Here is a 57,671-nt window from a genome sequence, read left to right on the forward strand (position 1 = left end):
TCTGAGTCGCGCCGATGGTACTGCCCGGCGTGGAGGTGCTGCAGTTCTTGTCAGGATTTACCATCAGAGCTACCGCCCCGACTGGCTCGTCGTTGGATGGAGCTCCGTCGGTATTCAGTTGCAGCAGATTAGTTCTCTGTGACTGGTTTTGGGTCGTTAAAGATTCCTCAATCCAATCAAGGCTTCCAGTAACTGCAACGTCAAATATACACGCGCTAAGATAAGGCTCCTTGGTTACACCACCGTCCATACATGCTTTCCTGGCCCATTCTCGTCGCTCAGTGGTAAATGTCGGAATCGATTTAGGATAGTCTAGAACCGTGTAGATGGCCGTGGATTCTCCTGCCTGATAATGGAATAATGAAGAGCTTTGAGTCACACGCCATGCCTCAGGAAGCACGGGGTATATTCTTTCAAATGGTAACCGTAGCGAAAAGTTATCTTCCTTGAGGTCAGAGATGTCAATTATTTTGTTGTCTTTGAGTAAAAGGTCGTTCTTTGGATTACCGTCATAATTGCCAAACAATCCCACTATTTTACCTTTTCTGCTTTTATTCAGTGTTATCCTTGGATGATTCCCATGCATTCGTACAATATCACCCCACTTACTAACAACTTTGACTCCCCTTCCGTACCGACTATCTTCGTAAGAAATTGTTCCCCCACCTTGTAGGGAGATGGTGGTAAAATTCGAGTTCTGTCGAGTTCCATTGATAAAAAGTCCAGCATTTGTATTTGAGATCACGTCACCTCCGGTTTGAATCGCAATACCATTGTTAAATGAGAATACGCCACCATTTGATCCTATATATCGTACCTGCACTTCAAAGTTATCGGTCAATGATTTTGCTGCCACAAATTCTCCCCATGCTTGGAAATCGTACTTCAATCCATCAAAAGTTATCAGATGTGGATCGCCCCAGCTTTCCGCAGGATCCTCTTCGTCGTCAGGGTTGTCCTTGCACTCGGCATCCCATTCGTCGAAATTTTCAGCGTCAGCAGCAATTTGTAGGCAAAAAGGTAATGGAGGAAGAGGAAGTGGAGGTACTGGCTCATTCGGATCTCTATCGCAATTATAAATAGTTTCAACAATCTGGTCTGCGTTCTCAGAGCAGACCAGGATTATCGTTGCAGTTGCTACAATCGTACAAACTGGGCCGAGAGCGGCTCCTAAGAGAGGCACAAGGAACTCCAAGGAACAGATCGTTGCGAACAACGTTATAGTTGATGCTATACAAACAGTAAATTTTACCCATGCTACGACCTCCTTCCAAGTACATCTTAAACTAGAAATCCTGCCATTCGAAGTGCCATTCTGACTCAACGTCTTTATTAACAGTAGCATGTCGTCAGAAATCTTCACTGTCTGCTTCGGGCCCGCAGACTGATTTGTCAACATGTCAACTGCTTCTACTGCTAAAGTCCCACTTGTTAGGTTATAGTCAGAAAACGAAAGCTTTCGTAGCGCCCCTTCCGAGCGCGCTATTAGATCGGTAACCAAACCTTTGCTGTTAATCTTAATGCAAAAAGAAGCCTTCAGTGTCCTATTGTGGAGGAATATGCTGTCAACCGTAATTAAGCTCCCATCTGTCGCCTTTCTCCCATAGGCCATCACTATTTCATTCTCGGAGAAGTCCTGGATGACCATTCCCGCCTTGGTTTGACCCGACTTCAACTCCCAGTGATTTAGTTTGTCAAAGATTGTCTCTCTCTCTTCTGGTGCAGGATTCTCAACCTTGGATTTGTCCTTACAAGAGTTTAAAGAAAATACTGTGAGAAAGAAAATGAATAGAAGAAGTCTTTTCATGATTGGATTGATTTAATAGGGTATGGCAAAGTAGGTCAAGTGTGAGATACTAACAGCAATTTAATTTGATGTGATTACATAAGGTTACAAAAATTTATCGCCTGCATTTAAGCCTTTGTTGGTGTTTTCACCAACGACCCTATCAGTCTGGTTCCGCCGGAGTTTCCGGTACGGGCTTCTCACAGGCCTAGCCTGCCAGAAGAATGGCCGCCAAAAGCAGCCTGCTCCTACTTGCTTCATCCGACATAAAAGATTAGAATAAAACGTATATATGGGCGCCTTTGGTCGCACCGACGACCGGTTTATTACCAGCTCTGTCAGTAATCCTCCATACAGTGGGTTAGAAAACCAAAGTCATCGTGTTGGCTATGGTAGAATCGGTACGACGAATACCAGTCCCCCCTGGATGTGAGGCCAAGTTCCGGGCTGCCTGCAAGGGGTTGTTGTGAAGGTAGGTGAGCTTTTGCTCCACGACTTTTTTGACCCGCTGATCTTCCACCAAAAAGCGCACACTGTCTACAATAAGCTGTTTGTACTTATCAGGTAGCTGGCGTTTTTCCACCACAGAATCGTAGCCGTAAAGAACTGGAGGTAAAGTAGATGCATAGGCAGCCGCGGTTGGTCAGGATTTTTGGTTGTTAGCAGGCATGAATTAGTCTGAAAGCGTATGTTTTATTTGTTGGTGAAGGCGACAAAAACGACAACAATTACCCAAAAAGCCAACCACCACACAATCACTTCTTTCCGAATCTCGGAAAAAATCTTTTGAAGGCCCGATTTTTCCTTGTGAAGCCACTGGCCTGGGCCGCTTTATTTACTACATTTGGTGAGTAGGTACAGCAGCGGCAGCGGGAGGGTTTCCTCATCTTATACACGCTAACTATCTTTCGGTCCATGCTCCCTTCAATCCTTTCCACTAGGTACTTTTTCTTCCTTCTCCTCGCTTTACCGGGGTATCTTTTTGGCCAGGCACAACCTGCGACCACTCCCTCCTCAAGCCCCGAGCGATTACAGAAGGCTCAGGAAGCCGAACAACGAGCACGAACCGAAAATGACTCGACGCAGCTAGCCGAAGCTTACTATCTTTATGGCAAAGCCTATGCTATAGCTGGTGACTTTCCCACCTCGCAGCGCTATTTTCTACAATCGCTTCGCATTCTGGAACCTCGTGGCGACTCCTTTGAGGTGGGAAGGCTCTACCTCCGGCTAGCTGAAAATGAAAGCCGAAGGGGTAATAAGCCAAAAGCCTGGCAACACGCTTTGCACGCCGAGCAGGTTCTTCTCCATATTGGCTCCGAGGAAGGGTTACATAAAGCCTATGGTGTATTGGGCCAGCTTTCGGAGCTGACGAGCGATAGTACAGGTCAGCCCGACTACAACCGTTCTCTGACTTACTACCGAAAAACAGAAAGGCTAGCTTACAAGCTTAAGGATACCCTTGGCATGGCCGATGTCTGGCTTAAACTAGGCAATTTGCTCTCGTTTCAGCGTTCTACAGAGGCCATTCCGTACCTGATGAAAGCGCTGGCTGTATTCCGGACTAAGCAAAAAGAAACCAGCTATGCCTATACCCTAATCGCCTTGTCTACGGCCGACATCCAGCAAAAACAATTTGGCCGTGCCTGGCAGGCCCTGCAAGAAACCGAGCAATTAATGCCTCGTTTTCCGGCCGAATACGATATGGCACAGGCCCTCGACCAAGCATTCTTAGGCTATTACGTAGAAACAATGCAATGGCAGGAGGCTTACGAGCGAATGATAAGACTTCAGACTAGAAAGGATATTATTGGGGCTATTCAACGCGACAACCTCATCAGCCGACTGAACACGGAGTTTGAAACCCAAAAGAAAGAAGCCGCCCTGGAAACACGAACCCGGGAGCTGGAGCTAAGTACTCAAAACCAACACCTGCAACGCTGGTTTATCATCACGCTGTTCCTGCTCTTTGCCCTGACTCTGGTCATAAGCTTTATCTACTTCCGGCTCAACCGCAAGAACCAACGCATCAGCCAGGTGAACGCCCAGTTGGTAAAGGAGCAGAGCCACCGCATCAAAAACCACCTGCAGATGGTAGCCAGCCTGCTCAACATGCAGTCGCGACGGCTGTCGGACGGCTCGGCCAAAAAAGCCGTCACCGAAAGCCAGCTCCGGGTACAGTCCATCGCGCTGCTGCAGAGGCAACTGTACGATGGCCAGGGCGTGTCCGAAGTAGATCTCGATGCGTTTGTTACCGAACTGGCCACGTCGGTGCTTAGAAGCTGTGGCTATTCCTATTGCCAGACGTCCTTCCACCTGGAGCAGGTTCGCCTCGGGGCCGATCAGGCCATCTCCCTGGGCCTAATCCTGACCGAACTGATCACCAATGCCTGCAAGTATGCCTTCCCCAACCACGACTGCCCCGAACTACGCATCAGCTGCCAGGTCAAAAATAACCGGCTTCATGTGACAGTCGTCGATAACGGACCGGGACTAGCCAAACCCATCCGCTTGTCGGCTTTAGAGCCCGCTTCGGGCGGCTCGTTCGGCATGCAACTCATTAAGATGCAGGCGGAGCAATTACTGGCTACCTTTGGTTTTGCCGGGGAAGAAGCGAACGGAGCCGACAAAAATATGGTAAACACCACGACAACGGCCCGGTCCACCGGACTAATCTTTCACCTTGACTTTCCCATGAGTACACCATGAACCTACCAAAGATACTCATCGTAGAAGACGAAGCCCTTACGGCGACGGATTTGAAAGAAACTCTGCAAGAAGCCGGGTACCTCATTACCGGCATTGCCCGTACCTCCCAGGAAGCCGTGGCGCTCGCGACGAGTAATCCGCCCGAACTCGTGCTCGTGGACATCGAGCTACGGGGCTCGCCGCTGGATGGCATTTCTACTGCCCAGGAGCTTTTGCAACTCTACCGGATGCCGGTTATCTTCCTGACACAATACGACGACCGTCTTTTGTTTCGGCGGGCCAAGGAGATCTTGCCCGCCGCCTACCTGCCCAAGCCCTACACCACCGATACGCTCCTGCTACAAGTGGAGCTGGCCTGGCACAATTTCAGGCACACCACCCATCTCCCGCAGGATCACCCCCTACCCGATAGGGTGTTTTTACGAACCAAGAAAGGCTTCGAAAAAGTGTATAAACAGGATATCGTCTATTTGGAAGCGGATGGCGTTTGCTCGGATCTGTACCTGATGGATAAAAGTGACCGGCTTACCCTCTCGCTGGGGCTGTCCTACCTGGAATCCTACCTACCCGACGCCTACTTTTTCCGCCTGTCGCGCTCCTACCTGATCAACCTCCAGCACGTAGAAAAACTGGACACTCACTATGTGTACCTAAAAGGCTGTGAAAAAGAGTCGCTGTCGATTCCCCAGGACAATAAGAAAGAGCTAATGAGGCGCCTCAATGTAATCCGGGGCGGGAAAGATTCCCCCCGCTAAGCGGAGTGCCGCCCAGCGTAGTCTCCGACTGGGATTCTGGAATTGAATCTGACTAGCGTTTTTAATGCAATGAAGAAGTAGGTACTTGAAGAAAAGCTCTCCGACGACTTTTTCTTTCGTCTCTCTCGTACCTTCATGATTAATCTATTCTATGTAGTGAGTCTGGACGCAAACTATCTTTACTTACAAGGTTACGAAAAGAAGCCTATCCAAATACCTCAAGACCGTAAAAAGGAATTGATGAAACGCCTCAATTTGCTTTAAAAGTACCTAGAATAAGAAATACCCTCTTCACCAATATTCACCCGCCAGCTCCACTGCACGGCGCGGACTAGTCAAAATCGGTCAAGAAGGCGTTAAAAGCGACGAAGAATATATTCGCTCGGAGAGGTACTTTTACCTAGCCGGAAAAGGTACTTTGCCGCATTTTAGGGCCAATGCCCGGCCCGGCCTCCTTTACACTACCTGCCTATGAACTACCACTACCTCCTTGGGCTGCTCCTGCTGGGCAGCTTTGCGGCGCAAGCCCAGAAAAAACCGCTCCCCCCTTACCAGCCTACCGCCCAGGAAGTGTCCGCCGCTTACCAGCGCATGGCGCGACTGGATTCACTCACCAAAGGTACCGTGTACAACATGAGCGTGGAGCCGCACTGGCAGCCCGACGGACGGTCGTTCTGGTACCGCAACGTGCTGCGCGACAGCCTGGCGGAGTACTGGTACTACGATAGTCGCCGGGAGCGAAAAATCCGGCCCTTCGACGCCCAGAAGCTCGCCGTGGCGCTGACGCAGGCCACGGGTCAAAGTACCCCCGCCAACCGACTGGCCATTACCGACCTCTACTTTGATCCGAAAAACGATAGCCTGTACCTGGAAAAGGACGGCCGCTGGTACCGCACCGACACCACCCGCTATGCGCTGGAGAAAGTACCCAAGCCGGGTTTTGAGGTACCTCAGGAAGTAGGCTGGACCCGCCCGCGCAGCCGCTGGTGGCACCCCCGCCCCGACAGCCTCTCGCCCGACCGGCAGCAAAAAGTATTTGTCCGGCATGGCAACGTCTTTATTGGTTCGGCCAAAGACCCCAAGAAGTACCACCAGCTCACCCGCGACGGCAACGACCAGAAACCCTACGGCGAGCTGAGCTGGTCGCCGGATGGAAAGTACCTGGTAGGCTACCGCATCAACCCGCAGCCGGAGCGGGAGGTGAGCTATATTCTCACGTCGCTGCCGTACACCACCCGCGGGGAGGTACGTACCCGCGGCTACGCTCAGCCCGGCGACGAGTTCACGAGCTACGAGCCCTACGTTTTCAACCTCACCGACACCACCGTACGCAAGGTACCTGTGGACGTCATTGATTTCTTCGGGCCGCCGCAGCTCCGTTGGCGCGAAGGAGGGAGGTACTTTACCTACGAAAAGGTAGACCGCGGTCACCAGCGTTTCCGCATCATCGAGGTGGACGCCCATACGGCTACTGCGCGCGACGTCATCGACGAAAAAACCGAAACCTTTCTCTACGAACGTCGCCTTTATACCCACTACCTGCCCGCCACCCGTGAGATCATCTGGTCGTCGGAACGGAGCGGCTGGCGGCACTTGTACCTGGTCAACGAAGCGACGGGCCAGATCACCAACGCCATCACCCAGGGCGAATGGGTGGTGCGGGAGGTCGATAGCGTGGATACCAAAAAACGGGAAGTGTGGTTTCGGGCCAGTGGCATGAATCCCGGCGAGGATCCGTACCACGTGCATTACTACCGCATTGGCTTTGACGGGAAAGGATTGGTGCGCCTCACGCAGGCTAACGGTACCCACCAGCTCACCTTCTCGCCCGACCGCACCTACTACCTCGACACCTACTCGCGCGTGGACAGTCCGCCGGTGACGGAGCTGCGGCGCACAGCAGATGGTACATTGCTGCAAATCCTGGAAAAAGCCGACGCCACCGACTACCTGGCGCTGGACCTGCCGCTACCGACCATTTTCACCGCCAAAGGCCGCGACGGCCAGACCGACATCTGGGGCATCGTGTACCGCCCCAGCCGGTTCGATCCAAAGAAGCGCTATCCGGTCATTGAGTACATCTACGCGGGGCCGCACGATGCCCACGTACCCAAGAACTTCCGGTACTACGGCGAAATGCAGAGCATGGCCGAGTTGGGTTTTATCTTGGTACAAATCGACGGCATGGGTACCGCCAACCGCTCCAAGGCTTTTCACGACGTATGCTGGCAAAACCTGGCCGACGCGGGCTTTCCCGACCGCATTGCCTGGATGAAGGCCCTGGCCGCCAAGTACCCCTACGTAGACACGACGCGCGTCGGCATTTACGGTACCTCGGCCGGGGGGCAAAACGCCCTCGGGGCGCTGCTCTTTCATCCGTCTTTTTACGACGCCGCCGTGTCGGCTTGCGGCTGCCACGACAACCGCGTGGACAAGCAGTGGTGGAACGAGCAATGGATGGGGTACCCGGTGGGCCCGCATTACGAGGCGCAGTCGAACGTGACGCACGCGCACAAGCTCCGCGGCGACCTGCTGCTGATCGTGGGCGAAGCCGACACTAACGTGCCGCCCGAGTCGACCTACCGCGTGGCCGACGAGCTCATTAAGGCCAACAAAGATTTCGAGCTGCTGGTGGTACCGGGCATGGGCCACAGCGACGGAGGTACCTATGGCCGCCGCAAGAAGCGCGATTTCTTCGTCAAAAGCTTGCTGGGTACTTCACCACCCGCCCGCAATCGCTCCGTCATACCCTAAACCAAACGCCTCCTCATGCACCCTCTTCGCTCGTTCCTAAGGTACCTTTTGGGCAGCTTATGCCTGCTTCCGCTCTCCCTGGGGGCCCAGGTACCCACCGACCTCTACCTCCAGACCAGCGACGTCAACGATCTACTAACGCACTACAAAGCCGACCGCGGCAACCTGCGGCGCTTCTACTTCGTGGACAACTCGCCCGAGGCCCGGGAGCGTTTTCGGGTACTTCACAACGACTACCTGGCCCGGCTAGGTACCTTGGACTACAACCGCATGAACGTTGGGAGCCGGGTGGACTACCTGCTCCTGAAGCGCGACCTCCAGGACGCCCTGCGGCAGCTGACCGTCGAGGAGCAGGAAATGGCGAAGCTGCAACCCTGGTTTCCCTTTGCGGATAAAATCTACGAAATCGAAAAACAACGGCGGCGCGGCACCACCCTCAACGCTCCCGAAGTGGCCCAGACGCTCAACGACATCAACCAGCAGTTGATCCAGCTCAGGGAAAAACTCGCTCAGGAAAAGGGGCTGGAAGCCAACCTCGGCTTTCGGGCCGTAGGTACCACGGAAGGCCTACGCAAAGCCTTGAAAAGCGTATACGAATTTTATAACGAATACGACCCCGCCTTTTCGTGGTGGGTACCTACCCCCTACCACCACACCGACAGCCTGCTGGCTTCGCTAGGTACCTTGTTGAATAAAAAAATTGAGGCCGGTCCGTCGGGCCAAAAAGACCCCAGCGGCATTGTGGGCCGTCCCGTGGGGCGCGAGGAGCTCATCCGGCAACTGCAGTACGAAATGATTCCCTACACACCCGAAGAGCTCATCGACCTGGCCAACCAGGAGTTTGCCTGGTGCGACCGCGAGCTCCTAAAGGCCTCGCGCGAGATGGGCTTCGGCGACAACTGGCGGCAGGCCATGGAGAAGGTGAAAAATACCTACGTACCCGCCGGGAAACAACCCGAGATGATCATGGGGCTGTACAACGAATCCATGGAGTTTCTGAAAAAACACGACTTGATCACCATTCCTCCGATCGCCGAAGAAACCTGGCGAATGATCATGATGACACCCAAGCGGCAGCTCGTCAACCCGTTTTTTACCGGCGGCGAGGTACTTAGCATCTCCTACCCTACCCAGGGCATGGCCCACGACGACAAGCTCATGAGTATGCGCGGTAACAATCCGCACTTTTCGCGCGCCACGGTACACCACGAGCTCATTGCGGGGCATCATTTGCAGTTTTTCATGAACAACCGCTACAAAACCTACCGCGATTTCCGCACGCCCTTCTGGACCGAAGGCTGGGCGCTCTACTGGGAGCTGCTGCTCTGGGACCTGGGCTTTCCGCAGTCGCCCGAAGACCGCATCGGGATGCTCTTCTGGCGCTCGCACCGCTGCGCCCGGATTCTCTTTTCGCTCAACTACCACCTGGGCCGTTGGACGCCCCAGCAGTGCATCGACTTCCTGGTCGACCGGGTGGGCCACGAGCGCGCCAACGCCGAGGGGGAAGTACGCCGCTCTTTTGCGGGCGGCTACGGGCAGCTCTACCAGCTCGCCTACCTCACGGGCGGCCTGCAACTGTACGCCCTCAAAAAAGAGCTCGTTGACAGCGGTAAGATGACCTACAAGCAGTTTCACGACGCCGTCATGCACGAAAACGCCCTGCCCATCGAGTACCTCCGCGCCATCCTGACCAACCAGGTACTTCCGCCCCACTACCAAACGTCCTGGCGGTTTTATGAGGTTAAACGCAAATGAATAAAAGCAAGCTAGGGTACTTGGCGCGGTCAGCGCCCAGCAACGCCAAGTACCCCCGCGAACTAGAGACAGAAGCCGATTCTAAAAGTACCTTGCGAGGTACCCTGGAAGTGCTTTTCTAAAAAAATACAGGAAAGGAAGGAGCCCTTTGCGGTAACATTGGAGTAATACAGGAGGAAAGGGACCCTGCTCCCGCTCCGCCACCATACCTCCGTGCTAACCTTACCTCGTTGAATGAATCATTTACCCCTGCTCGACATCGCCATCATCGGGCTCTACCTGCTTGCCATGATGGGGGTGGGCGTTTATTTTGCCCGCAAAGGAAAGACCGCCGACTCCTTCACCAAGGCCTCGGGACAGATCCCCGGCTGGGCCATCGGGCTTTCTCTGTTTGGTACTTTTCTGAGTAGCAATACCTTCCTGGGTGTGCCGGGCAAAGCCTTCGGCAGCAACTGGAACTCCTACGTATTCAGCCTGTCGCTGCCGCTGGCGGCCTGGATCGCCGCCCGGTACTTTGTGCCTTTTTACCGCCGCATCGGGGGCGTGTCGGCCTACGAGCACCTGGAGCACCGCTTCGGGGCCTGGGCCCGTACCTACGCCGTGGCTTGTTTTTTATTAACCCAAATGGCCCGCACGGGCTCCATTTTCTTCGGTATTGCGCTGAGCCTGCAGGCCCTGACGGGCTACGACATGGCTACCATCATGCTCGTGACGGGCGTGTGCGTCACGTTTTACACCGTACTGGGGGGCATCGAGGCGGTGATCTGGACGGACGTAATGCAGAGTATCCTGCTCATCTTTGGGGCGCTGCTGGTACTGGTGCTGGTGCTGATAGGCATTCCGGGCGGGGTAAGTACCGTCGTGGAAGCAGGTATGCAGGATGACAAATTCAGCCTCGGCAGCTGGGCTCCCGACTTCACCTCGGCTACCTTCTGGACCATCCTGCTCTACGGGCTATTTATTAATTTGAATAACTTCGGGATTGACCAAAACTACGTGCAGCGCTACCACACCGCCAGCAGTGAGCGGGAAGCGCACCGCTCTTTGTGGCTGAGCGTGAAGGTGTACGTGCCGGTTTCGCTGCTCTTTTTTATCATAGGTACCTGCCTGTACGTGTACGCCCAGGTACACCCCGACTGGCTCGACGTGGTACGGATGCGCGTGGCCAGCGAGCGGTTGCCTGGTGTCACGGATGCAGCCCGGCTGAGCCAGGAGGCCGCCAGCCTCACCGCCGCCGACCTGGGCGACAAGATCATGCCGCACTTTATCGTAACCAACATTCCGGTGGGGCTTACGGGCCTGCTCGTGGCGGCTATTTTGTCGGCAGCCATGAGTACCATCAGCTCCAACCTCAACAGCGCCGCTACGGTGTTTCTGGTGGACCTTTACCAAAGGTACTTCAACCGCGCCGCTACGCCCGAACGCTCGCTGAGGGTACTTTACCTGGCTACGGGCGGGGCGGGCCTGCTGGGTACCATCGCGGGCATTTCCATGATTGGTGTAAGGAGTATCCTGGATGTGTGGTGGGAGCTATCGGGGATTTTTGCCGGGGGTATGCTGGGGCTGTTCGTACTGGGCATGGCTTCCCGAAGGGCCAACAACCAGGCTGCTTTCATCGCGGTCATTGTGGGCATTCTGATCATCATCTGGCTCACGTTCTCCAAGCTTTTACCCGCCCACCTGGAGTTCCTCCGCAACCCGCTGCACGTCAACATGACCATCGTGGTAGGTACCTTGAGTATTTTCCTGGTGGGCTTACTTGTGAGCCGGTTTCGCAAACTACCTAGCTAATTCATTCTCGTCATAACCTATTAAGAAACAGATCGTATTTCGCTATGAGTACCCCAAAAAAAGGACTGATTCCGGTCATGGTTTTACCCCGGAAGACAAACGGCACCATTGACTACTACACCCTGGATGCCTTCGTAGATTTCTTCCTCGATGCGGGCGTGATGGGCCTCTTTGCCAATTGCCTCTCCACCGAGATGTACTTTCTCAACAACGAAGAACGCCTCGCCCACACGGCCCGCGTGGTGGAGCGCGTCAACGGCCAGATCCCCGTCGTGGCGACGGGTACTTTTGAAGGTACTGTAGCCCAGCAGGCCGACTTTTGTAAGCGGATCTACGACACCGGCGTGGAGGCCGTGGTGGTGATCACGAGCCAGATGGCCCAGGCCCACGAGAGCGACGAGGTATTTCTGGCCCGCATGGAGGAGCTGCTCGCGCGCACGGGCAACATTCCGCTGGGCTTTTACGAATGTCCGCTGCCTTACAAGCGGCTGCTGTCGCCCGCTATTTTGGCGCAGCTCCTACCCACTGGCCGCCTGCACTACCACAAGGATACGTCTTGCTCGGTGGAGGACGTGAAGCAAAAGCTAGACGTCATCAAAGGTACTTCGTTTCGCTTCTTTGACGCCCACCTGCCCAACGCCCTGGCCTCGCTCCGGATGGGGGCCGACGGACTCTCGGCCATTGCCGGTAACTCCTTCCCGGAGGTACTTACCTGGCTCTGCGAAAACTACGACCTGCCCGAGCGCCAGGAGGACGTCGAATGGCTCCAGCAGGAACTTACCGACACCAACGCCCTCATTCACCTGGCGTATCCCGTCGGGGCCAAGTACTTCCTGCAGCGCCGTGGCCTGCCCTTCCAGCGGTTGAGCCGCACCCACACCCCTGACCTCACCGACGCCGAGCGCATCCAGTTCGACGGTTTGTTTGCGCGTTGGGAAAGCTGGTGCGAGCGCCTGGGCATCACCGTCCAGATTTAATTTTTTTGTAAAGCTACCTTCAACAAAAAAACTACCTCCCTTGGCGGGGAGGTAGTTTTCGTTTTTTCGGCTAACCCAAAAAGTACCTTTAGCGAATCCAGCTAAAGGCGTACTCCAGCTCAGGTACCTTGGTGCGGTCGGCGATGCGCCGGAGCCGTGCCGGGAGCGCCATGAGGTAGTCGCGGGCGCGCTCGGCGCCTTCGCTCAGGTCACGGACGTCGCCGATGTTCCATTCGAGCAGCAGCGAGTCCAGGATGTCGATGTAGTCGTTGGTGGTGTACACGCCCAGGCGCTGAGCGGCGTCGGAAAAGTGAGAGAAGGTAGCACCCATTTTCACACCCGTTTCGCGCAGGAAGTGCGCTGGCATCACAATTTTCTTCTTCATCATATCTTCCAGGGCCAGCATCATCTCGGAGGGATCTACCTCAAAAATGCGGCTCACAAAAGTCTTGTAGGCCTTGGCGTGGCGCATTTCGTCGGACGCAATGACGCCGCAAATTTTGGATAAATGCGGGTTGCCGTACTTCTTGGCCAGCGTGGCCGTGCGCCGGTGCGACACGTTGGTGGCCAGCTCCTGAAACGAGGTGTACACGAAGTTGCGGTAGGGGTCGCGCCCGGTACCGATGTCGAAGCCGTCGGAAATCAGGTACTGGGTCGAGACCTCCATCTCGCGCATGTTCACGCGGCCCGAAAGGTACAGGTACTTGTTGAGCAGGTCGCCGTGGCGGTTTTCTTCGGCGGTCCAGCTGCGTACCCACTTCACCCAGCCCGACTCCGGCTCTCCTACCTGATCAACCCCCACCACATCCATGAGCCACGACTCGTAGGTAGGCAGAGCTTCTTCGGTGATGGTGTCCCCAATCAGGACCGCCATGTAGTCGTAGGGTAGGTCACGGCAGCTTTCCTGCAGTAGTTTTACCTCCTGCACAAAATTCTCCTGCGAGAAATCCGGCAGCATGTCGGCGGGTTGCCAGTATTCCTCAACGGGCCTGAGGTATTCCTCAATGAGCGAATCCAGTCTCTTGCCTATAAACTGCATCACTTCTAATCTAAGTGCCGATAGTTCCGTTTGCATATAGTAACCTATGTAAAATAAATAATCCGTAATTTTTACAAAGAACGGGATTCGGGAAATAAGATACGCAAAATATATATCATTTCGCAATCGAACGGCTTTTCTTGTATTTTTGCAAAAAACTGGACTCCGCATGAAAAGAATGCTTGACTACTTTCTGAGTAGCCTCTATATGCTTTACTTTGGTTTGTTGCTGCTTCTCTTTCATGTCTATCAAGTCATTGCTTTCAATTTTTTTGGCAAAAAAGCCCACCGCCGCTCGGTGGATCAGTTCAACTACTTCCTGACCGTAGGCTGGTACATGACGGGCGCACGCATCAGCTTCCGCTTCCGTACCGAGCTCCCCACGGACCGTCCCCTGATCTTCACGCCCAACCACCAAAGTACCTTCGACATTCCGCCCCTGATTTATTACTTGCGAAAGTACCACCCCATTTTTGTTTCTAAAATCGAACTCGCCCGGGGCATTCCGAGTATTTCGTACAACCTGCGCAAGAGCGGCGCGGCCCTCATCAACCGCAAAGACGGCAAGCAGGCCATTATGGAAATAGCCCGCCTGGGCAAGCTCATCCAGGAGCACAACTACTCCACCGTGATCTTCCCGGAAGGTACCCGTACGGCCAGCGGTACCATGCGCCCTTTTGCCGCCGGAGGGATTGCGACCCTGCTCAAAAAAGCCCCCGATGCGCTGGTGGTACCCGTAGCCATCCAAGGTACCGGCCGTTTCAATCCCAAAGGCCTGTTCCCCCTGACCGCCTTCTCGAGCCTCTCCTGGACGGTGCTCACGCCCATTGAGCCCAAAGGACTTAAGCCCGAAGAAGTAGTGAAGCTGGCTCAGGAAGCCATCCAGGAGGTACTTGACGCCGCAGAAGGCCACGGCGACAGGGCCTGATCATCTCCTGTCTTTTTCCGAAATCCCGCCCTTGGCTGCTTATTTAGGCAGCTTCCCCTGCCCTATGCCCAAAGCCCGAAACTCCCCTTGGGGCGAAGCTCGGTGGCTTTTCTTCGCCTGGCACGAAAAGACTCAAAAAGTACCTTTCATCCGTGAATTAAAAATCATTATTTTTGTTACTTGTGCCTATTCTCAGCCAGCATTACGAATGCCCTACTCTATACAAGACCCGGCTACGGCCAACGAGCGGTTTAAACTGCTCGCCAAAGCTACCCACGATTCCATCTGGGACTGGAATTTACTGACCAATCAGGTATGGTGGAACGAAGGCTTTGGTACCATGTTTGGCTATCGGCCCGAGGACATTGGGACTGGCCCTGAGTCCTGGACCGATCGTATCCACCCCGAAGACCAGGAACGGGTACTTTGCAGCATTCACGCCGTCATTGAGCAGGGCAGCACCAATTGGTCGGAGCACTACCGCTTCCGCCGGGCGGATGGTACGTACGCTTATATCCTGGACCGTGGCTATACCATTCAGGAAAATCAGCAGCCGGTGCGGATGGTGGGCTCCATGATGGACGTGACCGAGCTGGTGGAGCTGCGCAAGGAACGCGCCGAAAGTGAACTCCGTACCCAGCTGGCCTTGCAGGCCGCCGGCATGGGCGCGTGGAGTGTATTCCCGCTCGAAAACCGGGTAATCCTGGACGCTCATTGTCAGAAAATCTTCAACTGGCCCAGCCCGGAAGTACCTCTGGACGAAGTACTCAGCTGTATTCATCCGGACGACGCGCCGCTGATTTTGCGGGCGCTGAGAAGTACCTTCCGGCCCCGCCAAAGTACCCCGGCCATCATCGACTACCGACACATTGGTCCGCTCGATAAAAAGACCAAGTGGATACGGCTCAACGGCAGCGTCTATTTTAATGAACAGGGCGTCGCCGACCATTTTACCGGCACCGTGCGGGATATTAGTGAGGAAAAAAGAAAAGACGAAGCGCTCCGGAACATCGAGCGGCGGTTTCAGACGGCTTTTGATAACGCCGCCATGGGCATTGCCATTTCGGCATTGTCGGGCAAAATCATTCTGGTCAATAAAGCCCTTTTTACGATCACGGGCTTCACGCAGGAAGAACTTTACAACGAAAACTACGAGACCATCACCCACCCCGACGATATCGTCCGGAACCGGGAAATCCTGGATACGCTGCGGGAAGGTAAGGCGTCTTCCTGCCAATTTAATAAACGCTACATCCGCAAGGATGGAAAGGTAATATGGGTAAGCCTCAACGTTACGCTCATTCGAGGAGTTGAAGGAGAGCCGGATAGTTTTTTTTCAATTATTCAGGATATTACGGACGAAATCCAGCTTCGTGAGGAGCAGCGAAAGCTCCTGGTACTGGTAGAAAACAGCGTGGATCTGATGTCGATCCTGGAGCTCGACGGCCGCAACTCCTACCTCAACCGATCCGGCATGGACTTGCTGGGTTTTGAAGATAAAGAGCAGGTACTTACGACCCCCATTTCGGAGCTGCATACGCCGGAAGATCACGCCTTCGTAGAAGAAAATGTACTTCCAACAACCCTGCGTACGGGGCGCTGGTCGGGCCGGATGGTGGTACGGCACCGCCAATCCGGCGAACGAATCCCCGTCTTTAACAACTGCCTCCGGATCGACGACAGCCTGACGGGCCAGCCCATCGCGGTGGGTGCCATCATGCGGGATTTGCGCCCGGACATTGCCAGCCAGCAGGAGCTGGAGAAAAGCGAGAAGAACTTCCGCGCCATGATTGAGCAGGCACCGATGGCCATCGGGCTCCTGCGTGGCAAGGATCTGGTGGTGGAGTCGGCCAATCAGCTGATCCTGGAGGTCTGGGGCAAGACCGTCGACATCATAGGCCTGCCCATCCGGGAAGCCCTGCCCGAGATCCTCGGGCAGGGCTTCGTAGAACTCCTGGAAGGCGTCTACCACACAGGGGCCTCCCACTTTGGCTACGAAACGATGGCGCGTCTGTACCGAAATGGCCAGATGGAAGATGGGTACTTCAATTATGTCTATGCCCCCGTGCGCGAAGCCGATGGAACCGTGAGCGGAATCATGGTCGTGGCTACCGAGGTAACCCAGCAAATCCAGGCCCGGAAAGACCTTTTGGAAAGCGAACATCGCTTCAAGCTACTAATGGAGGCCATTGCCCAAATGACCTGGACCAGTACGCCGGAGGGAGAAGTTGATTTTTACAATCAGCGCTGGTACTCCTACACCGGCCTCACGTTTGAAGAAACCAAAGCCTGGGGCTGGCAGGCGGTAGTCCACCCCGACGACCTGCCTCACACCCTGGCCATGTACCAGAAATCCCTGGCATCGGGGGATCTTTTTTTGGTAGAAAACCGCTACCGCCGCGCCGATGGAGAATACCGCTGGCACCTGAACAGCGCGCTTCCCCTGCGCGACGAGCAAGGTACGATCACCATGTGGGTAGGTACCGCCACCGATATTCATAACCAGAAACAGGTGGAGGCCGAGCTGGAAAAGCGCGTAGCCGAACGCACCGAAGAACTCCGCAAACTCAACATCTCGCTGCAACAGTCCAACCAGGAACTGGAGCAGTACGCCTACGTGGCCTCACATGACCTCCAGGAGCCGCTGCGCAAAATACGTATCTTCTCCAACCTGCTCTACGACTTGCCTACCTTGCCCGACGAAGTAAAAAATAAGCTTTCCAAAGTAATCAACTCGTCGGAGCGCATGACGTTATTGATTCAGGGGCTGCTGGAATACTCCCGGCTGCTGAAGTCCGAAACACAAACGGTATCGACAAACCTTAGCCAGATCCTCAAGAATGTAATTACTGATTTTGAACTGGCCATTGAAGAAAAACAAGCCCAATTGAATATAGAAGAACTACCTACGCTGGAAGCCATTCCCCTGCAAATGAACCAGCTCTTCTACAACCTGTTGAGTAATTCCCTGAAATTCATTCAGAAAGACGTCAAACCGTACATTTCCATCCGTGCCCGGCTCCTCAGCCCGCAAGATTTGCAGCAATACAAACTAGCCCAAACCGACCGATCGTACTACGAGATTACGTTTAGCGACAACGGTATCGGCTTCGACTCCCAGTACAGCCAGCAAATCTTTGAAGTATTTAAGCGGCTCCATACCCGCCAGGTATATCCCGGCTCGGGCATTGGCCTGGCGCTGTGCCGGAAGATTGTCCAAAACCACCAGGGGCTGCTGCTCGTAGAATCGGAATTGGGGAAAGGTACCGTGTTTCGGATTGTCCTTCCTGGCCAGCAAGCCGACTTGTAGGTACTTTGCGCCCATCTCGCCAGGTACCTACCTACTTCGTTCGTAGTGGAGAGAAAGCAAATAGCAAGCGATAAGTACCTTATCGTCAGTAACATTTATTTAAATTCAGCAATCTTCCTCCGGTACCTTCCGGCGCCCCGGCTCGCCCGAGCCAGGCATTAACAATCATTAACATATAGGGATTTAAACCCAGGCCCCCGGCGCTCCTCTAACCACCGAAACCCAAAAAAAGGAGCCATGAAAAAATCACTCATTCTATTAGCCATGATGGCTCTCACCGTGACGGGAGCCTTTGCCCAAATGAAGCGTAGCCCTTATTCCAGCCGCGACTATGAGCGCCGGCAAAGCTACCAGATTAATGAGTTAAAAAGAGAAGCCCGTGACCGCATCTCGTACGGCGTCCAGAGCAGAGCCCTGACGCGCCGGGAAGCCAACCGGTTCATGGGTGAGTACGAGCGGATTCAGCAAAGAGAGCGCCAGTACCGCAGCCGGGGTGGCCTTTCGCCCCGCGAGTCGCAAGAGCTGGTGAATTCCCTGGAGCGGTTGGTAGTCAATGTTCGCCGCGAAACACACGACGGGCGGCGCTCCAACGACCACCTGGCCAACCGCCGGTACGGTCCCCGCTCGGGCTATTAGAAAGATATTAAAGAGCATAGTTTAGTTGAAGGTTTAGGGTAGTTTGAGAAACGTGCGGCTGGTTCAGCCGTGCGTTTTTTTGTGGGCAAAGTACCTCCCAAAGTACCCCGTTCAGAGCTTCTTTCGCACCAATTTGTAGTGGGTTTTAGCAAAGCCTTCCCGCTCGTAAAAGCGGTGCGTATCCAACCGCAACTGGTTGGAGGTAACTTCCAGGCTGGTAGCCCCCCGGCTATGGGCAAAGGCTGCCAGCGCCTCCACCAGCTGCTTGCCAATACCGCGCGAGCGCAGCGCCGGGTCAACGTACATTTCCTGGATCTCGGCCACCAGCGCGGCGTGGTGCAACACGGGCTGCACGTGGCAACTGGCCATACCCACCGGCTGGCCCGCGGCTTCTGCCACAAGGTACCTGATGTCGGCATTGGCGAGGTTCCGGCGAAGTACCTGAGCAAAGCCCGGCCGGTCCAGGGTCTCGTTTTCGAGGAGGCAGAGCATCTGGTAAAGTACCTCTTCGTCGGCCGGGGTGGCGGTCCGGAAAACCAGGGAATAATCCATACGCTTTATGAAAATAAAGTACCCTCAGTACTTTTGGAGGCTGTCGGACAGGTGAATAAAAACGCCCGTTTCCTTTTTCTGGGCCAGCTCCACCATGGCCCGGGCCACTTTGGCGGAGTCGATGGCGCGGTACTTGCGCAGCGGGCCCAGCAGCAACGGCCCAAACACTTTGGCCAGCCCCTCTCCTACTTTTTCACCCAGCCGGGTTTCTTTTCGTTTACCCAGCAGCAGCGAAGGCCGCAGCACGTGCAGCGTTGGGTACCCCAGTGCCATCAGCTCTTCTTCCACCTCTCCTTTCACCCGATTGTAAAAAAGAGAAGCCTCCGCGTCGGCACCCATGGCCGTCACGATCAGGTACTTTTGCGCGCCTTTTTGCCGGGCAAAGGTACCTACCTGCACCGGGTACTCCTGGTCTACTCGACGAAAAGCCTCCTTGGAGCCCGCCTTTTTCATGGTCGTACCCAGGCAACAAAACACGTCGTCGCCCTCGACCAGGTCGGCGTTGGGCGCGTCAAAATTGTACACTATTTCTTCGAGCTTCTTGTGCGGTGGTATACCGAGCGGCCGCCGTACCAGTACCTTCACCTGGGTGTAGTGCGGCGACTGCAGCAAAAGCTCAAGTACCTGCTGTCCGATTAGCCCGGTGGCTCCCACCAGGAGCGCCGTTTTTAGTTTTTTTTCTACCATGGGGTTTGGGTTTTGACAACATGGATTCCGTCGTTACGGGGTCGGCCGCGCGCTTGGCTCCGGGCCTCCCCTACGTATTAACCACCTTACCGACCGGATGGCTGTTAATTTCTGGCTTATAAAACAGAATTTCTTGATTGCCGGTGAAAAATAGTGATTTCTTCTTGTCGAATAAATACTATTTTTACTTTTTACTCACTTAATCAACGCTGCATGTACAAACCATTCTCTATGTTGCTGGTTCTGGGCTTACTGGGTACCTTGGGTACCGAAGCCCTGGCGCAGAAAAAGAAAAAAAAGGAATCCTCCGCGGCCGAAGCCGCCAAACCGGCTACCCCAGCCGCCAAAAGTACCTCGCCCAAAGCCTACAAGGAGGTGATTACGAGCAAAGCCAAGACCGACGAGGGGCTTTTTAAAGTACACAAAGTAGATGACTCCTACTTTTACGAAATCCCCGATTCGTTGTTGGGACGCGATATGTTGCTGGTGTCGCGCATTGCCAAAACCGCCGAGAACATCGGCTACGGCGGTGAGGAGCTCAATACCTCGGTGGTGCGGTGGGAGCTCAAGGACAAAAAAGTACTGCTGCGGCTGGTGTCGTACCGCAACGTAGCCAGCGAGGAGCTGCCCATTTACCAGGCCGTAAAAAACTCCAACTTCGAGCCCGTCGTGGCAGCCTTTGAAGTAAAAGCGGCTAAAACTGACAGCACCGGCACGGTGATCGAAGTAGGCGAACTGTTCACGACTGACGTGAAGCTGCTGGGCCTGGAGCAGCGCCGCCGTACGCAGTACAAAGTAACGGCCCTGGATACCAAGCGCAGCTACCTGGACTCGATCCGAAGCTACCCGCTCAACATCGAAGCCCGGCACGTGCTCACTTACAACGCCACCGAGCCCCCTTCTACCTCCGAGACGGGCTCCATCTCGCTGGAAATGAACCACTCCATGGTACTCTTGCCCAAAAAACCCATGACGCCCCGCCTGAAGGACCAGCGCGTGGGGTACTTTTCGGTGCGGCAGAACGACTACGGCCTCGACGAGCAGAAGGCCGACAAGCGCGAGTACATTGTGCGCTGGCGGCTGGAACCCAAAGACCCCGCCGCCTACGCCCGCGGCGAACTGGTGGAACCCGTGAAGCCCATCGTGTACTACATCGACCCGGCCACGCCCGAAAAGTGGCGGCCCTACATCAAGCAGGGCGTGGAAGACTGGCAGGCGGCTTTTGAGCAGGCGGGTTTCAAAAATGCGATCCTTTGTAAGTACCCTCCTACCAAAGAAGAAGATCCCGAGTTTAGCCCCGAGGACGCCCGCTACTCGGTGGTGAGGTACTTTGCCTCCGACATCCAGAACGCCTACGGCCCCAACGTGCACGACCCGCGCTCGGGCGAAATCCTGGAGAGTGATATTGGCTGGTACCACAACGTCATGAACCTGATCCGGAACTGGTTTTTTATCCAAACGGCCACCATCAACCCCGACGCCCGCACGCCGAAGTTCAAGGACGAAGTGATGGGGCGGCTGATCCGGTTTGTGTCTTCGCACGAGGTAGGGCACACGCTGGGTCTGCCGCACAACATGGGCTCCAGCGCCGCCTACCCCGTTGATTCGCTACGCTCGGCTACCTTTACGCAAAAGTACAGCGTAGCGCCATCCATCATGGACTACGCCCGCTTCAACTACGTGGCCCAACCCGATGACAAGGGCGTGTCGCTGATGCCGAACATTGGTCTGTACGACAAGTACGCCATTGAGTGGGGCTACCGCGCCCTGCCCGGCGTGCAGAAACCAGAGGATGAGCGTAAGGCGCTGAATGACATGATCATGAAGCACGCCCACGACCCCATTTACCGCTACGGCCGCCAAACCGCCAACCCTACCGACCCGCGCTCGCAAACCGAAGACCTGGGCGACGACGCCATGAAGGCCAGCGAATACGGCATCCAAAACCTCAAGCGCCTGGTGCCGGAGCTCGTAAACTGGACCAAAGAAGAAGGCAAGCCCTACGACAACCTGGAAGAAATGTACGGCCAGGTACTTGGGCAGTGGAGCCGCTACATGGGCCACGTGGCCAGCAACGTGGGCGGGATCTACGAAACTTACAAAACCTACGACCAGGAGGGTGCCGTATACACGCCGGTAGAAAAGGCCAAGCAAAAGCGAGCCGTGCAGTTTATTAACAACCAGGCTTTCAAAACGCCGACCTGGATGATCCAGCCCGAGCTGGTCAACCGCTTTGAGGGCGTGGGCATGGTGGAGCGCATCCGGACGGCGCAGGAGCGGGTACTCAACAACCTGCTGGAGCCGGGGCGGATGGCGCGGCTCATCGAACACGAAACGCTGCACAGCGGCCAGGCCTACTCGCTGCTGGAACTGATGGGCGACCTGCGCACGGGCATCTGGACCGAGCTAAAAAACGGCCAGGTACCTGACACCTACCGCCGCAACCTGCAGCGTACCTACCTCGACCGCCTGGAGTACCTCATGACCAAAGAGCCCGCCTCGGTACCCGCCAGCGCACGGGGCTTCCTCGGCTACGTGCCGGTGAAGATGAGCCAGTCGGACATCCGGTCGGTGGTGCGGGGCGAGCTGGGTCTGTTGCAGACCGACATCCGCAAAGCCTTACCAACCGCCAAAGACACGCTGACAAAGTACCACCTGCAAGACGCCCTCGTCCGGATCGAGAAGATTCTGGACCCGAAGGAGTAGCGTAGCCCAACTTGTACAAGGTACTTTTGTAAGAGCCGCCCCGCCCTGGTTTTCCAGGAGCGGGGCGTTTTTTTTGATCAAACTACATCAAACCGAATTGCGTGAGGGATAGGAATAAAAAGCCCGGAACGAAGTGAGGACTTGTAATACAAGCGAGCACGAGAGTGCGAAAGTTGCGACCGCAGGTCAGCCCGACCCGGAGGAGCACGCCCTCATTTCCTTTTTTGGCGAGGTGCGGTCAGATTGGGTATTTGTGGCTCTTTTCTATAAGCGTTAAATTCCCTCGAAATCCGTAGAGGTACTTTCTATGAGAAAGGTACTTGCGGCGTTGGCATAAGGTACCTTTTCTTTCTTTTGGAAAAGTCAGGGCGTAATGGCTTTCACGATGATTTCGGTGATGGTACCGTCGGGCTGGTGGTGGACGGTAATCTGGCGGAGGCCTTCGTGGTTTTCCCAGCGCTTCGTGGTTTTTTCGGAGAAATCGGGAGCGCGCTCCGGCAAGCCCAGTACCGCCAGGGCGTCGGCGACGAGCCTCGGCGCGGGCGGCCGGACCCGAATCCAGTCGGCGGCGTCGTTGATGTATACGATCTCGACGGTACCTTGCTGGTAGGTGTACTTTTGGCAGGTGAGGCAGCCCGCAAAACCGTCAGCACTGGCTTCCAGACTACCTACTTTGCCCAGGATGAGCTCGATGTCTTCCTGGGTTTGTTTGGCTATTTCGTGGATCTGCACCACGGCCCGCGGCGCGGCGGTGTCGGGCGAGGTACTTGGTAGGCGCGACGCTTGCTCGGTACGCGCGGGCTGGGAGGTGCAGGCCAAGGTACCCAAAGTACCCAGGTTGAGGAAAAGGACAAAAAACAAAACGCGCATAAACAGCCGTATCAATGACCGGAGCAAGATACGCAAATCCGGCCAAATGGGCTATCCTGTGCTTAGGGCTCGATGCGGTAGGTACCTGGCTGGTCGTGGTGGTCGGTGCGGATGATGAGTTTCTGGCGGTGGGCGTCGTATTGGTAGTCTGCCGAAGCGCGAAGTACCTGCCCGTCGCGCTCGACTCGCCGGGGTGGACGGGGCGCGTGAATGCGCAGGATGTGCGGGTTTTTTTTACCACTCAGCTGCACGAAGTACCCTTTCGGGTTTGTTGTCACCGCCAGCGTGGTAGGTACCTGATCGTGCGGATCGTAGACGGTAAAGGTACCTGGGCGGTCGGGGTAAAGTACCCAGGTGAGGTAGTTGGCCGAGTTTTCGTCGCCGAGGCGCGTGTAGTTTCTTTCTACGTGTAAAGGCACGATGGCCCCTTCGCGCACGTAAACGGGGAATTCGTCCAGCGGAAAATCTTTGGTAAACGTAACGGGCCCCTGATGTACCTCGCGGTCGTCAAACCAGTAGCGCCAGGTACCTTCGGGCAGCTGTACCTGGCGGGTGGAGTCGTCCTGGTAGATGGGTGCCACCAGGAGATGATCGCCGAAGAGGTAGTGGTACGTACCCGCCACGGGCCTTTGCAGCACGGGCCCGCCGCGGTGGGCCGAAACCACGTAGCTGTACATGTAAGGTACCAGCTCCGTATGCAACCAGGAAAATTGACGAATGATGGAAAGCTCCTCGGCGCTGCGCTTCCAGAGCGCCCGCTCACCGTGCCCGCCATTGAGGAAGAGCCCACAAAAGGCCGAAAATTGCGCCCAGCGGATGTAGAGCCTCGGCGGAATGGTGGCCCCGGAAAAGCCCGCCACGTCGGAGCCGACGATGTTGTAGCCCAGGCGGGCGCTTTTGAGAATGTTGTCAATGGCCGACTCGAAACCTTGAATACCGTCCAGGGCAATGTCTTTTTGGGTACCTTGGGAAGTACCTACCAACTCCTTACTTTTCCAGTGATGCACCTGGTCGCCCACCCAGTTTACGGGCGAGGCGTCGATGGGCGCAAAGCCTTCGGGGTGATAGCCGCGGTCGATGGCGCGCGCCAGGGTCACAAACTCGGGATTGCGCTTCAGGCCGTTGGCGTATTCCTGGCGGTAGTAGAGGTCCATGTACTGGCGGGTGGTGAGCCAGCCTCCGTAAGTTTTTTGGTAAAAGAGCGGCACCGGTCCGAGCTGCTGCCGGAACAGCGTAGCCGTGCCGTCGAGCTTCCAGCCGTCGATGCCGTAATCAAGCACCTGGCGTTGCAGGCTGGTCCACCATCTCAGGGCCGCCGGGTTGGTGTAGTCTATGAATCCGCCCCGACCTTTCCACCACTTTATTTGGGTACCTTGGCCGGTCAAGTACCCCCGGCGGCGGGCTTGCTCGTACCAATCTTCAGACTCGGCCAGGAAAGTGTCTTTGCTGTGGCTGTTGACCATCGAGGTCATCCAAAGTACCACGCGGTAGCCTTGTTGCTGCAAGGTACCAAACCATCGCGCCGGGTCGGGGTAGCGGCTGGTATCTACCTCAAAATCATTGTAGCGCAGGCTCCAGGGGCTGTCGAGCAGGATGGTCCGGACGGGAATGTCGTGTTCGGCGTAGCCCGCCAGCAGCGTATCCACGTAGCCCGCCGTGTTGTGGTCGTCTTCCCAGAGCCAGCATTCCAGCGCCCAGGCGGGCGTCAACGGGGGCCTACCGTGGCGCTGGGCCTGAAAAGGTATTCCCCAAACCGGCCAAAAGAACAAGCCGTAGCTCAGCAGCGCCATCCCCAGGGCGACGATCAGCAGGTACTTTAGATTTTTTTTCATGCTACGTTAAAAACTAGAGCGGCCTCTCAAGCGCTAGTCTATATACTCCCGTGACCCGCGGGCGGGCCATTGCTCAGGGTACTTTCCTAAGCTCGACCTCCCCTTCAACCGAAGCCATGATTTCTCCAGAAAACAAGACGAAAAGTACCTGTGAGGGAATTAACAGACCAAACCCGCAGAGCAGCACGTTGGCTATATCCTGGCGGTCATTTTTGGATTAATTTAGAAAATAATAGTGAAATTCCGTAAGTTTGTTTACCGGATAACCAAGGGGCTATCGAAAATGGGAGCAAATCGTTTCAAAGAAGACGAAAGACAATGGCTGGAAGACCTGGTCCGGGGCGAGACCGCTTCGTTTACCGCCCTATACTACCGCTATGGTCCCCGCCTGCACGCCCACCTGCTTCGCATGGTCAAATCCGAGGAAGAAGCCCGGGAAATATTGCAGGAGGTTTTCCTGAAAATCTGGGAACACCGCGACCGGATCGATCCGGACCGACCCTTTGGAGCCTACCTGTATCGAATCGCGGAAAATAGAGTTTACGATTACTTCCGGAAAATAGCCCGCGAAAAACGCATGGCGGACCATTTCCTGTCCAACTCAGTACCCTTTCATACCGATCCCGAAAGCGATTTGCAGTACCGCGACAGCATTCAGCACCTGGAAAGGGCTATTCAACAACTACCCCCGGTGCGCCAAAAGGTATACCTCCTCTGCAAAATGGAGGGAAAAAGCTACGAGGAAATCGCCGCCTTACTGGGAATCTCTACGGCCACCATCAACGACCATATTGTGAAAGCAAACCGATTTATAAAAGGTTACCTGGCCCGGTATTCAGACATCGTCCTGAGCTGGCTGGTGTACTTTTGGCTTTAGGCTCTCCTTGAATTTCTCCTTTTTCCCAGCTTCTGATTTATAGCTCGTCCTTGGCTTCTTAATGCTTTCGCATCCAGGGTACCTTTTCTGCTTTAGTATCTCCTCGCCCCCATCTATCAGCAGCACTTTCAAAAAAAAATAAAAAAAGTCATTTCGGGAGCAGATGGTCGTCCACCCTTAGGCGTAGTAGGTAAGAAAACGGATTGGTTTCGATCCGTAATAACCCCTAAACTAGGAAGGTTGTGGACAAGAATAGAAGCACCCTACATACGCTTTTTGCGAAATACCTGGCCGGAACATGCACCCCGGAAGAAACCCAGCAGGTGATGGACTATTTTGCTCGTAGTGAACACGAGCAGGATGTGCGGGAACTGATCAGGAGGGAGTTTGAAAAGGAGGTACCCATCGGGAAAGTCACGAATGATACCGTAGCGGAACTCCACGGTACCTTAGCCGGAATGCTGCACGAAAAAGATTCTGTACGCAGGGGATCAACGCATCGGGTGCCAACGCGTCGGGCGCCGATGCGGATTGAATGGTCTCGTCCGGCCCAGGCCGCCATCTGGCTGGCGCTGGTGGCTGGCCTGGTAGTATGGCTCTACCTGCGGCAAGGTCATCTAGTCCGGGAAGAATTCACTGAGCTAGTGACCCGCCCCGGCGAGCGAAAGAAGGTACAGCTGGAAGATGGCACGGTGGTTTGGCTCAACGCCGCCAGTAAACTACACTACCCTGATTCCTTCGCCCCCGACCGACGGCAGGTAAGCCTGGAGGGAGAGGCTTTCTTTGAGGTGACCAAAGACGCCGCCCGCCCGTTCATCATCCGTTCCGGTGATTTAGAAACTACGGTGCTGGGTACCAGCTTTAATATCCGGGCTTATCAGGAGGACAAAACCCTTTCGGTAGCCGTGGTCAGCGGCCGGGTGAAGGTGGCCGCGCCCGATACCCGATCGGAGCTTCTATTGGTTCCGGACCAGCAGGCGGTATTTAACAAACAAGGCCGTAGGTTGAATCGGAACGAAAAGGTATTTGCTTCGGGGTTGTCCGCCTGGAAGGATGGCTTGTTTCAATTCAGGAACACCACGTTTTCGGAGGTAACGGCGATTTTACAACGTAGCCACAACGTTCGGATTCAGTATGATCAGCACCTGGAGAACTGCCCCATCATCCACGCGGACTTTTACGAGGACGAACCCGTCGAAAATATCCTGAAAACCCTTCTGAGCTCGGTCAACGGCCGGGTGAAAGAAACGGGAAAGGGAGCCTATTACCTGACAAGCCCCGTTGCCTGTCAGCCACCAATCCAATCACCTTAAACTACCAAACAATGGCAATACCCTAGAACCAACCGAAAAAGAATACCCGGCCGTGGAGCCGGGTAAAGTCAAAGATGAAACGTTTTACCGGACTGGTCTGAAGCTTGGAACCAAAGGGCCAGCTCGGTGAGCATACAGATTAACCTTTAACATTTCAAAACTATGAAAAAAACGCTTACCAAAATCGGTAGGGTGCTTTATTATGTCCAATCAGCGATGAAGTACAGCGCTTTTCTTTTTGCCATCGTGTGCTCCGTGACTTCCATGTCGATCGCCCGGGATTCCTACGGACAACAGCTGCTGGACACACCCGTGTCGGTGCAGTTCACCAACGCCACGCTCAGCGAGGCTTTACACCATATTGCCCAGCAAACCCGCGTGCAATTTGTGTTTGTCGGGGCGGAACCGATGGAGAAAAAAACCACCAGCTTAAAAGTCAATAAGCAGTCGCTGCGGACCGTTCTGCCCCGCTTGCTACAGCCCTTTGGGTTATCCTACCAGGTAATCGAAAACCGGATTGTCATCAAAGGTCCGGCGTCACTACCGGCGGGCGAAAAAGAAGAGTCGGGCACACTACAACCCATCCCCCAGGAAGCCCGGTCGCAGTTTCACGTCTCTCCGGAGCTGCGGCGCCCGAATTCGCCGGTTATCCAAATTCCTTCGTACCTACCCATTCGTATAACCGGACGGGTTAGCGATGAAAAAGGAGGCGCTTTGCCGGGGGTGAATATTATCATCCAAGGCACTCCCCAGGGTACCACTACAGACAGCGACGGGAATTTCCAGCTCGAAGTACCTGATGAAAGGACCGTTTTAGTCTTTTCATTTGTAGGGTACATGAGCCAAGAGGTACCCGTGGGCAATAAAACAAAGCTGGAAATAAAGCTGGCGGTAGACGAAAGGGCTCTGGAAGAAGTAGTGGTAGTCGGCTTTGGCGAACGGAGAAGAAAGGACCTGACCGGCTCGGTTTCCACCGTGACGGCAGAAGCCATTGAAAAGATCGGTACGGCTTCGCCGCAGTTTGCCCTACAGGGGAATGCGACCGGCGTGAGGGTCATCAATACCAGCGGGAACCCCAATGACGCTCCGCAAATATTTGTAAGGGGCATTGGTACCTGGAATGGCGATTCACAACCCCTCTACGTAGTAGACGGGCAGATTCTGGAGCCTCCCCGCGCCGGCAATGAAGACGAAATCAGCGGCGGTGGACTGAATACCCCACCCAACCTGTTCAACCTCATCAATCCCAACGACATTGAATCCATCTCGGTCTTGAAGGATGCCTCCGCCGCCGCGGTGTACGGGAGCCGGGCCGCCAACGGCGTGGTATTGATTACTACCAAAAAAGGGAAACGGGGCGCGCCATCGGTTGAATTCAGTACCCGGTTGGGCATAAAAAATACGCCTACCTACTCCATGCTGAATACGCCGCAATTCGTTGATCTCACTCGTGAAATGTTTACCAATTCCACCAATCCGGATGTGTCGGTGGAAAGAAACCTGTACGGAAGGCAAGAACCCAACGACGCCGTGCGCCTGACGAGCTTCAGCCCACAGTTTGATCCCGAAAGCCCTTACTTCCTGGGCAATAGCCCCACCTACAACTGGCAGGATGCGCTCGTGAACCGCAATGCCCCTAACCAAACCTACGATGTAAAAGTGTCGGGAGCCAATGACCGGGTAGACTACTACATCTCGGCCGGATTGATGGAACAAGAAGGATTGGTGAACCGCAATAATTTCAGACGCTATACCGGGGCTATTAATTTGAATGTAAAAGTGACCGACTGGTTAAAAGTAGGGGTAAACTACAAGTACACCAGTCAGTTGTCAACGGACTATGGTGGAGACATCCTGACGGTCGCAACTGCTCCTCCCTGGCAGCCCCTTTACGATGCCAACAACCGCTACGGTTACGCGCCGGTGCTGGACCCGTATCGATTTGGCAACGCCTGGCAAGGAATCAGAATTTATGGACAAGGCTCCAAGAGTAATGCGTTAGCGCTCAGCGATTTAAATCACGGTAGTTTTGACATCAACCGGAGCCTTGGACAGTTTTACGTGGAAGTCAGCCCCTTGGCAGGTTTAAAGTTCCGGGGAAGCCTGAATCTGGACTATTCCAAGCAGGATCGGTTTAGCCTGGCGGCCTTTAGTATTTCCAACGTTTTCAGAATCGATGGGCGCGACCCGAGAACCGAAAGCCCGAATGCGCCGAATAGCCTGGGACGGATGGAGCACCGGATCAACAATACCTTCAATTTCCAGTCTGATTTCACGACTTCCTATACCCGCACGTTTGCCAACAAACATAACCTGGATCTTACGGCTGCCGTGCAGGATCAGCGCCATAGTCGGGAATTTGTCAATCTTAGTTCGGAAAACCTGACCTACCTGACCGAAGACCCTAAAAATACGGGCTACGGTAACGACCTGGCCAACAACAGTTCCATCTACGGTCGTTCCATGCGTTTCTGGTTTGGTTTGGTTGGACGGGCAAGCTACAACTATGACTCCAAATACTACCTGGACTTTTCGTACCGGCGGGACGCCAGCAACGGATTTGATAAAGCGTATCGGTGGGGCAATTTTTATTCTATAGCGGGTGCCTGGCGCATCAGTAACGAATCCTTTTTTAACCTCCCCTTTGTGGACGATCTAAAAATACGGGGTGGTTGGGGACAGGCCGGGAATGATCAGGCCGCCGTGGGTCGCTACGCCTTTCTTTCTAGGGTTAATACAGGGCTGACCTCCTACCGCTGGGGCTCGGGGGCCGGCAATGCCATTGGCAACATCAGCCTGGGGGCCATGGTCAATGACTTTCCCAACCCGGCCTTGTCGTGGGAAGTGTCCACCACTACCTACCTGGGGCTGGATGCTTACCTGCTGAAAAACAAAATGAACGTAACCCTGGAATGGTACAACCGGGTGACGAGTGGCATTCTTCAAACCGTGGATCTTCCCCTTTCGGTAGGAACCAACAACCCTTTGTTCAACATTGGGGAGATGGAGAATAAGGGGCTGGATGTCTTGGTAGGCTATTCAAATAACATCCGCGATTTTTCCTATAATATTTCGGGCAATATCAGTTTTGTACGAAACCGGGTAACCAAGCTGTACCAAGGACAGCCGCTGTTTATTGCTGGCTTGTTGGAAAGAAACCCGGCCGATATTGCCCGCATTGAGGAAGGCCGCTCGGTGGGGGTGATTTGGGGGTACAAGGTGGGAGGTATCTTCCAATCCCAGGACGAAATCGATGCGCACTTTGCCAATACGCCGGATAGCAACGTAGGAAATATCAATTTCGTCGAACCGGGCGATATGTATTTTCAGGACATCCACGGCAACCCCACCGAAACGGAACGTTTTTACAGCAAAACGCCGGATGGCCGGATTAACGAAAATGACCGCACCGAAATTGGGAACACCATTCCCGGCTATACGTACGGGTTTAACCTGAGCCTGGCCTGGAAAGGATTCGATATTTCTACCAGCTTTTACGGAGAAGGCGACGTGCAGAAGATCAACTTCGAACGCCGTAGCATGGAAGCGATGTCGGGGGGTGGCCCCAACTACATGGCCACGACGCTTGACCGCTGGACTCCGGAAAACCGGCAGAGCGGCATGCCCAGAGCTGTTTTTGGCGATCCCGCCGGAAACAACCGTATCTCGGACCGCTGGGTAGAAAGTGCGGCTTTTTTCCGACTCAACAACTGGCAGCTTGGCTATACCGTTCCGACGATGGCCCTGTCCAAAATCAACAACGTGGTTCGGTCGCTGCGGTTTTATGTGGGCGGAGAAAACAACCTCTACCTGTTTCGCTGGACCGGCATCGACCCTGTCAATGGCTCCTTTCCCCTGCCGCGCACCTTCAGTGTGGGCTTGAATGTTAGATTTTAAATTTTCCCCATAAAACGATTCTCATGAAACATATACTAAAAAATGCGGGGTTCTTGCTTTGCCTCCTTTTATGTAGTTGCGACCCTACCCTAGTAGACGAGCCTACGCTCAGCCCCACCGAGGTGAGCTATTTTTCCAACGTCGTTGAGTTCCGGTCTCAACTCACCAGCGTGTACGCAACTCTATATGACGACTACCATTTTGCCGCCACCGGTTATAACGGCTGGGTAGCTTCCACCTGGCTGCTACCGGGAGATGACCTGACCGAGTCCTTGGGCATACGTACCTCCGTGGAATTGTTCGACGGCACCCTAAACCCCAACAACGCCCAACTGCGCTCCCAATTTACGTCCTGCTATAAGTTGATTGCCCGGGCCAATGTGGCGATCGAAAAAACCCGCACGGTGGATTATTCCGGCTTTCCCGAAGGCGTCGAGGAGATTGCCCGTATGGAAGGAGAAGCGTTGTTTCTACGTGGCTATGCCTACTTCAAACTGTTTAATATTTTCGGGTCGGTTCCGTTGGTTATCAAGCGCCTGCAAACTCCCGAAGAAACCAACACCCCCAAAAGTCCGGCGCTGGATATTATTTCTCAGGTAATTCTGGACACCAAGGCGGCGATTCCGGTTTTACCCGAATCCTGGGAACCCATTTACCGGGGCCGGATTACCAAAAACGCCGCCCGGGGACTACTGGCCAAAGCGTTGGTTTTTCGGGGAAATCATACCGGAAATACGGCTGATTTTACGGAAGCCCTGGCCGTTTTTCAGACCATTACGGCACAACTGGTGCCCGACTACCTCGATAATTTTCGGGCTTCTACTGAAAACAATGCCGAATCCCTGTTTGAAGTGCAGGCGGCCGTGCCCAGTAGTACCAACAACAACCTCAACCTGGCCAACGACGGAGCCTGGCGGGGCGTGGAAAACATGAGTGTTTACAGAGGATTCATGATGGAATTTGGGGGCCGAGGCGATTTCAACGATGCTTCTTCCACCAAATTTCTCATTACGGAGAAACTGCGCACGCAGCACGGGGATGATCCCAGAATTAAGGTTTTCTTATCCGCTACCGATGGTTTTCAGGGGCGTATTTTTCAAAAGTACAACAAGCCAAATGGTACCAACCAGCTATCTGGCTTTCACGGCGGATCGGTCAATAACGAGCGTATCCTGCGCTACGCCGACTTGAAGCTCATTGCCGCCGAGGCCGCCCTTAAAACCGGCCAGGCCGCCGTCGCCATCCAGCACGTGAACGACGTCCGGCAGCGGGCCCGGACGTGGGGCATCGAGGCGGGATTGGCAGAAAGTACCTCCCTGCCCCCGTATCCGGCGGGCGAAACAAACGCTACCACCATCATGCAATGGATCATGAACGAACGCTACGTGGAGCTGGCCGGTGAAGGCCACCGCTGGTGGGACCTGGTCCGCTGGCATAAAGGCGGAAGCCTCAACCTGGCGGGCTGGACCGGGGGCCTATCCGGCTTCAGTACCAACCTGGCCTCTCCGGTGCAGTTTGACGTCAACAAGCATTTGGTCTTCCCGCTGCCGCAGACGGAGATTGACCGCAACAGCAACATTCAGGAAAACAACCCCGGCTACTAAATGGATCAGGCAGAGTACATATTCCATTTCCTCGCTTCCGTAGGTTGAGAATGAAGCTACCAAGAAGATCGCATCCTTAATGAAGCTCGTTGGGGAAAGGCCACGCTACCCAGCGGTTGGCCTTTCCCCTTTTTAGCAGCAAATTTTTTCAGACTTTCCCATCCGGTAGTAGCGGCATACAGGTACCTAAAAGTACCTTGGCGGCATAAGTAGTTTAGCCACCAGAAAACTCTTATAGCTGAACCAATTTTACTCAACCTAAAAAGTACCCTTTTAGGACAGGCCAGGATACTCCTTTGAATAAATGAAGGGTACTTTGGGCCTTTTTGATTGCTAAGATTTCTCTTTAGAAAGTACCCTGACTCACCCTTGCTCGTTTTAGTATGACACGATTCTTTCTAGTACTGACCTTTTTTTTCGCCTTGACCGCCACCGCCCAAACGCCCATGCGGGAGTTTTCGCCTTTTTATAAAGCCGCCGAAGGTACCAACCCGGCCCTGCTGCGCAACGGCTGGAAGTCGCGCTGGATTGGCCACCCCACCACCGACCCCACGGCCTTTGGCGTGTACCATTTCCGCAAAACCCTTACGTTCGATACCAAGCCGGGTACCTTCGTGGTACACGTATCCGCCGACAACCGCTACCGGCTCTACGTCAATGGCCAGGAAGTAGCCAAGGGCCCGGCGCGGGGCGACAAGGCCCACTGGCGCTACGAAACCATCGACCTGGCGCCTCACCTGGTAGCCGGGCGCAACGTCATCGCCGCCGAGGTGTGGAATTTTGCCAAAGACGCGCCCCTGGCTCAAATCTCCCACCACACGGGTTTTATCATGCAGGGCAACGGCGAGGCCGAACAAGTCATCAACTCCAACGACAGCTGGCTCGTGACCCAAAACCAGGCCTACACGCCCATTCCCTTCGGGCCCATTGCGTTCCGGGGCTACTACGTGGTAGGACCGGGCGAGATGGTCGACGCCGGCAAGTACCCCTGGGGCTGGCAAAATGCTGATTTTGACGATAGCCCGTGGCAAAAAGCCCGCATCTTTGGGCCGGGTGCGCCCTACGGCCTGAGCATGGACAGCCAGTGGGGGCTGGTACCTCGGCCCATTCCGGCCATGGAAGAGTACCCCGTCCGGATTCCTAAAATAGCCCGCACGACGCTCGGGAACCTGGACACCGGTTTTCTGGCCGGTACGAAGGACCTCACCATCCCCGCCCGCACCAAAGGTACCTTGCTGCTGGACCAAACCTACCTCACCAACGCCTACCCGCACTTGCTCGTGAGTAAAGGAAAAGGCGCGGAAGTGAAGCTTACCTACCAGGAAGCCCTCTACGACAAGGATTGGAAAAAAGGCCACCGCGACGAGATTGAGGGCAAGGAGATCACGGGCCACTACGACATCTTCCGGCCCGACGGCGGCGCGCGGCGGCAGTTCCGGCCGCTGTGGTTTCGGACCTACCGCTACCTGCAGCTGGACATCGAGACGCAGGACGAGCCGCTCGTGATCCACGACCTGTACGGTATGTTCACGGGCTACCCTTTTGAAGAAAAAGGTAGTTTCCAGAGCAACGATCCGGTCCTGAGCCAGATCTGGAACGTGGGCTGGCGCACGGCCCGGCTTTGTGCCATCGAAACCTACGTAGACTGCCCCTACTGGGAGCAGCTGCAGTACATTGGCGACACGCGCATTCAGGCGCTGATTTCGCTCTACGTCTCGGGCGACGACCGCCTCGTGCGGCAGTCGCTCATGCATTTCGACGAGTCGCGCATTCCGGAGGGGCTCACGGCCAGTAGGTACCCGCACGCGCTGCAGCAGCTTATTCCGCCCTACTCGCTCTTCCACATCGCCATGATCCACGACTACTCCATGTACCGCGACGACCTGCCCTTCGTACGCTCGCTGTACCCCGGCGTGCAGAGCATCCTGAGCTGGTACGAGCGCTACGTGGATAAAAACGGGATGTTGGCCAACCTACCCTGGTGGAATTTTGTGGATCACCGCTCGTTTCACGGCAAAGAGAAGCAGCCCATTGGCAAAGATGAACAGTCGGCCAATATTACGCTCCAGTACGCCTACGCCCTCAACTACGCCGCCGAGCTGGCCAAAGCGCTGGGCTACCCCCACGATGCCCAGAAGTACCTGGAGCAGTCGGCCAAATTAAAAAAAGCCACTTACGCCCTCTGCTGGGACGCGGGACGCGGCCTGCTCGCCGACACGCCCGAGAAGAAATTCTTCAGCCAGCACGCCAATCTTTTTGCCATCCTGACCAACACCGTGCCCCAGGCCCAGCAAGCGGCCCTGATGAAAAAACTGCTGGCCGACCAGAGCCTGACCAAAACGACTATTTACTTTGATTTTTATACCAATCGGGCCCTGGAAAAAGTAGGCATGGCCGATACCTACCTGGACCACCTCCAGCCCTGGAAAAACATGCTGGGCATGGGCCTGACTACCTTCGCCGAAATGGAAGACCCTACCCGCTCCGACTGCCACGCCTGGAGCGCCAGCCCCAACTACGACCTGCTGGCGACCGTCTGTGGCATCAAGCCCGGTAGCGCTGGCTTCGGGAGCGTCCGGATCGAGCCCGCGCTGGGTACTTTGCAGCAGGCTTCGGGCAAGGTACCCCACCCGGCTGGCACTATTGAGGTGAGCTACACCCGCGAAGCCAACGGAAAGCTAAAGGCCGAAATCACGCTGCCCCCCACGCTCACGGGTGCTTTTGTCTGGAAGGGGCAGTCCGTGCCGCTCAAAGCGGGTAAGCAGGTACTTAGCCGGTAGCTTCGTTGGAGGGTACTTACCCTACATGGGACTTACTGCGGGAGGTACTTTACGGGTACTTTCAACGAAAAACATTGCAAAGTACCCCCGTTATTGGCTACCAGCATCCGGCTCGCATCCAGCCGCCGGACGTAGCGCGCGTCCTGGTCGGCTTTAATACCGCTGGCTTGGGCCGGAGTGAAGCCACCCTTTCCGTCGCCGAGCAGTAAAGTACCCCTGGAGGCATCGTACCAGCCCCCGATGGTTTCGCTGCCGTAGAAGTTTCCCACCAGCAGGGCATCCAGGTACCCGTCGTGGTTGAAGTCGCCCGGCAGGATGTCAAACACCGGCGACTGCTGTACTTCCAGCGGCAACGGTACCGCCCTAAAGGTACCTTGGCCGGTATTTTCGTAGTACATGCTTCGGAGCTCCTGACACGCCAGGTGGTGCGCCCCGTTGATTTCTTCCTGGGTAAAGGATTCGTCAAAGGTAGCCTGGGCGTAGGAAGCATAGCTGGGAAAACGCTTCTTGACGGAGGGCATCTGGAGCGCCAGTAGGTCGCGCGGGGGAATGAGTACCCGGCGGCCCTGAATATACTGCGTCATCACCGGATCGACTTTCCCGTTTTGGTCAAAATCGGCGGCAAAGATCTCCAAGGGGTACTTGGCACTGGCGCGGTACTTGGTGTTGAGGCCCAGGTTGCCCACCATCAGGTCCAGATCGCCGTCGCCGTCCCAGTCTTCGATGGCCAGGACATTCCACCAGCCCGCGGAGTTTGGCAGGGTACTTTGGGGCGTTAAGCGCAGGTGTTTTCCCCGCTCATTTTTAAAAAGCTGAATGGGCATCCACTCGCCCGCCAGGGCCAGTTCAGGGTACCCGTCGCCGTCGAAGTCGGCCCAGGCGGCGGTGCTCACCAGGCCTATGTTTTGGAGCTCGGGGGCCATTCTTTCCGTGGCATCCACCAAAGCACCTCCTTCATTGAGCAAAAGAAAGCTCCGCCCCGGCAAGGGGTACTTGCCGGGCTCAAGCCTTCCTCCGCGAAAAAGATCCAGGTCGCCATCAGCGTCAATATCGGCCACGACTACGCAGGAGCCACTGCTGGTGATGGGGGGTAGTTTGCCCGTCGAGAAATATCCTTTTCCGTCGTTCAGGTAAAGTTGATCCTGGTACATTTCCGAGGAGCCCTCAGCCTGGCTCCCGCCGCTGACTACGTACAGATCCAGGTCCTGATCGCCGTCCACGTCGAAAAACACCGCCGCTACTGCTTCGCAGCCAAGTACCTTGGGTACTTTACGAGGCAGGAAGGTACCTTGGGGCTGTTGCAGGTAAAGTACCCCCGCCCGGCCCGCGTCCGCCCCGACGTAAAAATCCGGCAGTCCGTCGCCGTTGACATCGCCCACGGCCAGCGCCGGGCCAAACTGGGAATGCTTGTGCGGAAGTAGCGGAGTGCGGTTAAAATCGTTGAATTCGTTCTCGAGGTGCTGGTAGTCAATGCCCGTTTGGGCGGAACTGAGCTCAGTAAAGTACCCCAAAGTACCCAGCCGCGAGCCAGGTACTTCCTGCCAGGTACCTTGCGGCTGGTAGGCAAGGCGAAGTACCTGATCAGCCGCCACGTTTCGAAGTACCTGGTACTTTTGGTTAGTCCAAACAACCACCACCGAATCTACCCGCGGCTCCGGCCCCAGCCCAAAGTGCAGTACTGGCTCCACCGACGACACAAAACCGCGCACCGGGCTCAGCTCGGCGTATTGCGGCTTCCCATTGACGTACAGATACACCTTGGTACCCACCGGGCTAGGTACCTCCGGCTGCGGCTGGACAGCCACACGAAGCCAATGATTCGTTGGGGCCTTGGCCTGGTTCAGGGTATTTTCGTAGAAAAAAGCCTCTTCGTCAATATTATTAATGACCAAATCCAGATCTCCGTCGTTATCGAAATCGGCGTAGGCCACGCCATTGGAAAAGCTGGGTGCCGTAAAACCCCAGGCGGCCGATCGATCCTCGAAGATCGGCTCGCCGGTATTGCGGTAGCAAAAATTAGGTAGTTTCACCTCAGGTAGCGTCCTCAGCTGGCGCAGGGCGTTCTGCTGATGTACCTGGGCTTCGCCAAAACCTCCTTCGCCCAGCGTAGCCAGGTAGGCCACGAAGTCGAGGTTGGTGATGTCGCGGCGGTAGCCGTTGGTAATGAACAGGTCGCGGTGGCCATCGTTGTCGAAGTCGGCCCAAAGTGGAGCCCAGCTCCAGTCGGTTTTGTCTACGCCCGCCAGCTGGGAAATCTCCACAAAGGTACCTTCGCCGGTATTACGTTGCAGCGTATTGCGCATGTACTGGGGCTGGTAGCCATTTTTCAGGTCCATCCCAAAGCGCGTGTGGTTGGAGCCGGGCAGCATCATTTTCTGGCGCTCGTTGGTATTGGGCAGCATGTCTACTACCATTATATCCGGGCGGGCGTCGTTGTCCATGTCGGCAATGTCCACGCCCATGGCGTTGTAGGTTTGGTGCTTGAGGTACTTGGCGGCCTGGTTGGTGAAGGTACCGTCCTGGTTGTTGATCCAGACCAGGTCGTTGGACAGGAAGTCGTTGGCGCAGTAAATATCTTCCCAGCCGTCCTGGTTGAGATCACTCACGCACAGGCCCAGCCCGTAGCCTTCCATGAGAATACCCGCCTCGGCCGACACGTTTTTAAAAACCGGATGACCGTCGGCTCCCAGCCCTTGGTTGCGGTAGAGACGATCCGTGGAAGCGGCTTCGCCCCGGATGCGTTTGGGCCGGATGGCGTTGCGGTTGTGGCGGTCGAGGGCGTTGGTCAATACGTAAGCGTCCAGGTCGTCGTCGTGGTCGTAGTCCAAAAAGGCCGTTTGGGTACTGTAGCCCAGGTCGGCCAGGCCGTAGGCCGACGCTTGTTCTTTAAAGTGAAGTTGCCCGGCGGCATTTTTTCCCTGATTAATAAAGAGTAAGTTGGCGCGCTGGGTAGAGTCCTCGCCGGGCCCGGCCACGTTCACGTAAATATCCAGCCAGCCGTCCTGGTTGATATCCACCACCGAAACGCCCGTACACCAGCCCTGGGTACCTACGCCAGCCGCTTCGGTGATGTCTTCGAAGCGCAAGGTACCTTTGTTTAAGTACAGCCGACTGCTGACCTGATTGCCCGAAAAAAAGACGTCGGGCAGGCCGTCGTTGTCGAAGTCGCCTATGCCTACGCCACCGCCGTTGTAGAGGTACTCGTAGGTGAGGGCGTTTAGTGAGTCGGATTCGGTGATGCGGTTATTGAACCACAGGCCCGTTTGGGAGGCTGGTAGCTGCCGAAACAGCGTAGGTTCCTGCTGCAAATAGCGATAAGACGCCATCAACAACAGCAACATACCAGCAAGTAAGGCGGTTAGTTTCATACGTACCGAGGGTTTTGTTACAACGAAGTCCTTTGTAAAAACTGTAGGGGTACTTTGATGGACTGGCGCTTCTTCGTGGTCAGGATTTTCTCGAAAGCCTCGCCCAGACGCGCCCGGTTGGTACCAATGACGGAAATGCCACCGGCCAGCAGCTCTTTGTAGCCTTGCTCCTGAAAAGAAAGTACCCCCACCTGACGGCCCAGCTCCCACTGCTTTCCATGAACCTGCTTGATAATGACAGGCAAATCGGTATCGTCAAATACCAGGTAGGCTTTCCGTTTTTGGATTTCCTCTTGCTCAAAGCCATCCAGCACCTGGTAGCGAATACCCCGTATGCGGCAGAAATGATTTAGAACCTGGTACCAGGTGGCATCTACGTACTCGTGGTCGGAGGTCACGAGCGACAGACCATCGTATTTCTTGAATAAGTGCTCCTGCTGAAGGAGAGTCACCAGGAGCTCATCTCCGTCCAGGCAATTGATACTCGAGCCACCACCTGCTATGACCGAAGCATGTGCGTCCAGGAGCACCAGCTTCCCGGCCGGAATTTTTTTGAGGAGTTTCTGTACTTCGGCGTTCTCGCCCAGGTGATGGGGCATCACCACGTAGTAGTTGTAGTTACCCAGCTGGTTTTCCAGTATTTCGCAGAATGTCTCGGCGTGGTAGTGGTACTGAAACAAGTCGAGCTTATCGCGCCGGTCCAGCCGCCCGGCCAGTTCGTTATAAAGCATCCGGTTGCTCTCGCTCACGTGGCTTACCAGCAGCAGAATACGACGGTAGGCTTTTTTACCCATCACAAAAAACCCCTTACGGTAGCAAGCCGTGACGTGGCCTTGTTTTTGCAAAATACCGTAGGCTTTTTCCACCGTAGCTCGGGCCAGCAGGTACTCCTCGCTCGTTTCGTTAATAGAAGGCAGGCGGTCGCCGGGCTTCAAGAGGCCCCGCTCAATGCCCGCCACCACACTGTTGACGATCTGTAAAAATTTAGGGGTTTTGGCCTTTTCGTCGATCTGTAAGTAGGAAATGGGAAAACGGGTCGTAGTGTACATAAGTAAGGCAAGGTTAGGACGTTCGCACCACGCTCACTCACAGCCAAACCATAGCCAGTACCATCATTACCAGGAGCAAAACCATCAGGAGGGCTTCGTAAATATAGCTTTTGTAGGTAGGCAGCTTACGAGAGTACAACCGGATTTTAGTGGCAAACTCAGCAAAGGCTTTGGGCACGGTCATGGCTGAAATGGGCTGTACGAAAGTACCCGTTATCCTTGGGAATGACTTGGACGAATTTTGCAAAAACCTGGACAAATCTCACAAAGCGCGCCTTCAGCCGCTCTTTTCACGGGCAGCGTATTCATGGCTTGTCCAGGAACAAGAATTCCCCGCCGCAAGGAGCAGGGAATTCTAAAAACAGCTGGGTAAAGTACCCTAGTACCCTGCGTTTTGGCTTACGTTAGGGTTGAGGTCCGTTTCGCCGGTTGGGATCGGGTAGAGCGTGTGGCGGGCCGGGTCAAACGAAATGTCGTTCCGTACGGAGCTCCAGTCCCAGCCCGCCAGGTTAATTTTTCCGCCCAGGTGCCAGCGGCGTAGGTCCAGCCAGCGAATGCCCTCTTCACCCGCCAGCTCACGCAACCGCTCGGCCCGAATCCACTCCATAATCTGGGTGCGGCTGGTTTCGGCGGTACTGAAATTGGCCGGGGCGGTACCCCCGGCTACCATCGTACGGGCGCGCGTCCGGATCTGGTTAACGAGCCCGATGGCCTCCGTCGTTGATCCACCCGACTCCACCAGAGCCTCGGCTTTGAGCAGGAGTACATCGGCGTAACGCAGAATGCGCGGATTATTGACCGAGGCCACGTCCGACTGTGACTTCTGGTCGCCGGTATTCCAGTACTTGTTGAATACCTTGGTGGCCGGGTCCAGGGTGATGAGCCGTCGTGGATCGCCGGGCTCGAAGGCATCTACCAGCTTCTGGGTAGCTAAGAACGGGGCTCCTCCAAACAGGGTATAATGGTTTTCGTAAAAACCCCAGTAGGTGGAGGTAGAGCCTACGCCATTGGCTTCGAAGTCGTTGGGCAACCAGGGGTTGTCACCGCCGCCCGGCTGGGAAGCCTGGTATTCAAAGAGCGACTCCGCGTTGTTTTCTTCGCGTACGTCAAAGTTGCTCCGGAAATTCGGCATCAGGCTCAGGCCCGACAGGGCGTTAAAGGCCATGATTGCCGCTGTATAATCGGCAGTATTGCCGGTTACGGAAGCCCTAAAAACCAGCGCTTTGCCTAGCATACCGTTGGCGGAGTTGCGCGTGACGCGGCCCCGGTTACTGCCATCCCAGGTGGTAGGCAGGGTGGCAGCGGCCTCCGTAAAATCGGCAATGGCCTGGTCGAGCAGGGCCGTGCCGCTGGAGCTAGGCTGGGTAATTTCCTCGGCCGACTGAATGCGTTTCGTGATCAGCGGTGAAGTGCCAAAGTAATTCCAAAGCAGAAAATTGGCATAGCCACGCAGAAAAAGTACCTCACCCCGAAACCTATTCTTGCGCTCGGAGCTACTGATCACGCCACTTTCCTGCTCCAGCTTTTGAAGGACGGTATTGGCACGGTTGATCAGTTGGTAACTTACCCGGTAAAACGTGTTGATGGTACCGTTGGCCGGTTGCAGGGTACCGAAGATTTCGAACGGCACGGTGCCCGAAGTGGTGATGTCGTCGCCGGGCAGTAGCCAGAAACCGTGCAGCCAGCTACCGCCTGCGTACCAGTAGTAGTCGGTAAGCTTGGCGTAGGTACCTAGTACGGCCCGGTTGAAATCGTCTTCTTCCGTAAAAAAAGACGCTTCAGTAGGCGTGAGCGGCTGCAAATCCAGGCGCTTTTCGTTGCAGCTTGCGTAAAAAAGCAGCATCGACAGGACCAGAGCAGCTAGGGTAATGGTACGTTTTTTCATGGAGTACGGGAAAAATATTTTCAAAAATTGAAATTCAGGGTCAGAAAGTAGCCGAAAGGCCCACGGTCACTGACCGAACCGGCGGAATCAGCGCCCCGCCGCGATCGGCATCCTCGGGATCGAGACCGGTCCAGGGCGTAAGCACAAACAGGTTAGTACCTCCTACGTACAGCCTCAGTCCGTTGATAAAGCCCACCGAGCGCGTGAGCGAAGCCGGGAGCGAGTACCCCAACTGCACATTTTTGAGCCGCAGGAACGCGGCGCTCTCCACAAAGCGATCCGAGAAGCGGTTGTTGCCAGCCGGATCGGCCCGCACCGCGCGCGGCATGGTGGCGGAGGGGTTCTGGGATGTCCAGCGGTCCAGGGTCGTGGTCCATTGGTTGGAGCCCGTGCTAGACATGTTCTCCCCCGAAGCCCGCGCCGAATTGTAGCGGTACACGTCGCCGACACCCTGGAAGAAAACCGACAAATCAAAGCCTCTGTAATTTGCTCCCAGGCTGACGCCGTAGTAGTAGCCCGGAATAGTGCGCCCCAGCAGTGTGCGGTCGTTGGAGTTGACCACGCCGTCGGGCTCCTCGGAGCGTGGTTGTCCCGCCTCGGCAGGATCGCCGTAGACATCCTGAAAGTACATATCGCCGGGCTGGAAATTATTGTTATTATTGCCGTCTGAGTACTGCGCCCGCCAGGTGTCGATCTCGGCCTGGTTCTGAAAAACGCCCCCTACTTTATAGCCCCAGAGGTAGTTCATAGGCTGCCCTACTTCGATGCGCCCAAACTCGCCTCCAAAGGGCTGATCCTGAAAAGTTTTTTCTACCCGGTTGTCAACGGTGGTGAGGTTGGCCGAGAGGTTGTACTGGAAGACATTGCCGATTTTGCCCAGGTACCCCAGTTGCAGCTCAAAGCCTTTGTTCCGAACGGAGGCAATGTTCAGGATAGGCTGGTTTTGGTTCCCTACGCTGGCGGGCAGGTTAGCGGCTTGCAAAATACCGCTCGTCAGGCGGTTGTAGTACTCCACGGTGGCCGTCAGCCGGTTGTTAAAAAAAGCGCCATCGATCCCCAGACTGAACGTCTCGCCGACCTCCCACGACAGGTCCTCGACGGGAAAATCCAACAGCGCGACGCCGTTGATGAGGTTGCCGACGCCGTTGCCATTGCCGGAGCCCAAGGCGTAGTCGGGCGAGTTGGCAACTAGGGACAGGAACGCAAAGGAACGGGTTTCCTGATTTCCGAGCTGTCCCCAGCCAGTACGGATCTTAAGGTCACTAATGGCCGTCAGTGATTTCATAAACGGTTCCGCACTGAGCCGCCAGGCCGCCGATACCGCCGGGAAAGTACCCCAGCGGTAAGCGGGCGCAAAGCGGGAGGCCCCATCGCGCCGAACGGTGGCGTCGAGGTAGTACTTGTTGTTGTAATGATAGCTGAGACGCCCCAAGTACCCTTGCAGCGCGTTAATATCCCGCAGCGAGCCACCGTTGGAATACGGAATAACGCTGTTGACGTTTCGGAATTCGGGTTGGCTAAACTGAATTTGCGTGGACGAAGCCGATACGAAGTCGTAGGTGTAGCACTGGTCCATGGCGTTGAAGAGCAGGTCGAGGTGGTGCTCGCCGAATACCTTGGTGTAGTTTACGCTAAACTCCTTGACGATGTTGGCGTTGCGGGCGTGGCGTTCGCCGTAAGAGCCTTTGGAGGTACCGTTGCCCAGAGCGTAAGGGTTACCGGGTGTTTGCGAAAACAAGTACCCGTCAAAAGCGCTCCAGTCGTTCCGGCGGTTGTAGAGCCAGTCTACGCTTAGGGTACCTTTCACCTTCAGGCCGGCCAGGGGTTCTACCTGAAAAGACGCGCTTCCCATGTTTCGTAGCAGGTAAAATCTCCGATCGAACGTTTGCCTGGCTCCGAACCCGTTGGCGTTGGTTTCGGGTCCCCAGAGTAGGTTTACGGGCCCGTCGAACACAAAAGGCGGAATAGATTCCAGGTACTGGGGGCGCACGAAGTTCTCGATCACCTGCCCCAGCGCGGGGTTGGGCGCAAAAGTGGCTGATATGGAAGGAGCGTAGCCGTAAGGACCATTGGGGTCGTAGATGGGCTGCCAGGGTGATGTTTCGGCGGCGTACCGCAGGTCGTTGGGGGTGTTGGCTTCGGCTTCGGAATACGTGAGCCGGTAGGTTACACCCGCCGAAAATAGCTTGGAAATTTTGGTATCCACGTTGGTCGCCATCGAGTAGCGTTTGAGCTGATCGCCAATGAGCGCACCCGCCGTGCTGGTATATCCGCCGGAGACGTAGTAGCGGGTGGCCTCATTGCCGCCCGAAATGCGCAGGCTGTAATCGGTATTGGCCGCGTTCCGGTTGATGAGCGGCGTCTGCCAGTCTACCGTTTCTCTATTTCCGAGGTAGCGTGGATTGGCCGGGCTGAACTCGGCGGGTAGGTTGGCGGCTTCGTTGACATTGTTGGCATAAGCCTCCTGGTACAAGCTCGTAAACTGCGGAACTGTCAGCAAGTCAAATCGCTTCGCTACGTTTTGAATGCTATGAGAAACCGAAATATCTACCTTCGGGGCGCCCCGAGCCCCTTTTTTGGTCGTGATCAGAACTACGCCATTGGCGGCCCGTACGCCATAAATGGCCGCCGCTGAAGCGTCTTTCAGTACCGAGATGGACTCGATGTCGTTGGGATTGATCATGGAAAGTACATTGACCGGCCCCCGGATGTCAGCCACGACCGAGCCACTGGAGCCATCGGTACCGGCCCCATACTCGGTGAGAGGAATCCCGTCTACCACATAGAGCGGCTCGGCGTTTCCGAAGGTACTTACCCCCCGAATACGGACCTGAGGCCGGGCAAAAGCGCTTCCTCCCGGAGTAGAAACAAAAACGCCCGGCATCCGGCCCTGCATGGCCAGCTCGGGAGCCTGCGCTACACTTTTGCTGATTTCATCGGCCGACACCGTCGAGATAGCGCCCGTAAGGTCTTTTCGCTCCCGCGAGCCGTAGCCAATCACCACTACCTCGCTTAGTACTTTTTCGTCGGGCGAAAGGGCAATGGTATAGTCGGAGGCGTTGGTCAGTTCGATTTCCCGTGGCTGGTACCCCACAAACGAAATAACCAGCCGCCCCGTAGCGCCCACGCCTCCCAGCGTAAAACGCCCCTCCGCGTTGGTAGAGGTACCTTGGGTGGTACCGGCCAGAGTAACGGTAGCCCCGGGCAGCGGGGTATTTTCGCGGAGGTCGGTGACGAGGCCGCGAATGGTTCGGTCCTGAGCATAGCTTTCGCCAGTCCATAAAAGCGACAAGCCTACCAAGACTAGTATAAACTTTGCCCAACCTAAAGGGAGATTTGCTTGCATACTTTTCTACTTTTACGTCGTACGATAGAATAATTTCAAGCAAAGCTGTTATTTAAATAAGGAAACTCTGTCCTAGCCTGTCTTAGGAAGGAAGGAGACTAAAGTACGCACGATATGAAAGGGTGGTATGGGATGGTACTTTTAGGCATGGTAAGCATAGGAGTCCGCGCGCAGATTTCCTTTGAGCACCTAACTACGTCCGACGGCTTGTCGCAGAGCTCGGTGTTTGATCTCTTGCAGGATCAAAAAGGATTTATGTGGTTTGCCACCACCGACGGGCTCTGCCGCTACGACGGCTATACCTTCCGGGTTTTTCGTAGCCAGCCGCAGCAGCGCACGAGCCTTTCGGGCAACAACCTGTCTGCCCTTTATGAAGATAGCCATGGTACCTTGTGGATAGGTACCCGTAATCAGGGACTAAACCGCCTGCGGCCCGACGGCGAAACCTTTGATCGGCAGCCGGTCGGTGAGGAATTGGCCAAAGCCACCATTCGCTGCTTTCAGGAAGATGCGCTGGGTAACCTTTGGATAGGTACCTCCGAGTCGGGATTATATGTATTAAGCCCGCACCAGGAGCTACGAGCCTTCAAGCCCGAGCTAACCGCCCCCCGCATCAATGCCGTATTTCGCGATCCGCAAAATCGCCTTTGGTTTGGGCTGGATGGGCACCTGATGCTTCTAGACCCGGTTACCCGGCAGCATCAGCTTTTTGCACTACCCCCTGCTTCTCAGGCCGCCCATCAGCACAATGTCATCAACGCCATCTACCAGGACCAGCGGGGGCGGCTCTGGGTAGGTACCAACGGCAACGGCCTCTTTCAGTTCGATTATCCCAACCGGCGGTTTGAGCGCTGGCTGTATGACCCGGCCGTTTATGAGAAAAACAACATGATCATGCACCTGGCCGAAGACCGGCACGCCAACCTCTGGGTATGCACCGACTACGGTATTTACTTCTGCCCCAAGGGTGAAATTTCCCAACGGCAACACCTGCTGCCGGGCGAAGCTACCGAAAGTACCCTTTCCACGCATGCTACCAAGAAAATGCTCTGCGACCAAGACGGCAATGTATGGGTAGGTACCTGGGAAGGGGGCGTGAATGTAGCCTACGCCCAGCCCGAGCTAATCTCCACCTTTGAATACAAACCCCACAATCCGCTAAGCCTGCTTGCTCCCAAAGTAGCAGCGGTGTGTACAGACTCCGCCGGAGGTACCTGGCTGGGCTCCATAAAAGGGCTGACCTACCTCAGCCCGCAGGGTAGTTTGCGGCACTTTACGGTTCAGAATTCGGCCATCGCCGACAACGACATCAACTGCCTGCTCCGTACGCCTGGTAATCGAATCCTAATAAGTACCTGGAACGCGGGCTTTGATCTCTTTGACCCTGCCTTGGGTACCTTCCGGCACTTTGAAAAAGAGCTGGGCCGCAGTAAGTCAATCCGGACCTTCGCCCCCGCGCGCGACGGAACCATTTGGTTAAGTACCCAAGAGAACCAGCTGTTCAGGCTGGATGAAAAGAAAGGTACTTTGACGGAGGTAGATCTTCGTTTTATCCCCCCGGCGGTGCGGGCGATGGGGTTTGTCTCCCTGCTCGAAGATTCGTACGGAAATCTGTGGCTGGGCACCTATTCCTCCGGCCTTCTGTGCTGGAATCTGAAAAGCGGTAAGGTACTTCATTTTGTCCATAAGGCTCACAAGCCCCAATCACTTCCCGACAACGCCATTTCTACGCTTTTTGAGGATTCCCAACGGCGCCTGTGGGTAGGTACCAGCAACGGGGGCATTGGTCTGTATCAACCCGCTCAAAAGCAATTTGCGCACTATACCACCCGCGAAGGACTACCCAGTAATAACATAGCCAGCCTTATTGACGACAAAGCGGGAAGACTATGGATAAGTACCAATGGGGGGCTTTCCTGCCTTGATCCTAAGACAAAAAGCATCCAGAATTTTTTGGAAAGTGACGGGATTCTGGGCCCTGAGTTTATCTCCGACGCCTGCGCCAAAGCTCCCGACGGAGCGTTACTTTTTGGCAGTATGCGTGGGTTGACGCGGTTCCGGCCCGAAGAACTCACGCGTCTCCGCCCGGCTCCCCCCGTGTATCTGACCAGCCTGAAGCTCTTCAACCGGCCCGTCTCCGCTCGTGACCCCCAGGCACCATTCCGTACCGACCTGGCCACCAGTCCGCCGATCACGTTGCATCCTTCCCAGTCGGTGGTGACGCTAGAGTGGGCGGGGCTGGCTTTTCAGAAAAACAAAAATATCCACTATGCCTACCTGCTCGAAGGCTTTGATACTGATTGGAACTACGTAGGGACGACCCGCTCGGCCACCTACACCAACCTGGACCACGGCCAGTACCGTTTTCAGGTAAAGGCGTCAGTGGGGAATGACGCCTGGAGTACACCGTTGGTAGTACGCGTGGAAGTGCTTCCGCCCTGGTACAAAACCTGGTGGGCCTACTTGCTTTATCTTAGCCTTTTTGTGGGAATTTTACTGGCATTGCGCCAAACGCTCCTTACGCGCGAGCGCCTGAAAGCCGACATTCGGATTCGGCAGATTGAAGCGGATAACATCAGAGCCCTGGACGAAGCTAAAACCGGCTTTTTTACCAATATATCCCACGAGTTTCGAACCCCGCTGACGCTCATTATCACCCCGCTGGAAAAACTTCTGGCCAACACCACCCTCGACGAACGCCTGGCGCACCAGGCCCGGCTGATGTACCGCAACGCCAACCGGCTCCTGCGCCTGATCAACCAGCTACTCGACCTAGCCAAGCTGGAAAGCGGTAGCCTGACGCCCGACATAGCGCCGCATGAGCTGGTGGGGTTTGTGGAGCGGATTGTGCAATCATTTGAAGAATGGGCCGAAACCAAGGGTATTCAGGTGCTTTTCAAAGCTAATTTTGACGCGTACGAAGGGTACTTTGACGTGGATATGCTCGAAAAGATTGTGTACAATTTACTCTCCAACGCCTTTAAATTCACCCCCGATCAAGGGGAGATTCGGGTCACGCTGACTATACAGGCCCCAGAGACTGTCACGCTTAAAGTAGAGGATAGTGGCATGGGTATGGCGGAGGAGCACCAAGCACACATTTTCGATCGTTTTTATCAGATCAACGGAGAAAATAAACCAAAGAAACTAGGGAGCGGCATCGGCTTGGCCCTCACCCGCGAGCTGGTAGAGCGGCTCGGCGGTACGATCCGGGTAGAAAGTCACCTACAGGCTGGCACTACCTTTACCGTGGTACTTCCCATCTGTTCGGAAGCTTTTCCGCCGGAGTGGCTGTCCGAAAGTCTCCCCCTTGCAAGCCGGGCTTCGGTCAATCGCCTGCCCATGCTGCCGACCTCCGACTACCTCGAAAAGTCGCCCGCGAAGTCGCTGCCTTCGGTACTGGTGGTGGAGGACAACGAAGAGTTGAGGCAGTACCTTTTGGAAACCCTGACGCAGCACTACCATGTTTTTGCGGCCGCTAACGGCCGGGAGGGTTTCGCAATGGCAAAAAAACACCTCCCCGACCTGATCATTTCCGACTGGCTCATGGACGAAATGGACGGTGTGGAGCTTTATCAGGCGCTTCGCACCGACGAAACCACCAACCACATTCCGTTCATTTTGCTTACTTCCCGCTCGGCCCGGCAAAGCCAGCTTCAGGCCCTGGAAACCGGCATGGACGATTTTATCTCGAAGCCCTTCAACCTGGAATTACTGGAACTGAAAATCAAAAATCTAATTCAGAACCGGAAAGTTCTTCGGGAAAAATTTAGTCGACATTTTCTACTGCAACCAGCGGAGGTTCACCTTCTGCCCGCCGACGAACAGTTTGTGAAAAAAGTAACGGATGTGGTGGAGCATCACCTGGACGACCCGCACTTCGACGTAGAAAAATTAGAAGAAGCCCTCAACCTGAGCCGGATGCAGCTGTATCGCAAGCTCAAGAGCATTACTGATTTTTCGGGTGTTGAGTTTATTAGGTACCTACGCCTGCAAAGAGCCCGGCAATTACTTTCGAGCCAGCAATACAACGTCTCGGAAGTAGCCTACCAGGTGGGGTTCAACGATCCGGCCTATTTTAGTCGATGTTTTAAAAAGCAGTTTGGCCAATCGCCCCAGGATACGCTAGGTACCCGCGCTTAATAGGGGTACTTTCGGCACATTGCATCGGTGGTCTTACTTGCATTTGGCCAAAACTACCTCGGCTAGTTTTTTGGCCAGGGCTTTGTTTTCTTGCGGGTCGGCACTTACATCGGCATAGATCCGGAAGACGGTTCGGCCCTTCAGGACGATCAAGGCACGATCCATAGCATCCCAAGCGGCGGCATCGCCTATGCCTTCGAAAGAATCAAATTGGGCCATATCGGTCAGGCTGCCTCCCAGGGTATTGCCCGCTTTCTTTTCCGTATCTGATAATTTCTTCCCGTCGTCTTTGGTGTGTTTTTCGAGGCCTTCCTGCATGGCTTCTCGCGCTTTCACTTTTTCTTCTTCGGTGAGGGTCCGGTACGAAGACTTAAAAATGTTTAGTGCGTTTTGATCGGGCTTGTACTGGGATATATCCCCCACACCCAGCCGGTTGTGGGAAGGTACCTCCATCGTACGGTCGCCTATTTTTAGCTTGCGGATTCGCTCGCTGGGCCAAGTGTAGATCGCTTGCTGGTAATTTACGGGCGCGTACTTTGTTTCGTACTTATAGGTAGCTTTGGACAAATCCTCCGGGAAGTGTTGGGCTATTTCATCCTTGGTGAGTAGCTGGTCCAGCCGGGTCTGGTACTCAAACAGGCATTGTCCGTCCGCCTCGGAGGAAGCCGAATTGGATTTTTCGGCAACCGCAGTGGCGGTGTTCTCCGCCGTGGTGTTATCGGAAGTAGCTGGCTGACAGCCCCAAATTACAAGGCCTAGAAAAGCCGCAGAAATAGTGCGTTTCATCAATACTAAGGGGTCAAGGTTTGAAGTTCTTTTTACATCCTGCAAGCTGGTCGTGAATGCTCAAATGTAAAAGTACCACCTATCGAATCTACGCTCTAGCCTGATTTCCGGGCGTAGTAACTTAGTAGTTGGGCTGGTTGGCATTAAACTTTAAGGCTTGTGAGGTGTCAAAACTACCAGTTAGAAACCAATTGTAAAAAGCCATGAAGAAAATGATGATGCTGATGGTGGCCCTGGGGCTGCTATTTACCGGTTGTGCTACGTCCACCACGTCTACAACCCAACGCGACGACCGGCGCAATGAACAACGCGATGACCGGCGTAACGAACAACGCGACGACACCCGCCTGGCCAACAACCTGGATCGCTACGCGGGCGAGCTGAATTTGTCCACCCGGCAGGTACGGCAAATGAAGCAGATCGACCGGAAGTACGACCGGAAAATAAAAAGAGTAGCGGCCAAGAAAGGCTCTAAACGCGCCGAGCAGCGTCGACTTCGGGAAGAAAAGCAGGAAGAAAAGCTGAGCGTACTCACGCCCGAGCAGCACCAAAAGCTCCGTTCGCTGGTAGATCGCCGTCGGCCGTTCCGGTCGCGGCGCGGCTAAGTACCCAAGTCTTTGTACATAAATAGGTCAAGTACCCTGAGTCAAAAAGTTTTCTTGGCTCAGGGTACTTTTGTTTACTGGCGGGGCCGCTCTTGCAGGATGGTGCTACTGAGCCTGGTCAGCTCGATCTCGGCCAGCTTGGCGTTGTACTGGGCTTCGATCAGCCGCGTTTCGGCGGCGATGGTATTGCGCTGGACTTCCCGAAACTCATAGGGCGTTGAATTTCCGACCCGGTAGCGCTCAAACGCAATGTCCACGTTTTGGCTGGCGATCTTGAAATTTTGCTCTTCCAGGTCTACGAGTTGCAGGCTGTTCTGGTAGTTGGAATAGCTCTGCTGTAAAGCCGCCAGCAGCTGCGTCCGCAAATCGGACTCCTGATCTTCGTTGATGAGCGCGTTGATCCGGGCGTTCTGGATACGGCGGCGCTGGTTGAAGCCATCAAAAATATTCACCGACACCCGCGCGCCGTAGCTCCACACGTCGTTGCGGGCGTTTCGTATCCCAAAGCCGGCCTGGTTGTTGGTGGTGTTGTAGTTGAAGCCCCCCAGCAGATCCACCTGAGGATACATCTGGGCCGTCAGTGCTTTTACGTCCAGTTCGGCCAGGCGGCGTTGTTGGGCCGCCAGTACCAAGTTGGGGTTCTGGCTCAGCATGGACTGGCGCAGGTCGTCAATGACGAAGTCACGCCGGAAGATAATGGTATCCGGCACCATGTAGTCTTCCGACGGGTTGCGGGCCAGGAGCGTATTCAAGTCTATTTTGGCGTTGCGAAATACCTGTACCTGAGCGATAAGCGCGGCTGTATCGCTGTTATAATCTACCTGGGCGTTGATGTAATCTACCTTGGAGCCCGCACCTACTTCGTAGTTGGCCTTGAGTAGCTCCAGCCGGTCTTTGGAAATGCCGAGCGCATTTTGCAAAGCGCGTACCCGCTGGTACTCCCGCACGATCTGGTAGTACACGGAGCTAATCTGGGCTACGGTGTTCTCAATGGTGACCTTCGCGTTGGACCGCCCCGCTTCTTCCAGCTGCCGCAGCCGATCGGCCGCCACGAACATGCCCAGGCCGTCGAAGATGGTCCATACCAGCGAGCCCCCGGACGAGGAGTTGTTGTTGTTAACGCCCCGGCGGTCCAGCGGCGGCTGCAACTCATTGAAGAACTCCTGCCGCAGGTGGCTGGACGAAAAGTTCTTCTGGGCAATCCCGGCTAAACTCGGCAGAAAACCCGCATTCCCCAGCGTGTTGTCGTTGATGGCCATCTCTACCCTCCTCTGCGCAATACGTATGGAGTAGTTGTTTTCGAGGGCCACCGCAATGGCTTTCTCTAACGTGAGCTTCTCCTGAGCCTTTCCGCTCGTCAGCGTAACCAGCGCTAACACGAGCGATACACAAATCCTTCTAAATAGCATAGCAACAGATAAAAAGGGGTTTCAAATGTTTATTCAGTTTTGCGGGTTTATACAATTATTTTATCTTTCAAATCCTAAGTACCTGGCTGACTTGATTATTTTATAAAACAATCTCAAATCTACAACCTACTTGCGTGTATGTACAACATTTTACGGCTACTATTCCTAAATATTATTGTATTTGTTTCCGGTTGTCGGGTACGTACCTCCGTTGACCTCATCGTCCACCACGCGCAAGTCTACACCGTTGACTCTTCTTTTACCATTCACGAAGCCTTTGCCGTTAAAGACGGGCAGTTTCTGGCGGTGGGTACCTCGGCAGATATTCTCAGAGAGTACGAAGCCGATTCGGTAGTGGATGCCCAGGGCAACGCCATTTATCCCGGTTTCTACGACCCCCACAGCCACTTTTTGGGCCTGGGACAAATGCTGGACGTCGCAAACCTGGTAGGTACTTCGTCTTACGAAGAGATTATTGAAAAACTAAAAGCCTTTCGGCAGCAAAATCCCGACCAGGCCTGGCTCATTGGCCGGGGCTGGGACCAGAACGATTGGCCCACGAAGCAATTTCCGGACAACAGACGGCTCGACGAAGCCTTTCCGGATGTACCGGTTTTTATTACCCGCATCGACGGCCACGCCGCCCTGGCCAACTCCAAAGCCCTGCGCCTGGCCCGGATCAGCGCCAGTACCCGAACGGACGGCGGCCTGGTAGAACTACGAAATGGCCAGCCCACGGGTATCCTGATCGACAACGCCATGCAGTTTGTGCGCCTGGTGATTCCCCGCCCTACGGTTGAAGAGAAGAAAGAAATGCTGCAAGCCGCCGAAAAGGCCTGCCTGGCCGTGGGCCTTACCAGTGTATCCGACGCCGGCATCGACCGGCCCGACATCGAGCTCATTGACCAGATGCACCGCGAGGGTACTTTGAAGATACGCGACTACGCCATGATCAGCGTGAGCCCTACCAACCTGGACTACTACCTGCCCAAAGGTACCTACCAAAGCGACCGGCTCACGGTCGCTTCGTTCAAGATCTACGCCGACGGCGCGCTGGGCTCGCGCGGCGCTTGCCTGCTCGCACCCTACGCCGATTCCCCCACCAGCGGCTTTTTGCTGGCGAGCCCCGCTGAGCTCGACGATTTTATCTCGCGGATTGCCAAAAGTACCTTTCAGGCCAATACCCACTGCATCGGCGACTCGGCCAACCGGCTGGTGCTGGACCTCTACGGCAAGTACCTCGGAGGCGCTAACGAGCGCCGCTGGCGCATCGAGCACGCCCAGGTAGTGGCCCCCGACGATGTACCCAAATTTGGTACCTTCAACGTCATCCCGTCGGTACAGCCTACCCACACCACCTCCGACATGTACTGGGCCGGGGAGCGGCTGGGCCCTGAGCGCGTCCGGACGGCCTATGCTTTCAAAGACCTGCTGCAACAAAATGGTTTGATCGCGTTCGGGAGTGACTTTCCGGTAGAAGACATCAATCCGCTCTTCGGCTTTCACGCGGCCGTGGCCCGGGTAGATGCCAAAGGGTACCCACCGGGCGGTTTTCAAAAAGAGAACGCCGTAAGCCGCCCCGACGCCCTGCGCGCCATGACGATCTGGGCGGCCTATGCCAACTTTGAGGAGAAAAAACGCGGAAGCATTGAAGTCGGCAAGCTGGCCGATTTTGTGATGCTGGAAAAAGACATTATGAAAATCCCCGAGAACGAACTCCGGGCGGTACGGGTACTTCGGACGGTCATTGGCGGGGAAACCCTGTATGGGCGGTAGGGCAGCCGCTTTACAGGCACCTTCAAACTCTTTTTTTAACAAATTGAAGACTCATGCAAAGTACCTTACGCAAAAAAATACACCAGGCCCTTACCATCAGCCGGACCAAAAATCATCCCTACGCGCTGGATGTGAACCTGTTTATTTTCGGGCTCATTTTTCTTAATTCGCTCGCCATTATCCTCTACTCGGTACCCAGTATACAGGCCTACCCCCACGCGGAAGAATTTTTCTATGCCTTCGAGGTGTTTTCGGTATCGGTATTCAGCCTGGAGTACCTGCTCCGGCTGTGGTCCTGCGTGGAAGACGCCCGCTACCGTCATCCGATCCGGGGACGGATCAAGTTCGTTTTCTCGGCCTGGTCCCTGATTGACTTACTGGCCATAGTACCTTTCTACCTTTCTTTTTTTACCGCCGGTTTCGGCCTGATCCGGATCTTACGTATTCTGCGGCTGATCCGTCTCATTCGGTTTAGTCGCTATTCCCAGGCTCTGAATATGATCAGGAAAGCCATCGAGTACACCAAGGAGGAGCTGGTACTCAGCTTTACGTTTGTTCTTTTTGCGGTACTGATCGCTTCCAGCATCATTTATTACCTCGAAAATCCCGTCCAGCCGGAGCTTTTTCCCAGCATTCCGGCCTCCATTTGGTGGGGCATCGTGACGATGACCACCGTGGGCTACGGCGACGTGTACCCGATCACTAACCTGGGCAAAATCTTTGGCGGGCTCATCGCCGTCATGGGAATTGCCCTTTTCAGCCTCCCTACCGGCATTTTTGCCTCGGGTTTTCTGGACCAGATCAATCAACGAAAAAAAGGAGAACAAAAAAAGATGAAATGCCCGCACTGTGGAGAAGAAATCCACGAAGAAGCCGAAACCCATCACTAGGTACTTTGGCGGAAGGTACTTTAACGGAAGATTTTGAAAACGTAAAAGTAATTCTTTTATAACGGGCTTATTTGAATACCAACTAAAAGAGAAAGAAGTACCTTCCCGGCCTCGTTCGACCAAAGTACTTCTTCCTCTGCTTTTATCAAGTACCGTCATAAAGTACCCTTGCCCGCCTAAAGTACCCCTACCTGAAAGGTACTTTGAGCAAAAGGCACCCAGCAAGTACCCCTTTAGTCTACCGATAAGAGCTCCAGCTGTCCGCGGCTCTCCTGCCAGGCCTTGATCACTTGCGTAAGCTGCTTGTATTCGATCAAAAAGCCATCGTGGCCGTAGAGTGAGTCGATTTCCCGGTAGACGGCATCCGGAATGTGGCGCGCCAACAACTGCTGCTCCACCACCGGAAACAGCATATCAGACTTGATTCCTACCACCAGCGTGTGGGCTTTTACCAAGCCCAGGGCGTGCACAATCCCACCGCGATTGCGACCTACGTTGTGCGAATCCATCACTTTGGTAAGCGTGTAGTACGAAAAGGCGTTGAAGCGTTTCACAAATTTGTCGCCCTGGTACTGCTGGTACGACGACGCCCGGAAATCGTCGGTTTGGTCGGGGTTGTCGCGGGCCTGGGTGAAATTGTAGGTGTCGTAGTTGCGGTAGGAAAGCAAGGCCACCGAGCGCGCCGCCTTCATCCCTTGCAGGCCCGCCTCCGGATGCTTGTCCTGCCAGGTACCATCCGCCTGGATGGCCATGCGCTGCGATTCGTTGAACGCCACGCCCCAGGACGAATGAACGGCGTTGGAAGCGATCAGAATCAGCTCCTCGAACAGCTCAGGTACCTGGATGGCCCATTCCAGCGCCTGCTGGCCACCCAACGACCCTCCGATGCCCACACGGATCTTCTTGATTTCGAGCTCCTGCCGCAGCAGGTCCATCGCTCCTACGATGTCCCGCACGGTTATTACCGGGAAGTCGTGGTAGTACGGCTGCCGGGTCTGGGCGTTGACCGACAGCGGACCAGTGGAGCCGTAGGCCGAGCCCAGTACATTGACGCAAATGATGTAGTGCCGCGCGGGATCAAAATGCTTGCCCGGCCCCACGAGCCCATCCCACCATTCGGCCGCATTGGCGCTGCCGGTGAGGGCATGGCACACCCAAATGATGTTATCATCGGCGGGGCTGCGGGTACCTAAGGTCATGTAAGACAGCTCAAAACCGGGCAACTCACGGCCTAATTCCAGGTTGTACGTATAAGAGTACTTAAAAATCTTTTTGTCGGGTTGCATACGTACCAGAGCACTAAAATGTGGCTTCCCGGCCGGACCGCTTGGTAGCCAACCGGGAAGCTATTATCAGGTTTTTTATGTATAGCAAAAACAGACTCTCACCTGCGTTTCGGCAGGTACCTGCTACAACTGAGCAAAAGCTTGTTCAAAATCCGCTTTGATATCGTCGATATGCTCAATACCGGTCGATACCCGCAGCTGCCCCGGCGCTACACCAGCCGCCTCGAGGCCCGTATCCGAAAGCTGCGAGTGCGTGGTGCTGGCCGGGTGAATGATCAGCGTCTTGGAGTCGCCCACGTTCGCCAGGTGGCTCGTCAGTTTCAGCGCGTTCACAAACTGGTCGGCGGCCTCTTTGCCCGCTTTCAGCTTGAAGGAAAGCACCGAGCCCGCGCCGCGGGTGAGGTACTTGCTGGCCAGCGCCTGGTACTTATTGCCGTCCAGACCGGGGTAGTTTACGTACTCTACCGCGGGATTTTCCTGCAACCACTGCGCCAGCTTGAGGGCATTTTCGCAGGCGCGCTCCACGCGCAGCGTAAGGGTTTCCAGGCCTTGCAACAGCAAAAATGAGTTGAACGGACTTTGCGAAGGGCCCCAGTCGCGCAGGCCTTCTACCCGCGCCCGGATGATGTACTGGATATTGCCGAAGGGACCGTTCTTTCCAAAAACATCATTGAATACCAGCCCGTGGTAGCTGGGCGAGGGGTCCGTGAACTGGGGGTACTTGCCGTTGCCCCAGTCAAAGGTACCGGCGTCTACGATCACGCCGCCCATGGTAGTGCCGTGCCCGCCGATCCACTTCGTAGCAGACTCCACAATGACGTGAGCACCCCACTTAATGGGCTGGCAAATGGCACCGCCCGCCCCAAAAGTATTGTCTACGATAATGGGTAAGTCGTACTTCTTGGCTAGCTGCGCAAAGGCTTCAAAGTCAGGAACGCTGTAACTCGGGTTGCCGATGGTTTCGAGGTAGATTGCCTTGGTTTTGTCGTCGATGAGTTTTTCAAAGCTCGACACGTCGTCGCCATTGGCAAAGCGCGCCTCGACGCCGATATTTTTAAATTGATTTTTGAACTGATTGAAACTACCCCCGTAGAGGAACGAGGTAGTTACGAAGTTATCGCCTACGGTGGTGATGTTGTTGATGGCCAAAAACTGAGCCGCGTGGCCCGAAGCCACCGCGAGCGCCGCCACGCCCCCTTCCAGGGCCGCCACGCGTTTTTCAAACACGTCGGTGGTAGGGTTCATGATGCGCGTATAGATATTACCGAACTCCTTCAAAGCAAAGAGGTTGGCTCCGTGCTCGGAGCTATTGAACGTGTAGGAGGTAGTTTGGTAAATAGGTACCGCCCGCGAGTTGGTGGTAGCGTCTATTTCCTGGCCCGCGTGTAGCTGGAGCGTTTCGAAGCGATAATCTGGCTGTGACATTGGTGGTTTAGAGATGGTTTAGTGTAGGAAATAAATACGAAAGTTCCGGATCGCGGAGTGCACAGGTACCTAGCAGAACGAGTCCTGTCCTGATCAGCAACGCATACAACACCCGTCCGGGGTCGCCGACGACCGGAATGAGAGAATG

At 55.2% G+C, this 57,671-nt stretch carries 35 protein-coding genes and 1 pseudogene; 21 read left to right on the plus strand and 15 right to left on the minus strand.

The window, feature by feature from the left end; translation table 11 throughout:
• The coding region (locus HNQ92_RS09410) for a VWD domain-containing protein (protein ID WP_184173467.1) at positions 1-1,807 on the minus strand (1,807 nt) is incomplete at its 3' end.
• An 894-nt stretch (positions 1,808-2,701) separates the two neighbouring features.
• Between HNQ92_RS09410 and HNQ92_RS09415 the strand changes: the two genes are divergently transcribed.
• The 8 genes and pseudogenes from HNQ92_RS09415 to HNQ92_RS09445 all read left to right on the plus strand — a co-directional run bounded on the left by HNQ92_RS09415 (position 2,702) and on the right by HNQ92_RS09445 (position 12,524).
• Entirely contained in the window at positions 2,702-4,492 is a 1,791-nt protein-coding gene (locus tag HNQ92_RS09415; RefSeq protein ID WP_184173468.1) for a sensor histidine kinase, read from the plus strand.
• Complete coding sequence (locus tag HNQ92_RS09420; protein ID WP_184173469.1) at positions 4,489-5,247, plus strand: LytR/AlgR family response regulator transcription factor; 759 nt, start codon at positions 4,489-4,491, stop codon at positions 5,245-5,247. Before HNQ92_RS09415 ends, HNQ92_RS09420 begins: the two co-directional genes overlap by 4 nt.
• Before the next feature lie 96 nt (positions 5,248-5,343).
• Positions 5,344-5,511, plus strand: a pseudogene (locus HNQ92_RS29160) (LytTR family transcriptional regulator DNA-binding domain-containing protein); the annotation flags it as partial.
• A gap of 207 nt (positions 5,512-5,718) precedes the next feature.
• Positions 5,719-8,001, plus strand: coding sequence for a S9 family peptidase (locus HNQ92_RS09430; protein WP_184173470.1), 2,283 nt, complete (start codon positions 5,719-5,721; stop codon positions 7,999-8,001).
• Between the two features lie 15 nt (positions 8,002-8,016).
• The gene (locus tag HNQ92_RS09435) at positions 8,017-9,756 is read left to right on the plus strand and encodes a DUF885 family protein (protein ID WP_184173471.1); all 1,740 of its coding nucleotides are present in this window, start codon (positions 8,017-8,019) and stop codon (positions 9,754-9,756) included.
• Entirely contained in the window at positions 9,753-9,878 is a 126-nt protein-coding gene (locus HNQ92_RS28920; RefSeq protein WP_281380722.1) for a hypothetical protein, read from the plus strand. The genes HNQ92_RS09435 and HNQ92_RS28920 overlap by 4 nt, the downstream gene beginning before the upstream one ends.
• A gap of 112 nt (positions 9,879-9,990) precedes the next feature.
• Complete coding sequence (locus HNQ92_RS09440) at positions 9,991-11,547, plus strand: sodium:solute symporter family protein (protein WP_184173472.1); 1,557 nt, start codon at positions 9,991-9,993, stop codon at positions 11,545-11,547.
• A 44-nt stretch (positions 11,548-11,591) separates the two neighbouring features.
• Entirely contained in the window at positions 11,592-12,524 is a 933-nt protein-coding gene (locus HNQ92_RS09445; protein WP_184173473.1) for a dihydrodipicolinate synthase family protein, read from the plus strand.
• 88 nt (positions 12,525-12,612) lie between these two features.
• On the opposite strand, the gene HNQ92_RS09450 is transcribed toward HNQ92_RS09445, so the two are convergent.
• Complete coding sequence (locus HNQ92_RS09450) at positions 12,613-13,599, minus strand: acyl-ACP desaturase (protein ID WP_184173474.1); 987 nt, start codon at positions 13,597-13,599, stop codon at positions 12,613-12,615.
• A gap of 133 nt (positions 13,600-13,732) precedes the next feature.
• Between HNQ92_RS09450 and HNQ92_RS09455 the strand changes: the two genes are divergently transcribed.
• The 3 genes from HNQ92_RS09455 (at position 13,733) to HNQ92_RS09465 (ending at position 18,437) form a co-directional block, all read left to right on the plus strand.
• Positions 13,733-14,491 (plus strand): lysophospholipid acyltransferase family protein, encoded by a 759-nt coding sequence (locus HNQ92_RS09455; protein WP_184173475.1) that lies wholly within the window; start codon positions 13,733-13,735, stop codon positions 14,489-14,491.
• Between the two features lie 208 nt (positions 14,492-14,699).
• Positions 14,700-17,801, plus strand: a complete 3,102-nt coding sequence (locus tag HNQ92_RS09460) for a PAS domain S-box protein (protein WP_184173476.1) — start codon at positions 14,700-14,702, stop codon at positions 17,799-17,801.
• Positions 17,802-18,038: 237 nt separating this feature from the next.
• The gene (locus tag HNQ92_RS09465) at positions 18,039-18,437 is read left to right on the plus strand and encodes a hypothetical protein (protein ID WP_184173477.1); all 399 of its coding nucleotides are present in this window, start codon (positions 18,039-18,041) and stop codon (positions 18,435-18,437) included.
• 111 nt (positions 18,438-18,548) lie between these two features.
• Here the strand turns inward: HNQ92_RS09465 and HNQ92_RS09470 are convergent, their stop codons facing one another.
• Positions 18,549-18,989, minus strand: coding sequence for a GNAT family N-acetyltransferase (locus HNQ92_RS09470; protein ID WP_184173478.1), 441 nt, complete (start codon positions 18,987-18,989; stop codon positions 18,549-18,551).
• Between the two features lie 24 nt (positions 18,990-19,013).
• Positions 19,014-19,676, minus strand: a complete 663-nt coding sequence (locus HNQ92_RS09475; RefSeq protein WP_184173479.1) for an NAD(P)H-binding protein — start codon at positions 19,674-19,676, stop codon at positions 19,014-19,016.
• A 213-nt stretch (positions 19,677-19,889) separates the two neighbouring features.
• Between HNQ92_RS09475 and HNQ92_RS09480 the strand changes: the two genes are divergently transcribed.
• Complete coding sequence (locus HNQ92_RS09480; RefSeq protein ID WP_184173480.1) at positions 19,890-22,382, plus strand: zinc-dependent metalloprotease; 2,493 nt, start codon at positions 19,890-19,892, stop codon at positions 22,380-22,382.
• Between the two features lie 363 nt (positions 22,383-22,745).
• Here the strand turns inward: HNQ92_RS09480 and HNQ92_RS09485 are convergent, their stop codons facing one another.
• Both HNQ92_RS09485 and HNQ92_RS09490 read right to left on the minus strand, forming a co-directional pair.
• Entirely contained in the window at positions 22,746-23,252 is a 507-nt protein-coding gene (locus tag HNQ92_RS09485) for a hypothetical protein (RefSeq protein ID WP_184173482.1), read from the minus strand.
• A 62-nt stretch (positions 23,253-23,314) separates the two neighbouring features.
• Positions 23,315-25,084, minus strand: a complete 1,770-nt coding sequence (locus tag HNQ92_RS09490; RefSeq protein WP_184173484.1) for a glycoside hydrolase family 31 protein — start codon at positions 25,082-25,084, stop codon at positions 23,315-23,317.
• A 283-nt stretch (positions 25,085-25,367) separates the two neighbouring features.
• On the opposite strand from HNQ92_RS09490, the gene HNQ92_RS09495 reads away from it, so the two are divergent.
• The 5 genes from HNQ92_RS09495 (at position 25,368) to HNQ92_RS09515 (ending at position 35,555) form a co-directional block, all read left to right on the plus strand.
• Positions 25,368-25,961 carry an RNA polymerase sigma factor gene (locus HNQ92_RS09495; RefSeq protein WP_184173486.1) on the plus strand — a complete coding sequence of 198 codons (594 nt, stop codon included), beginning with the start codon at positions 25,368-25,370 and terminating at the stop codon, positions 25,959-25,961.
• A 242-nt stretch (positions 25,962-26,203) separates the two neighbouring features.
• Positions 26,204-27,274 (plus strand): FecR domain-containing protein, encoded by a 1,071-nt coding sequence (locus tag HNQ92_RS09500; RefSeq protein WP_184173488.1) that lies wholly within the window; start codon positions 26,204-26,206, stop codon positions 27,272-27,274.
• A gap of 162 nt (positions 27,275-27,436) precedes the next feature.
• Complete coding sequence (locus tag HNQ92_RS09505; protein WP_184173490.1) at positions 27,437-31,171, plus strand: SusC/RagA family TonB-linked outer membrane protein; 3,735 nt, start codon at positions 27,437-27,439, stop codon at positions 31,169-31,171.
• A gap of 23 nt (positions 31,172-31,194) precedes the next feature.
• Entirely contained in the window at positions 31,195-32,775 is a 1,581-nt protein-coding gene (locus HNQ92_RS09510; protein WP_184173492.1) for a RagB/SusD family nutrient uptake outer membrane protein, read from the plus strand.
• 383 nt (positions 32,776-33,158) lie between these two features.
• A complete protein-coding gene (locus HNQ92_RS09515) occupies positions 33,159-35,555 on the plus strand; it encodes an alpha-L-rhamnosidase-related protein (protein ID WP_184173494.1) in 2,397 nt (798 codons plus the stop codon).
• Between the two features lie 32 nt (positions 35,556-35,587).
• Here the strand turns inward: HNQ92_RS09515 and HNQ92_RS09520 are convergent, their stop codons facing one another.
• The 5 genes from HNQ92_RS09520 to HNQ92_RS09540 all read right to left on the minus strand — a co-directional run bounded on the left by HNQ92_RS09520 (position 35,588) and on the right by HNQ92_RS09540 (position 45,149).
• Positions 35,588-38,923, minus strand: coding sequence for a VCBS repeat-containing protein (locus HNQ92_RS09520; protein WP_184173497.1), 3,336 nt, complete (start codon positions 38,921-38,923; stop codon positions 35,588-35,590).
• Between the two features lie 17 nt (positions 38,924-38,940).
• Entirely contained in the window at positions 38,941-39,972 is a 1,032-nt protein-coding gene (locus tag HNQ92_RS09525; RefSeq protein ID WP_184173499.1) for a GntR family transcriptional regulator, read from the minus strand.
• A 37-nt stretch (positions 39,973-40,009) separates the two neighbouring features.
• Positions 40,010-40,156, minus strand: a complete 147-nt coding sequence (locus tag HNQ92_RS09530; RefSeq protein WP_184173501.1) for a hypothetical protein — start codon at positions 40,154-40,156, stop codon at positions 40,010-40,012.
• A gap of 195 nt (positions 40,157-40,351) precedes the next feature.
• Positions 40,352-41,857 carry a RagB/SusD family nutrient uptake outer membrane protein gene (locus HNQ92_RS09535; protein ID WP_184173503.1) on the minus strand — a complete coding sequence of 502 codons (1,506 nt, stop codon included), beginning with the start codon at positions 41,855-41,857 and terminating at the stop codon, positions 40,352-40,354.
• Between the two features lie 40 nt (positions 41,858-41,897).
• Positions 41,898-45,149 (minus strand): SusC/RagA family TonB-linked outer membrane protein, encoded by a 3,252-nt coding sequence (locus HNQ92_RS09540; protein WP_184173505.1) that lies wholly within the window; start codon positions 45,147-45,149, stop codon positions 41,898-41,900.
• 201 nt (positions 45,150-45,350) lie between these two features.
• Here HNQ92_RS09540 and HNQ92_RS09545 point away from each other — a divergent pair, with 201 nt between their 5' ends.
• On the plus strand, positions 45,351-49,346 hold the full coding sequence (locus HNQ92_RS09545; protein ID WP_184173507.1) for a two-component regulator propeller domain-containing protein: 3,996 nt from the start codon (positions 45,351-45,353) through the stop codon (positions 49,344-49,346).
• A 33-nt stretch (positions 49,347-49,379) separates the two neighbouring features.
• Here HNQ92_RS09545 and HNQ92_RS09550 read toward each other — a convergent pair whose 3' ends face one another.
• Positions 49,380-50,132 carry a hypothetical protein gene (locus HNQ92_RS09550; RefSeq protein ID WP_184173509.1) on the minus strand — a complete coding sequence of 251 codons (753 nt, stop codon included), beginning with the start codon at positions 50,130-50,132 and terminating at the stop codon, positions 49,380-49,382.
• 203 nt (positions 50,133-50,335) lie between these two features.
• Here HNQ92_RS09550 and HNQ92_RS09555 point away from each other — a divergent pair, with 203 nt between their 5' ends.
• Complete coding sequence (locus HNQ92_RS09555; protein WP_184173511.1) at positions 50,336-50,737, plus strand: COG3014 family protein; 402 nt, start codon at positions 50,336-50,338, stop codon at positions 50,735-50,737.
• A gap of 74 nt (positions 50,738-50,811) precedes the next feature.
• On the opposite strand, the gene HNQ92_RS09560 is transcribed toward HNQ92_RS09555, so the two are convergent.
• Complete coding sequence (locus HNQ92_RS09560) at positions 50,812-52,146, minus strand: TolC family protein (protein WP_184173513.1); 1,335 nt, start codon at positions 52,144-52,146, stop codon at positions 50,812-50,814.
• A 138-nt stretch (positions 52,147-52,284) separates the two neighbouring features.
• Here HNQ92_RS09560 and HNQ92_RS09565 point away from each other — a divergent pair, with 138 nt between their 5' ends.
• Positions 52,285-53,922, plus strand: a complete 1,638-nt coding sequence (locus HNQ92_RS09565; protein WP_184173515.1) for an amidohydrolase — start codon at positions 52,285-52,287, stop codon at positions 53,920-53,922.
• Between the two features lie 53 nt (positions 53,923-53,975).
• Positions 53,976-54,812, plus strand: a complete 837-nt coding sequence (locus tag HNQ92_RS09570) for an ion transporter (protein WP_184173517.1) — start codon at positions 53,976-53,978, stop codon at positions 54,810-54,812.
• A gap of 233 nt (positions 54,813-55,045) precedes the next feature.
• Here HNQ92_RS09570 and HNQ92_RS09575 read toward each other — a convergent pair whose 3' ends face one another.
• Positions 55,046-56,098, minus strand: a complete 1,053-nt coding sequence (locus HNQ92_RS09575) for a homoserine O-acetyltransferase family protein (RefSeq protein ID WP_184173519.1) — start codon at positions 56,096-56,098, stop codon at positions 55,046-55,048.
• Positions 56,099-56,221: 123 nt separating this feature from the next.
• On the minus strand, positions 56,222-57,523 hold the full coding sequence (locus tag HNQ92_RS09580) for an O-acetylhomoserine aminocarboxypropyltransferase/cysteine synthase family protein (RefSeq protein WP_184173521.1): 1,302 nt from the start codon (positions 57,521-57,523) through the stop codon (positions 56,222-56,224).
• Positions 57,524-57,671: the final 148 nt, after the last annotated feature.

The sequence above is a fragment of the Rhabdobacter roseus genome (genome assembly GCF_014202275.1).
Classification (GTDB): Bacteria; Bacteroidota; Bacteroidia; order Cytophagales; family Spirosomataceae; genus Rhabdobacter; species Rhabdobacter roseus.

Coding starts and splice junctions, on each gene's coding strand:
- HNQ92_RS09415 (WP_184173468.1), top strand. CDS start 2,702: ATGCTCCCTTCAATCCTTTCCACTAGGTACTTTTTCTTCCTTCTCCTC.
- HNQ92_RS09420 (WP_184173469.1), top strand. CDS start 4,489: ATGAACCTACCAAAGATACTCATCGTAGAAGACGAAGCCCTTACGGCG.
- HNQ92_RS09430 (WP_184173470.1), top strand. CDS start 5,719: ATGAACTACCACTACCTCCTTGGGCTGCTCCTGCTGGGCAGCTTTGCG.
- HNQ92_RS09435 (WP_184173471.1), top strand. CDS start 8,017: ATGCACCCTCTTCGCTCGTTCCTAAGGTACCTTTTGGGCAGCTTATGC.
- HNQ92_RS28920 (WP_281380722.1), top strand. CDS start 9,753: ATGAATAAAAGCAAGCTAGGGTACTTGGCGCGGTCAGCGCCCAGCAAC.
- HNQ92_RS09440 (WP_184173472.1), top strand. CDS start 9,991: ATGAATCATTTACCCCTGCTCGACATCGCCATCATCGGGCTCTACCTG.
- HNQ92_RS09445 (WP_184173473.1), top strand. CDS start 11,592: ATGAGTACCCCAAAAAAAGGACTGATTCCGGTCATGGTTTTACCCCGG.
- HNQ92_RS09450 (WP_184173474.1), bottom strand. CDS start 13,599: ATGCAAACGGAACTATCGGCACTTAGATTAGAAGTGATGCAGTTTATA.
- HNQ92_RS09455 (WP_184173475.1), top strand. CDS start 13,733: ATGAAAAGAATGCTTGACTACTTTCTGAGTAGCCTCTATATGCTTTAC.
- HNQ92_RS09460 (WP_184173476.1), top strand. CDS start 14,700: ATGCCCTACTCTATACAAGACCCGGCTACGGCCAACGAGCGGTTTAAA.
- HNQ92_RS09465 (WP_184173477.1), top strand. CDS start 18,039: ATGAAAAAATCACTCATTCTATTAGCCATGATGGCTCTCACCGTGACG.
- HNQ92_RS09470 (WP_184173478.1), bottom strand. CDS start 18,989: ATGGATTATTCCCTGGTTTTCCGGACCGCCACCCCGGCCGACGAAGAG.
- HNQ92_RS09475 (WP_184173479.1), bottom strand. CDS start 19,676: ATGGTAGAAAAAAAACTAAAAACGGCGCTCCTGGTGGGAGCCACCGGG.
- HNQ92_RS09480 (WP_184173480.1), top strand. CDS start 19,890: ATGTACAAACCATTCTCTATGTTGCTGGTTCTGGGCTTACTGGGTACC.
- HNQ92_RS09485 (WP_184173482.1), bottom strand. CDS start 23,252: ATGCGCGTTTTGTTTTTTGTCCTTTTCCTCAACCTGGGTACTTTGGGT.
- HNQ92_RS09490 (WP_184173484.1), bottom strand. CDS start 25,084: ATGAAAAAAAATCTAAAGTACCTGCTGATCGTCGCCCTGGGGATGGCG.
- HNQ92_RS09495 (WP_184173486.1), top strand. CDS start 25,368: ATGGGAGCAAATCGTTTCAAAGAAGACGAAAGACAATGGCTGGAAGAC.
- HNQ92_RS09505 (WP_184173490.1), top strand. CDS start 27,437: ATGAAAAAAACGCTTACCAAAATCGGTAGGGTGCTTTATTATGTCCAA.
- HNQ92_RS09510 (WP_184173492.1), top strand. CDS start 31,195: ATGAAACATATACTAAAAAATGCGGGGTTCTTGCTTTGCCTCCTTTTA.
- HNQ92_RS09515 (WP_184173494.1), top strand. CDS start 33,159: ATGACACGATTCTTTCTAGTACTGACCTTTTTTTTCGCCTTGACCGCC.
- HNQ92_RS09520 (WP_184173497.1), bottom strand. CDS start 38,923: ATGAAACTAACCGCCTTACTTGCTGGTATGTTGCTGTTGTTGATGGCG.
- HNQ92_RS09525 (WP_184173499.1), bottom strand. CDS start 39,972: ATGTACACTACGACCCGTTTTCCCATTTCCTACTTACAGATCGACGAA.
- HNQ92_RS09530 (WP_184173501.1), bottom strand. CDS start 40,156: ATGACCGTGCCCAAAGCCTTTGCTGAGTTTGCCACTAAAATCCGGTTG.
- HNQ92_RS09535 (WP_184173503.1), bottom strand. CDS start 41,857: ATGAAAAAACGTACCATTACCCTAGCTGCTCTGGTCCTGTCGATGCTG.
- HNQ92_RS09545 (WP_184173507.1), top strand. CDS start 45,351: ATGGTAAGCATAGGAGTCCGCGCGCAGATTTCCTTTGAGCACCTAACT.
- HNQ92_RS09550 (WP_184173509.1), bottom strand. CDS start 50,132: ATGAAACGCACTATTTCTGCGGCTTTTCTAGGCCTTGTAATTTGGGGC.
- HNQ92_RS09555 (WP_184173511.1), top strand. CDS start 50,336: ATGAAGAAAATGATGATGCTGATGGTGGCCCTGGGGCTGCTATTTACC.
- HNQ92_RS09560 (WP_184173513.1), bottom strand. CDS start 52,146: ATGCTATTTAGAAGGATTTGTGTATCGCTCGTGTTAGCGCTGGTTACG.
- HNQ92_RS09565 (WP_184173515.1), top strand. CDS start 52,285: ATGTACAACATTTTACGGCTACTATTCCTAAATATTATTGTATTTGTT.
- HNQ92_RS09570 (WP_184173517.1), top strand. CDS start 53,976: ATGCAAAGTACCTTACGCAAAAAAATACACCAGGCCCTTACCATCAGC.
- HNQ92_RS09575 (WP_184173519.1), bottom strand. CDS start 56,098: ATGCAACCCGACAAAAAGATTTTTAAGTACTCTTATACGTACAACCTG.
- HNQ92_RS09580 (WP_184173521.1), bottom strand. CDS start 57,523: ATGTCACAGCCAGATTATCGCTTCGAAACGCTCCAGCTACACGCGGGC.